The organism is Flavobacterium sp., assembly GCF_027490375.1.
Taxonomy (GTDB): Bacteria; Bacteroidota; Bacteroidia; order Flavobacteriales; family Flavobacteriaceae; genus Flavobacterium.
The window spans coordinates 1-57,671 of sequence record NZ_JAIXYH010000016.1 but is presented as its reverse complement, the minus strand read 5'-3'; the positions used below and the strand labels follow the sequence as shown (position 1 = coordinate 57,671).

Sequence of the window (57,671 nt, the reverse complement as noted above, 5' to 3'; positions counted from 1 at the left end):
GCGGCAACAACAAGATGTTGACTTTCTTTGTCGTTGATGATTTTTAGTTGTGTTGGCGAAAGTTCACCAAACAATTGCTGAAACTTTTGCGGTGTGATATTTCGTTTGATTTCGTTTTGTCGGCTACCCTTAAAGTATTTACTCAAAAACGAATTGTAATTCAATTGGAAATAGTCTTCTACGAATTGCAAAGCGTTTTTATAGTCGGAAATCATCATTTTAGCATATTCGCCCACGATATGAATTTGCTGTACTTTACTTTCATAAAACTGTTGCAATTTCTGATAATCGTCTTTGGTGTATTTTTTCCTATTGTCGGTTTCTGTTCTTTCAATGGTTAATCGGTTATACAATACAAGAAAACCGCCTTCAATTTTAATAGCTTCAATACGCGACAAATAAAAGAGCGCATCTTCAATATCGTCAATGCTAATATTCAAATTAAAAAGATTGCTCCTGTTTTCATAGTCGGCTTTTAGCTCGTGTACAGAGAACTCAACCAAAACTTCCTCTTTTTCTGAATCAGTATTTAATTCACTTTGATTGCTTTTTTCATATAAAAACTGAATAATAGCATTTGCTAAATCATGGCGCTTCTCCAGCTTTTCTTTTAAGACTTCCTGGGTATGCAAAGAACGAATAGCGATGTGGTTTTTAGAATCTAACGATTTTCGTTTAATCCAATTCTTAATAGCCCAGAAATTGAAGATTGTCTTTATTCTGTTCGTGTTTACCTCATCAATTCCTGCTGCAGCGGCATGTTCATTGAGTTCTTTTATATGAATTACTTTTTCTTCTTCTTCAAAATAGGGCAATAAAAAGTTCTCTATTTTTCGAAATGTATCGACAATTTTCAACGAACGATTTCTATTTTCCCCTTTTTTGATAAATGCAGTCAGATCTTTGGCATCCGCTAAAATATTTTCTTCACGCAAAAGATTGATGATGGTAATAACCTCGTCTTTTACGATGCCCAGATGGTCGCTGATGTAGTCAACTCTCGATTCGGCAGCTTCATCGTTTGTTTCCTTTCTGCGTTTACTGGAAAAAAGTTTTTTGATAATTCGAATTCCTTTTTCTTTTTGATGTTCTTGAAATTTATCAGATGCATTAATTTTCGCAATGGCTTCTTCGGCATTCTTTGAAATAATACTGTTCGCAAAAATACGAGGCATATTTTGGCCTCGCGTTAGGTATCCAGCGTCTTCTAGCGCTGCAATGGCAGTAGTTACGCGTGTTTCAATTTCAACTACATTTTCATCCCAACCTGCTTTTCGTGCTATTTCCAAAGCCGAATTTGAAACTGTTGAACGAAAACGGGTTATATCTTTTATAGCTTTCCAAATTTGCTGAATTTCTTTTATTGAAAGCTTAGTTTGATTCAGTAATATGAAGTGTTTGCTGAGATCTTCTTCATTAAATAAAACAAAACAATCTGCGGCCAGATTTTCATCTCGTCCGGCTCGTCCGGCTTCCTGAATGTAGTTTTCAAGCGAATCAGAAATCTCAAAGTGGATAACCATGCCAACGTCTTTTTTATCAACGCCCATTCCAAAAGCCGAAGTAGCAACGATTATCTGAGTAGTACCATTGATAAACGAATCCTGATTTTTAGATTTTTCAATCTTATCCATTTTTCCGTGGTACGGTTTTGCACGAAATCCGTCTTGAGTTAACTGCTCGGCTAGCGCGTAGGCTTTTCGCGTCCGAGAAACGTAAATAATTGTCGGACAATTCTTTTCGTCAAGTAAATCGCGAACGGTTTGATATTTTTCTTCTTCGTCAACTCTATTGAAAACTTTGTATTTCAGATTTGTACGAGCTGCTTTTGAAGTGAATAATTCTAGTTCGAGCGATAGCTTTTCTTTAAAATACGACCGAATATCTTCAATTACTTTTTGTTTTGCAGTTGCCGTAAAGCATGAAACCGGAATTCCTTCATCTAGATTTTTCTTTTCTTGAACTGCTTTTATGAAGTCGCCAATGTACAAATAGTCGACTCGAAAATCTTGCCCCCAAGCCGAAAAACAGTGAGCTTCGTCGATTACGAAACGAGCAATTTTTCTTCCTAGAATTAATCTTTCAATCGTTTTGGATCGCAGCGATTCGGGTGATATGTAGAGAATAGAAGCTGAGCCGTCTTCAACTCTTTCAAAAGATTTTACTCTTTCAATGGGGTCGAGCAAGCCATTTATGGTTACGGCATCCGTAATTCCGTTTCTTTCCAAATTATCGACTTGGTCTTTCATAAGCGACTGCAACGGCGAGATAACTACAGTCAATGCTTTCGAGGTTTCGCCGCTAATCAAAGCAGGAACCTGAAATGTGATTGATTTTCCGCCGCCGGTTGGAAAAACGGCAAGTATCGATTTGTTGTTGATAGCTGCGTTAACTGCCCTTTCTTGTAAAGGTTCTCCGTCGTAGTTTCGAAAAGAGCTGTAACCAAAAAAGCGCTTCAATCCTTTGTGTGCATCTAAAAAGTCGTTGCAATAAGCGCAGCCACTAAGGCAAGGTTTGTTTCGTAAAAGAAACATGATTCGTTCTACTTCGGGATAATTTTTTAAAACCCAACGCGGCGTAATGGAGTACGCCTTTTTTCTGACCACGAACGAATGAATAAGCGATAGGGCATAAGCGAGTTCAATTGGATTTTCAAAGCTTAGTTTCGACACATCGGCTTTTTCGCAAATTTCATTATTAAAATGTGTGCGAACTATATGAGTTAAGTCGTTCTCAGAACTTTTGTAATCGATGAATCGAAAAAAGGCGTGAAATTCTCGGTTGTCGTTTAGTAATAAGTAGAATATTTGTTTTAAGCTCTCGTTAAGCTGTTTGAATGCCGTAATCTCGTCATTCAGTAAATCTTTTGCTTTTATGGAATCGTTTAACGGATTGTTTTCATCTTCATAGTATAATTTATCGTCTTTGACCAATGCATGATATGGCTTGCTTGGAAATAGCAAAGGTGAAAGATGCAACGTGTCGATGATGTTAGCTGAATTTACTCCTGCCGCTGCCAGCGCTTTTCCGATATATTGTAAGTCGTGATTAATAATATTATGACCACAAACAAAATGCGTACCGCTCACAAATGCTATAAATGCAGTAACCGAAGGGTCGTGAAACAAGCTGCCATTATTTTTAACACCGCCAATATCACGAATGCGCTTGCTTTGGGGGTCAATTTCGGTGTCGATAAATGCAATGGAGTGGTTGGTATGTAGTTCTTCTCTAATCAAGTTTGATACGTCAGCTCGTTTTTGTAGTTGGAAGTACGTTTATATACCTCGTAACCGTCTTTTTATTGTTTCTTTTACTTCTAATGCTTTCCAGAATTTCGATCAACTTCGTTTTTAAACACTTGAACTGAAACTTCTACAAAGACAAAAATAAAAATACGAATAAATTCTTACGCCTTTACAATAATTTACCGTGAATTTCTTTCAGAAGTAAAGCTGGGAATAAAAGGCATTGGCTTAGGTTGCATTTGGGAGTTTTTGAGTGAAAGTAATGTGAAAGCAAGGGTTGTGTAGTGCCTGTTGTAGTATATAAAAATTCAATTATAAATATCCTTTCGATACTTATCCCAAATTGTAAAAATTGAGATTATAAACATATTGGTGAGCAAATAAAAAACAAGATTTTGTAGAATTACTGGAGATTTTAATGTACCAAAATTATCATCGAAACCATAAAGTTTCCCCAAGATAATCTCACCTAGCACAGCGCTACAAAACATTGCTAGGATACCGATGAAAACCGAATAAAATATCTTTTCAGCAAAAATGAATTTACGACATGTACTTATATATTATACACTAGTGATAAAAGTAAAGGCGAAATACACTATAAATGGGTGATTTTCATAATGTCTAAAGCTGAATGGTGCGTCGATTAAAACTGCAAAGGTTGTCATAATGATTAACATAATTAGTAACTTGAATTTTAGTATTTTGGGGATAGTTTGATTCATGAGTTTCAATTAACGTTTTATGAATACTTAAAGTCGGGAGACTTTGTGGAGGGCAGTTCATAAACCGGCGTTAAAGGCGATTATGACGTGTTCTTTATTCATCCATTTTCTTTGGAGATTTTTCAATACCTAAAACCGACTTAGCATTTAGCGAACTAACTACTTTTTTTCCTGTTTTTGATTCCAATTCTTTGAGAGCCACTTTAGCTACATTGCCGCCTTGTTGGGCAACTTTTTTGCTTTCATCGAAATCTTTCGGATTTGTGGCTTGCGAAATATCCTTGGTAGAAGCCTCAGCAAGCATGTTTAAAATCAATTCAGTATTAGTCATGTTATCACGTAAGTTTTCTTTTTTCAATCCTTTGAAAACCTTGTATTGTTTGGTGGTTTTACCCGCCCAAGCTTTAGTGATTATATCGGTAAGCGTGGCAAATTGTTGCCCTTCTTTTAGTCCTTTGTTTTTCCATTCATCAGTTAGTTCTTTGCGAATTTCAATGCTTTTTAGGCGCTGGTTTATCCAGTTTTCCGAATAGCCTAACTTTAAATATTGTTCCAAAGCACGATCAATACTCAATTCAGGATCTTGCATTTCATCTAAGCGTTCGCTGCCTACTTGCGCAAGCCACAGCTTAAAAGGCTCGGCTTTGTGAGACGGAATAGACTGAATTAATCTGAAAAGCTGTTCCGTATCTGCTACATCAGTCAGACGCATTTTTCCGTCATCTGCCTGCATTTTCAACTGTCCGATTTTTTCGGACAGTTCACTTCCTTCCTTCTTAAGTTTAGCCTTTAAGTCGCTCCAATATTTTCTCGGTCGGTCGGTGCCAGCCAATATTTCGATCACATCAATTACAGAAAAAAACCATTTTTCATGATCGACATCCCACACGGTTCGTACCTGTTTGTCTTCAAATATTTGAATCGATTTTTTAGTAGTCATAATACCTTTTAATGGTTTGAATTAAAAAAAAGCTAAATTACACGAAAGGCTAATGCATCAGTTAATAGTTGCATTTACCAACGGTTGCGTGTATTTCACTAACACATTTTCGTCATTTAGCTTTCGAAACAATACAAATAGCCGCAGCTTTTCATTGAAATCCAATGCTTCGAAAGCGACTAACTTGAGCCAAAGTTATATCACAAAAGCGAGAAAAGCTTTGCGGTTTTACAAAATGGCTGTTTTTTGACTCCAAAAAAGGCGTTTTAAGGCTTAGTTATTTTTTAAAACCACACGCTATTTTGCGAACGAGCGTACTTTAAAACGTCTTATTTGAGCTCGTTTTGATTTGGAATTTTTATATTTTGGCGAAAGATGATAGTTGTGCAACGGTTACCACTGTTACCTGCTGGGCTTTTTCGGTCTTGCTACTTCGTCCATTCTGTCCAAGGAATAATAAATGGTAAAACCAAAACCCAAATTAAAAAAAATAATGCCATACCTGTCGGATAAGGTTGATTATTTCTGATTGCTGGTAAAGCGACTACTAAAAGCCAAGTTCCTTTGTATATAAGTTGCACTAAAAGTATTGGTGAAAATGAAATTGGTCGCCATAGTCCTAAAATTGATAAAATTGCTATTGCTAACCACAAACAACCAACAAGCCGTATAACTTCTGTCGGTTGGTAGGCGTTTTGGAAAACTGTCAAGGCAGATTTGTTTGGGTTGAAAACAGAAGTTATGCTTATCCAACCTGCTACTATTATGTTTGCTATGTAAACTATTTTTAGTGCTATCATTTTTTTTATTTTAAAAGGTTCGTCCAATGCCTGTTTTTAAAACAGGAAGAATTAAGTTATTGTCCGCATTTGTTGTTCTGCCAATGCCTAAACGGCTGTCAAAAGTCCAAGCATTTGATTTCCCAAATCGGTAGGCATAACCATAACCCGCATATGGCAGAAAGGTTATGCTTTTATCTTTTCGCAAAAAATCACTTTCTAAAAATGCTGTGCCTACAAATACAAAATGTCCGTTCATTCTCTCGTTTATAAAATACTTCAAATTTATACCGTGAGTATTTATAAAATTTGTTTCCAACTGAATGGTTAATTTGTCCAAAGTCCGCATTTCCAAAGTTAGCAGTGGGGTAAACGGTGGAAAAATCAAAAAACTTAATCTGATATTTCCAATTGGCAATTTAGGTTCAGTTGTTTGTGCTTGCAACTTTGAAAAAAAGGAAAACAAGCATACGAAAATTACTGTTTTCATTTATTTTCTGCTATTCGTTTGAAGTTATTCATTACTTCAGGCAAAACCTTTCTGAATTGTCCGCCAAGCATTAACCCAAAAATATATTTCAGAAACCCTGTAAATGCAATATCGTCCGTAAAATGAACTTCGTTGTTTGTTTCTGTCAAACTACGCTTAATTACAAGTTCGCCAACTGGCATAATTGTATTGATGGTGTATGAGTGATTAGGGATAAGTTCTGAAATGTAAAATTTCAATTTTGGTCCCGTTTTGGGTTTCATTGTCCCTTTTGCACCTTTTTCAAAAATGCCTTCAAGGTTTGCTTCAAGGAGTTCTGTGTCCCATTGATGCCAATTTTGAACATCAATAAGTGTCTGCCAAACATTGGCTTTTGTAGTGTTTACAGATATTGTAAAACTAAAATGATGATTGCTCTGCTTCATTTTTTAGATAGAATTTAAAAACTTGTGCAAAGTTCTATCTATAAAATGAGAAACTACTGCACCTATGTTAAGTCGCCAATTTTTTTCTAATTCTGCTCAATGATTGTGGGGCAATTCCTAAATAAGAAGCCAAAATGTTTAATGGTATTCGTTTTAAAAGTTCAGGTTCATTTTTGAGCATCTTCTCGTAGCGAAACTCTGCTGTTTCGGTTTGTAGTTCTTCTAAAATCTCTTCTGTGAAAAATTGTACTTCTTGAATTATTTTTCTTGCAAAGTCTGTCCAACTTTTAAGGTTGTACAATTCATTTACTTGATTGTATGAAATTTGCCAAACAATTGACTTTTCTATGGCTTGGATATTTTCGTTTGCAGGCTTTTGGGAATTGAAACTTGATTGTGAAGTGAAAAAATAAGGTGCTTCGGTAAAAAACTTTGTTATGTTATTTCCGTCTTTGTTGATGTAAAAATGAAGTAGCCCGCTTTCCACAAAATAAAGGTGTCGGCAAACTTTGCCTTCTTGTAAAATAAGTTCGTCTTTTTCAATTACTTGTTTCTCAAAGCAAACAGAAATTTGCTTCCACTCGTCTGTCGGAAGTGAAGTATAATTTTCAATGAATTTTCGTAAAGTGTCCAAATTTAAAATGTGTCAATTTGTTAGTTATTTGCGGTCTGTTAGCCTTGCAGGTAACTCCCAAATATACGAAAGTTTTTATCCCACTTTTCAGCGCGTTATTCGCCTAAACACACGTAAACATTGGGAGGTGCCATTTTATTTCATTTTTTAGAATTTTATAAATGTTCGTTTTTTCAATATGTTAAATTTGTATTTGGCAATTGAAAATTAACAATCTAGAACGTAACCTCAGTCACTGTTGTATTTCGCAACAACAAAGCTGTTTTAATCGTAAAATCTTCAAAAAATCCATTTCAAAATAAGCAGCATTCGCATTTGGGTCATGTTTGCAAAATTAAACAATTGAAACTACCCAAAACTACCTACTTATAGGTATTTTTCCCACCAAACGTTAGTAACGTATTTTCTAGCCCGGATGGTAGCGGTAGCCCGTAAGAAAAATATGGCTGCGTGAAACGGTGGGCGCGTGGTGACCTGAGAAACCACGCGCAAACCGATTGAACGCGCCGTATTTTTTGCGGACTAAAGCGAACAGCCGGATGAAGCTACAAATGGAAAAAAGCGAAAGAATAGAAAAAAGCGAAAGAAGCGAAAAAATGAAAGAATTGAAAGAAGTGAATTCCGATAGCTATCGGAAGGGAAAAAAGCCTTCGACACGTTCGTGGTTTACCACGCGAGAGGACTCGCGCGGCAGCGACATGGGAGGAAGGTTTCGAGATTAAAAGATTTCGAGATTAAAAGATTACAAGATTAAAAGATTAAAAGATTTCGAGATTGAAAGATTGAAAGATTTTGAGATTGAAAAAGTGAAAGCAGGCCTTCGACAAGCTCAGGCACCAACGAATTATTGGTTCGGGTGGAAAAACGATACGTCAAGTGGTGAACTCATCGATCCCGATAGCAATCGGGACTAGCTTCTATCCCGATAGCAATCGGGACTAGTTTCTAGCTTCTAGAAAAAGAGCACAAAGTTTCACAAAGTTTTTCACGAAGTACACAATGCTACTTTCGACAAGCTCAGGAATCGACGATACGCGGGTTCGGCTGGAAAAACGATACGTCAAGTGGTGAACGTCATGAAGTCTTAATACTTAATACTTAATACTTAATACTCAATACTTAATACTTAATACTCCAATCTTACTACTCATTGCCGAAAAACCAACTTGTCGTCGAAACAGTCGAGTAGGAGGGCTTGGTCGGGTTTGATGTTGCCCGAAAGTAGTTCCTTGCTCAAGGCGTTTAAAACCTCTTTTTGTATGACGCGCTTAACCGGACGCGCACCAAACTGCGGATCGTAACCACGCTTTACCAAATACGCTTTTGCCTCCGCCGTAGCGTCTAAACTCATATGCTGATTGGCCAACATCTTTGAAACCTGACGCAACTGTATGCTTACAATTTCGCCTATCTCGTCGCGCGTTAACGGTTTGAAAAGTACTACTTCATCAATCCGATTCAAAAACTCCGGTCGCACGGTACGTTTTAATAACTGCATTACTTCTTCCTCAGCCAAAACGGCGGCCGCTTCCGCTGTAAGTGTCGGATCTTCAAACGTACGCTGTATTACTTCACTTCCTAAATTCGATGTCATAATGATGATGGCATTTTTAAAATCCGCTAACCTTCCTTTGCTGTCGGTTAAACGTCCTTCGTCGAGCATTTGCAGCAAAATATTGAAGGTGTCTGGATGCGCTTTTTCAATTTCATCGAGCAAAATCACCGAATAGGGTTTTCTGCGCACCGCTTCCGTAAGTTGGCCGCCTTCCTCATAACCCACGTAACCTGGAGGTGCACCAACTAAGCGACTCACCGCGTGCTTTTCTTGGTATTCCGACATATCAATGCGCGTCAACGCATTTTCGTCGTCGAACAAATATTCGGCAAGCGATTTAGCCAATTCGGTTTTTCCAACGCCCGTACTTCCTAGAAACAAAAACGTTCCGACAGGTTTGCGTGCGTCTTGTAAACCCGATCTGCTTCGGCGAATCGCATCGGCAACCGCTGCTACAGCTTCTTCCTGACCCACAACTGTTTTGTGTAATTCGGTTTCAATATGCAGCAATTTTTCACGATCGCTTTGCATCATTTTTGCCACCGGAATGCCGGTCCATTTCGCAACCACTTCGGCTATGTCTTCTCGGGTAACTTCTTCTTTTATAAGTGCTTGATTGCCTTGTTTTTGTTGCAATTCGGCGGTGTATTCTTCCAATTTTGTTTGCGCATCTTTAATTTTCCCGTATCGAATTTCAGCAACCAAACCGTAGTTGCCATCGCGTTCGGCACGTTCGGCTTCGAGCTTTAACGACTCGATTTGTGCCTTGATTTGCTGCATGTTATCTACAATGTCGCGCTCCGATTTCCATCGCGAGTAAATTTCCTGACGCTCTTCTTTTAGATTCGATAAATCTAATCCGAGTACCTTTAGCTTTACGTCGTCGTTTTCACGTTTAATAGCTTCGATTTCAATTTCCAGCTGCATGATTTTTCGATCCAAAACGTCGAGTTCTTCCGGTTTGGAATTGATTTCCATACGCAGTTTCGAAGCTGCTTCGTCCATTAAATCGATGGCTTTATCGGGCAAGAAACGCGAGGTAATGTAGCGTTGCGAGAGTTCTACGGCAGCTATAATCGCATCGTCTTTTATTTGCACTTGATGGTGTGTTTCGTACTTGTCTTTGATACCGCGAAGAATCGAAATGGCGCTTTCGGTATCGGGTTCTTCGACCAATACTTTTTGAAAACGGCGCTCGAGTGCTTTGTCTTTTTCGAAATATTTTTGGTATTCGTCGAGCGTTGTGGCTCCGATTGCGCGAAGTTCGCCGCGAGCCAAGGCGGGTTTCAAGATGTTTGCAGCGTCCATAGCACCTTCGCCCGCACCAGCACCAACGAGCGTATGAATTTCGTCGATAAATAAAACAATATCGCCATCGGTTGCAGTAACTTCTTTCACTACGGCTTTTAAGCGTTCTTCGAATTCGCCTTTGTATTTGGCACCGGCGATCAGCGCACCCATGTCGAGTGAAAAAACGATTTTATTTTTGAGGTTTTCCGGAACGTCGCCGGCTACAATTCGGTGTGCTAAACCTTCTGCAATTGCGGTTTTACCCACGCCGGGTTCGCCCACTAACATCGGATTGTTTTTGGTGCGGCGCGTTAGAATTTGCAAGACACGTCTGATTTCCTCATCGCGACCAATAACAGGATCGAGTTTGCCACTTTTGGCTAAGTCGTTTAAGTTTTTAGCGAATTTGGAGAGTGCGTTAAAAGTTTCCTCGGCACTTTGCGACGTCACTTTTTCGCCTTTACGCAGTTCGGAAATAGCTGCAACCAACTCTTTTTCAGTTACACCTTGATCGCGCAGAATTTGTCCGGCTTGCGATTTAGATTTGGCAATAGCTAACAATAAATGATCGGTTGCTACAAATTCATCGCCCATTTCTGTGGCTGCTTTTTCGGCTTCGTTCAAAGTAGTAACAGCTGTTCGTCCTAACGAAATATCGGTTCCGCTTACTTTCGGATAGGTATTTAACTGACTCTCTACTAAACGCGTAAGCAAATCAACATTTACGCTCATTTTCTTTAAGAGAAATCCGATTACGTTTTGATCGACTTCTAACAAGCTCCTCAATAAGTGCTCGTTTTCAATGAGTTGTTGTCCTTTATTGAAAACCAATTGCTGTGCGTTTTGAAGCACTTCGGTTGCTTTTGTGGTTAATTTATTCAGGTTCATGATAATTGCAAATTTTTAATGATCTTTGAGCAACTAGTGCGCCAAGTTAAAATCGCTGCCAAAATGACGCGAAATTAACTTTGCAAAGCGACAAAACGTCTTAAAATCAGTCAAAAATGGGATTTTTTTCTAATTCGGTTTCAGAAGATACAACTTCTTGGATAGCATTAACCGACGCCGCGCAACTTGAAGATTCGGGCATTTTAGTGATTTTAAAGCACAGTACGCGCTGTATTGTGAGCAAAACAGTTTTAAAAGAGCTCAATCGTTCGTTGGAGTTTGCAAACGCTACTTTTTTGTATTTGGATTTGCTGCAGTACCGAAGCATCAGCAACCACATTGCCGAGAAATACGGAATTCAGCACGAGAGTCCGCAATTACTAGTGGTTACAAACGGTAAAGTGGTTTACTCGGCTTCACATTCGTCGATTGATGCTGAAGTAATAAACCGAATACTTCATCAATAAGGAGCAATCGCAAATCGATTATTTATAATGATTGCCCGAAGTTTTTGTTTGATGTCTGCCGAGCAATTCAACACCATCTGTTCGTTTGTTGGGAACGGCAGTACACGTCGGTCGAAAAACGGCCAATAATCGTTTTCCACTGCGCGTCGGTCGCCGTTGTAGGTAGCGTAACCGTTTTCGAAAATCCATTCGCTTCCAAGCGGAAATGAATTCACCAATTGATTGGTACTGAAATTAATAAAATCCACTTTCGCAACAACTTGCACGTTTTTGAATTGTACAAATTCGTAAACAGAGCAGTTCACTTTTCGAATATCGTCGACAGTTACGTTTTTACCGAGCGAGTCTTTCACCACTCTTCCGCGTTCGTCGTAAACATTTTTCTTGCCAAAATTCACATCTTTTTCTTTCACAAATTGGCGTTCACGAACTTGTTCCGGCGAAATATTTATTTCTCTAAACGTGAGTACAATCCCGTAATCGTATTTAATTTTCGGCTGTCTGTTCGAATGGTAAACCGTAAACTTATCGTTTAATCCGCCGGTTCCGAAGTCTAATATGTCCGTTTCTAAACGTTGCGGAATAATTTTCCCTGTTTCATTTTTGGTGTAAATACTTACATAATCGGTTCCGAGCAAAATGGCGTCAGACAGCAATTTTTCGGCGTCTTTGTAAGCTGGCGAAAGTTGCAAAAGGTATTGAAGATCTTCTGCTGCACGTCGGCCACCAACTTTTGATTTACTGGCAAGTAACGCTTTGGCATTCGTGTACAGATATTTAACCAAAGCATTTTTGCTGTTTACAATTTCTTCGCTGTAATCGTCGAACGGAAAAATAGCATCTCGCTTTTCTTTAAGGAGTGGCAGGGGTAGGAGCGGACGAATTTTTTCTTGTCGAGCGTTAAGACGTTGATATGTAGCAAAAATACGTTCTAAATTCGCAGGACTGTTGTCTTTCACTAACAAATCAACATCTCGTAAATCGCGTTCTTTCGCTTTGGCAAAGGCTTCCTCCAGCATATAAATGTAATCTTGCTTTCCTTTCCGAGTCTTATTGTTTGAAAGTCGGTCGATTGCTACATCAATTGCTGCATCGTAATCGCCAGAACTCAGGTAATTTCGGGTTTCGGTTTTTCCGCAAGAAGCTAAAAATAAAACAGTTAGAAGAAGAGTAAATGTAGAACGCATACAAACAAATTAGGATTCAAATATATCATTTTGGAAATTGCTGAAGCCCGCTCGCTTATTTTTTTGGCGGGTGTTGTGATTTTCGCTTTCGCAGAAGGAAAAAATACGTTCTTAAATGAATAAAAATCGGCAGCAAAAAACTATTTTAGCGACATGATCTCTTCGCAAATGTCCGATTCTTCAAATAAACTCAAAATATTCAACGATCCGATTTACGGATTTATTTCCATACCAAATCCACTTATTTTCGACGTTATTGCGCACAAGTATTTTCAGCGTTTACGGCGTATTTCACAAATGGGACTCTCGTATTTGGTGTATCCAGGCGCTCATCATACGCGCTTTCATCACGCCTTGGGTGCCATGCATTTAATGCAAAAAGCGGTTCGAGTATTGCGGTTTAAAGGTGTTGAGATCAGTCCGGAAGAAGAACAAGCCTTGTATTTAGCGATTTTATTGCACGACATTGGTCACGGGCCGTTTTCTCACGCCATGGAACAAAGCATCGTTAAAGGCGTACATCACGAAAGTTTGTCGCTTAAATTCATGCATGCACTAAACGGTGTTTTTGATGGGAAACTTGATTTAGCTATTCGCATTTTTACGGGAAATTACGAACGCAAATTTATGTTGCAACTCATTTCGGGTCAGTTAGATATGGATCGAATGGATTATTTGCGACGCGATAGTTTTTATACCGGTGTAGCCGAAGGAAGTATCAATGCCGATCGTTTGATTCAAATGATGGATGTGGTCGACGATCGTTTGGTTGTGGAAGAAAAGGGAATTTATTCTGTTGAAAAGTTTTTAGTTGCCCGACGTTTGATGTACTGGCAAGCGTATTTGCACAAAACAAGTTATGTGGCCGAGTTGATGTTGCAGCACATATTTAAACGTGCTGTGCTGCTAATCGGCGAAGGTTTTAGCTTACAGGCTTCGGATCCTTTATTGCATTTTCTAAAAAATGGCGCAGCAGCCGCTTTTGACGAAGCCGATTTAGAATTGTTTTCCAAACTCGACGACACTGATGTATTGATGGCATTAAAACAGTGGCAAAGTTGTGGCGATTTTGTCTTAGAACAGCTTTGCGAGCGCATTTTGAACAGGAATTTACTTAAGATTAGTTTGGGCGATGAGAAGTTTACAGCAGCAGATAAGGAGCAAGCCATCGCAGAAGTAGCAGAGAAATACCAAATCAGCAAAGCTGAGGCTTCGTATTTTGTGTACAAAGGGAAAATCAAGAATCAGGCGTATTCGATGGATAAAGAGCCTATATGTATCTTGAAGAAAGACAAGACAATAGCCGATGTTGTTTTTGTATCCGATCAGCTCAATTTAAAGGCCTTGTCGAAGCCAGTAGTAAAATACTACTTGTGTAAACCGAAGCTCTTGTAGAAATTTAACAATAGACACCAAAATTTTCTATTTTTGTCGCAATGAAATTTACAGCAGCTCAAATAGCAGGAATACTCGAAGGAGAGGTCGTTGGCAACCCGTTAGCCGAGGTTTCGCGACTTTCCAAGATCGAGGAAGGTACCGAAGGTTCGCTTACGTTTTTGTCGAATCCTAAATATGTAAATTACATTTACTCCACACAAGCGTCGATTTGCATTGTAAATTCGACCTTTGTTCCCGAAAATCCGATCACAACTACTTTAATAAAAGTTGATGATGCCTACGGTGCGTTTACCAAAATTTTGTCGTTTTACGATCAGGTGAAACACAACAAATCTGGAATTGAAAATCCGAGTTTTATCGCCGCTTCAGCGAAGTATGGTGCTCATTTTTATCTTGGTGCCTTTGCATACGTAGGTGAAAATGTAGTAATTGGCGAAAATGTAAAGATTTATCCAGGAGTTTTTATTGGCGATAACGTTAAAATTGGCGATAATACACTGATTTTTAGTGGTTCCCGAATCTGTTCTGAAACGGTAATCGGCAATTTTTGTACGATTCATGCCAACGTAGTTATCGGTGCCGATGGTTTTGGATTTGCTCCACAAGAAGACGGTAGCTACAAGAAAATTCCGCAAATCGGCAACGTGGTTTTAGAAGATTATGTGGATGTAGGAGCGGCAACAACTATTGATCGAGCCACGATGGGAAGTACAATTATCCGAAAAGGAGTGAAGCTCGATAACCAAATTCAGATTGCTCACAACGTTGAAATTGGTGAAAATACAGTAATCGCTGCGCAATCTGGAATTGCAGGTTCTACAAAAATCGGAAAAAACAGTATGATTGGCGGACAAGTCGGCATTGCAGGTCATTTGATAGTAGGCAATAACGTAAGAGTTCAAGCACAATCGGGCATTGGTAGAAATCTAAAAGACGGCGAAACCGTTCAAGGAAGTCCGGCACTTCCGTACACGGATTACAGTAAATCATATATTCATTTTAAAAATCTTCCAAAAATTCTTCAAGAAATAGAAGACTTGAAAAAGCAAATACTTCATGCAAACAGCTCACAATTGTCCGGCGATGGTCAAGCAGAAAACAATTAAAGAAGAAATATCTCTTACGGGTGTTGGATTACACACCGGTAAGGAAGTCAAAATGACATTTAAGCCTGCGCCAATCAACAACGGCTTCACGTTCGTTCGCGTTGATTTGGAGGGAAGTCCGATTATTGAAGCCGACGCTAACTACGTAGTGAATACGCAGCGCGGAACCAATTTGGAGAAATTAGGTGTAAAAATTCAAACTTCCGAACACGTACTTGCCGCTTGTGTAGGTTGTGATTTGGATAACGTAATTATCGAATTAAATGCTTCAGAACCACCCATTATGGACGGTTCATCGAAATATTTTGTTGAAGCCATTGAAAAAGTAGGAACCGTTGAACAAGACGCTGAACGCAAATACTATGTGGTAAAAGAAGTAATTTCTTTCAGCGACGAAGCAACAGGTAGTGAAATCTTGGTGATGCCAGGCGATGATTATCAAGTTACCGCAATGGTCGATTTCGGAACCAAGGTTTTAGGTACACAGAATGCGACCTTAAAATCGATGAGCGATTTCAAAAAAGAAATTGCTGATGCGCGTACTTTTAGCTTCCTTCACGAATTGGAGTCGCTTTTAGAACACGGATTGATAAAAGGAGGCGACTTAAACAATGCAATCGTTTATGTGGATAAGGAAATCTCGCCTGCCACGATGGAAAGTTTGAAAGTAGCTTTTGGAAAAGATAGCATTTCGGTTAAACCAAACGGAATACTGGATAATCTTACGCTTCATTATCCAAACGAAGCCGCAAGACACAAGCTTTTAGACGTAATTGGAGATTTAGCTTTGGTAGGCGTTCGTTTGAAAGGAAAGGTAATTGCAAATAAACCGGGTCATTACATCAATACACAATTTGCTAAGAAATTGGCAAAAATGATCAAGATCGAGCAACGTAACCAAGTGCCAACGGTCGATGTTAATCAGGAACCGCTCATGGATGTGAATAAAATCATGAGTATGTTGCCGCACCGTCCGCCGTTTTTATTGGTCGATAAAATTTTCGAGTTGTCGGAACAGCACGTTTTAGGATTGAAGAATGTAACGATGAACGAGCCGTTTTTCGTAGGTCATTTTCCGGATGCTCCCGTCATGCCAGGTGTTCTGATTGTAGAAGCGATGGCACAGTGCGGTGGAATTTTGGTTTTAAGTACCGTTCCAGATCCAGAAAATTATCTGACGTTCTTCATGAAAATCGATAATGTAAAGTTCAAACAAAAAGTATTGCCTGGCGATACATTAATCTTTAAATGCGACTTATTAGCGCCGATTCGTCGCGGTATTTGTCACATGCAAGCCAATGCATACGCCAACGGACGTTTAGTTGCCGAAGCTGAATTAATGGCACAAATTGCACGTAAAGACAAGGCGTAACATCCAAAACAAACAGCATGAATCAACCTTTAGCATACGTACATCCCGGAGCCAAAATCGCTAAAAACGTAGTGATTGAGCCTTTTACGACCATTCATAATAATGTAGTTATTGGCGACGGTACTTGGATTGGTTCGAACGTAACCATTATGGAAGGCGCTCGAATCGGTAAGAATTGTAATATTTTCCCCGGAGCCGTTATTGCCGCAGTTCCACAAGATTTGAAATTTGGCGGCGAAGATTCGTTGGCAATAATTGGTGATAACTGTACCATACGCGAATGTGTAACTATAAATCGCGGAACGGTAGCATCCGGACAAACTGTCTTGGGAAATAATTGTTTAGTAATGGCCACAGCGCATATTGCACACGATTGTCATATTGGCGACAATGCAATTATCGTTAATGGCGTTGCATTAGCCGGACACGTAGTGGTTGGTAATTTCGCGATTATTGGTGGTTTAGCAGCCGTACATCAGTTCATACACATTGGCGATCACGCGATGATTTCTGGTGGTTCGTTGGTTAGAAAAGATGTTCCACCGTTCACCAAAGCCGCAAAAGAACCTTTGTCGTATGTGGGAATAAATTCGGTAGGTTTGCGCCGTCGCGGTTTTTCAACAGATAAAATTCGCGAAATTCAAAATATTTACAGAATTCTTTATCAAAAAAATTACAATACCTCTCAGGCAGTCAGTATTATAGAAGCGGAAATGGAGGCAACTCCGGAACGCGACGAGATTCTGGATTTCATTAAAAATTCATCTCGCGGAATCATGAAAGGTTACAGCGGAAATTATTAAAAACTCTTATAAATCAACTAATGGCATCTACATCAGATATCAAAAACGGATTGTGTATTAAATACAACCACGACATTTACAAAATTATCGAGTTCTTACACGTAAAACCTGGGAAAGGTCCGGCTTTCGTGAGAACAAAATTAAAGAGCTTAACCACCGGAAAAGTTATTGATAACACTTTTTCTGCAGGACATAAAATTGAAGATATTCGCGTGGAAACGCATAAATTTCAGTTTTTGTATGCCGAAGGCGATTCGTTTCACTTCATGAATGCTGAAAGCTTCGAACAAATAACGCTCGACAAGAAAATTCTCGATGCACCTGATTTATTGAAAGAAGGTGAGAATGTTATGGTAGCCATCAATACAGAAACCGATTTGCCTTTATCTGTTGATATGCCTGCTTCGGTTGTTTTAGAAGTTACCTATTCTGAACCTGGAGTTAAAGGAAATACGTCTACAAATGCCACAAAACCAGCAACTTTAGAAACTGGAGCCGTGGTAAACGTGCCGTTGTTTATCAATGAAGGAGATAAAATTAAAGTAGATACCGCATCAGGTTCTTACATCGAACGCGTAAAAGAATAACATGAAATTTCCGAAAGTACATACCCTGAAAGAGATTGCTCAGATCATCGGAACTACGTTTGTAGGTCGGCCGGATTTTCCGGTTTTGGGTATGAACGAAATTCATGTTGTTGAACCGGGCGACATCGTTTTTGTGGATCATCCGAAGTATTACGACAAAGCGCTACAATCGGCTGCAACCATTGTTCTCATTAATAAAGAAGTTGAATGTCCGGAAGGTAAAGCACTTTTAATCAGTGATGATCCGTTTCGCGACTTCAATAAACTAACCAATTATTTCCGACCGTTTCAGGCATTGCACGCATCGATTTCGGAAACGGCTCAAATAGGTTCGGGTACGGTTATACAACCGCAGGTAGTAATTGGAAATCATGTGACAATCGGTAAAAATTGTATTATTTACTCGAATGTGGTGATTTACGATCATTGTGTGATTGGCGATAACGTAGTCATTCACGCTGGAACGATTATCGGAGCTGATGCCTTTTATTACAAAAAGCGACCTGAAGGTTTCGATCAGCTTAAAAGCGGCGGACGCGTAGTTATTGAAGACGATGTGCATATTGGCGCGCTTTGCACAATAGATCGTGGCGTTACCGGCGATACAACTATTGGTGCGGGCTCAAAGTTAGATAATCACATACAGATTGGTCACGATACCGTTGTGGGTAAAAAGTGCTTATTTGCTTCGCAAGTTGGAATTGCAGGTTGCGTGGTTATCGAAGATGAAGTAACGATTTGGGGCCAAGTTGGAACTACAAGCGGCATCACCATCGGTAAGAAAGCAGTAATTATGGGTCAGACTGGTGTTACGAAATCCATCGAAGGTGGAAAGAGTTACTTCGGAACTCCGATCGAAGAGAGTAGAGAAAAGCTCAAACAACTTGCTTATTTAAAGAGACTTCCTGAAATTGTCGAAAAATTAAAATAGTTATGTCGGTCAAAAAATTCATAAAGGATTTCTATAAATCGGATGCGTTGATTAACGGTCAGTTATTAGCAACCTATTTACACGACGATATTGAGTTTGTTTGGACAAGTTCTACAGGTAAAAAGACATATACCAAAAGCGACTTAGTTGCTCTAGCGACTGAGATGAGTAGAGCGTATGTGCGATCAAAAGTTCGCATTAAAAGTTTGGTGAAAGAAAAGAACCACGTTGCTGTTTTTTATGCTCATTATGTGAAAACTATTGAGAATCCGCGTGAGGATATTCTTTTGGCTGATTTTGCTGTGGTTTGGGAAGTGAAAGATGAGAAATTGGTAAGTGGTACTCAAATAAGCCAGCTCGTTTAGTATGTCATTTTTTCGGAATCAAGATAAAGTAGTAGAGTTAATCTTTCGGTTAACGCTATTTTTTTGGCTGGTAACCAAGGTAATGAGTTATCCGCTGTGGTTGGGAACGCATGTGTTTCCAATGGCGCCGTACTTTAGTTTTATACCTGCCTTTCCAGCGTTTTTGCACTACGTGTTATTTGGTGGTTCGTTGTTGGGTTTGCTTTTTTTAATGCTAAAGCCTACAAATCGAATTGTGCTTATTTCTTTGATAATCATAGAAATAATTCAATTAATTCCTGATCAAAACCGCTGGCAGCCGTATATTTTACAATTTATATTTACAGGAATATTATTTGATTTGTACAGAAAGAAACCAGCGCTTTTTACCGCGAACATGGCTTTTTACTCGGCTTGTTTGTATCTGCACTCGGGTTTGCATAAATTGAACGGAGGCTTTTTATTTCACGTCTGGGAACGAATGATTTTGCAGCGGTTTTTAGGTTTCGATTTATCGATAGCCGAACAAGCCATAGTGCATTACAGCGGTTTGGCTCTAGGTGTGTTTGAAGTAATTGGCGCTATCGGAGTTTTATTTGCTCGAAACAAATTCTTTTATGCGTGGATTTTAGTAGGTATGCATATTTTCATTTTGGTGTTTATTTCACCTTCCGGAATAGATTACAACAGTATTGTTTGGCCTTGGAATATATTAATGATGGCTATTTTGCCTGTCATATTTTATCATAAAACAGAACGAGCAGCACTGCATTTCAATATAAAACACCCGAAAACACTGTTGTTAGGCCTATTTTTACTAATACTCCCTTTTTTAAGTTTCGTTGATTATTACGATAACTTTTTAGCGTTTAATCTCTACTCTGGAAGGTTAAAGCAATTTGATATTTGTGTGGGGAAACCTGATGAAGCACCCGACCTGAAGGTTTTTGAAACGAAAAAGCGCACGTACTGCGATACGAAAACGGTTCTTCAAACTAACGTGTGGCACATCCGCGAAACCAATACGGTGGTGTATCCAGAGATTCGTGTTTATAGACAAATAGCCGATTCGCTCAAAATGCGTTATCCAAAAGCCGAACTGAGTTTTTGCATTTATCAGTATCCGTACAAAGCAGCGAACATCATTTATTTTGACTAATTTTTAAAAACAAGCTGTAATAATTTAACCAATAGTTACAGCATTTACCTTATTTTTGCGCTATAATTTTATAAACTAAATAATTCAACCATAATGAGCGTCTTAGTAAATAAAGATTCAAAAATTATTGTACAAGGTTTTACAGGAAGCGAGGGAACTTTCCACGCTTCGCAAATGATTGAATACGGAACAAACGTCGTAGGCGGTGTAACTCCAGGAAAAGGCGGAACAACGCATTTAGATCGTCCGGTTTTCAATACCGTAAAAGACGCTGTTGAACAAGCTGGTGCAGATACCAGTATCATTTTTGTACCACCTGCATTTGCCGCAGATGCTATTATGGAAGCTGCCGATGCCGGAATCAAAGTTATTATTGCCATTACGGAAGGTATTCCGGTTGCTGATATGATTAAAGCTTACGATTATATCAAAGGAAAGAATTGCCGTTTAATCGGTCCAAACTGTCCAGGTGTAATCACGCCAGAAGAAGCAAAAGTAGGAATCATGCCTGGTTTCGTTTTCAAAAAAGGAACTGTGGGAATTGTTTCAAAGTCGGGAACATTAACGTACGAAGCTGCCGATCAAGTAGTGAAGCAAGGTTTAGGAATTACAACGGCTATCGGAATTGGTGGCGACCCAATCATTGGAACTACAACTAAAGAAGCTGTTGAGTTGTTGATGAACGATCCGGAAACAAAGTGTATTGTTATGATTGGCGAAATTGGAGGTCAGCTTGAAGCTGATGCTGCAAAATGGATTCAAGCCGATGGTAACCGCAAGCCAGTTGTTGGTTTTATTGCTGGTGAAACAGCACCAAAAGGTAGAACGATGGGGCATGCTGGAGCAATTGTTGGCGGTGCCGACGATACAGCTGCTGCTAAAAAAGCAATCATGCGCGCCTGCGGAATCCACGTAGTAGATTCTCCTGCTGAAATAGGTAAAAAAGTTAAAGAAGTTCTTGGTTAACCGTAAGAACTCCATTTTTAAAGCCGTTTGATTTTTCGAACGGCTTTTTTATTGAAGTTAAGGTTACTACTTCCCGGCTTTTTTTCGACTGGAAATAATAAGATTGCTGTTTTCTTGCGCCCAATCAATTAGCGGAACGAGTTTGTTAAGCAATTCCATACCCAAGCTTGTTAATTGGTATTCAACTCGTGGCGGTACTTCGGGATAAATCGTACGTTTTACAAGTCCGTCTTGTTCTAGCTTACGAACCGTAACGGTAAGCATGCGCTGAGAAACATCGCCGATTTTTGATTTTAGTTCGTTAAAGCGAAGGGTGCCGTCGCCTGCTAATGCATATACCACCAAAAGCGACCATTTATCGCTCACGTGCGCAACAACATCGCGTACCGGACAAGAGAAGTTCCGACTGCTGTTTGCTAAATTGAAATATTCTTGGAATTTTTTTTCGGACTTAAGGTCTTGATTTTCCATATTAGTTACTGCTGTGTGCGTGAGTTATAGCGCTGTACCTTCTTGTTTGACGCAAAGTTACTATTTACTTTTGAGTTATTAAAAGTAACTATTGTATCATTATTCAAACAAGTATTATGTCGAAAATTCTTATTACAGGAGCAAGTGGAACCAACGGAAAAGCCTTAGCAGAAGTGCTCACCAATCGCCGTGTTGCAGTAAAGTTAGCAAGTAGAAATCCGTTACCTACAAACGAGTATTCAGAGTATGTGCCTTTTGATTTTGCCGACGTGTCGACTTTTGAAGCTGCTGTGGCCGATGTTGATCGGGTGTTTTTATTGGGGCCGCCTTTGCAATTTGGTATTGAAGCCTTGCTTACGCCTTTCATTGATTTTTTAAAGGAAAAGGGAATTAATCGTGTAGTTTACTTTTCGGCTTTTGCCTCGGAAAAGATGGGCGACAATTTCGAGTTTCATTTGAATTTAGAAAAGAAGTTAGCTGCCGACGGATTTGCATATACCATTTTACGTCCTTCGTTTTTTGCGCAGAATTTTAAAAATTACGAATTCGAGAACATTACCCAACGCAACATCGTTTTTATGCCGGCAGGTTTTGGAAAAGCAGCTTTTGTGGATGTTTACGACATTGCCGAAGTTGCAGCAAAAGCACTAACTGAAGATGGGCACGAACATAAAACATACGAACTCACCGGTCCTGAGTTGCTAACGTATGAAGATATTGCTGCCTATTTAACTGAAATTTTGGGTAAGAAAATTACATATCCGAATCCGACGCCGGAGGTTTTCAGACAGGTTTTAGTGGATAGTGGTGCGCCTGAATTTGTTGCGAATTACCTGATTTCGGTGTACGGCATTATAGCTAAGAAAGAAGTGGAGATTATTGCCGATGGTGTGGAGCTCGTTTTGGGAAGAAAAGCCACAGATTTGAAAACGGTTTTAAAACGCGATTTTAAAGGGTAACGTATTTCCGCAACAGGGAATGCAGCGAAAAGCTTTGCAAAACTGAGGGCTTATAAAACGAAAAGCACAGTGCGACTAACAGAAGCGTCTGTGCTTTTTTAGTTTTATTGCCCGCAGTGCGCAAACTTGCAGCGAAATGCCCGACGGCGGCGCGACTTTTAGTTGAAGAACGGTTGCCGCCGGGTTGCCCAAATTAAAAGCTATTATCATGGGCTCGACGAAAATCTTGTTTTGAATTTGAAATGTGTTTTGGAGTTAAAAGCTTTGTAAATAAGAATAGTATCTAATGATTAATAATTTTTTATTGAGTTAACAACGAGGGTTCTGTTAACTGAAGATAAGGTCAACAGTTACGGGTTCGCCTTCATAGATTTTTATGGCTTGAATTTTTCCGTCTTGTATTTGGTAATCGATTGCGCGATTAAAATGGTACGAGACGTTATTTTTTGTTGCAGTCTCTACAGCTAGGAGCACCGCCCGCGAGTGTCCTTCGAGCCATTCGATTTCTTCAATCATTTTGTAGGAAAATTGCGTGAGTTGCATCATGCGTTCAAAAGCTTCGAAAAATGCAGGTTTTCCGATGCGGATGCCACTTAGCTTGTTGTTTCCGTTCATGGTTAAAGTAACGTTGTTTGCAAGTAAGTTATTTGCTGTTTCGTAATCTTGTTGGTATATCGCTTTCAAATAGCGTTGTGCGATATCTGAATTGGGCGTTTTCATAAAAACTATTTCAATTTAGAGAGCATTTCGTCGGTAAGTGGTTCAGAATAAATGCCGTATGCATTGATAAGTATTCCTTTTAACTGATATTTTGGTGAGGAGATGGCGTAGATTATCGATTGTTCATCGGGATCGGTATCGGCTTCAAATCGGTAAAATTTATCGATGTTGAATTCGTTGTGGAAAATGGAGTACGCACCGTTGCGGCAGCTGATGCAATTTTGTTTTAGATTAAAATCTTCCGTATAACCTTCTGATTTATACGTGTTAATTGCGTCGATTAATGAATCAAAGTTTTCCATAATTATAGATCGGATATTTCAAATCCGGAATTTTTTAGTAGTGTTAGCAGTTTATTTTTGATTGCCTTTTTTGTGATTATTCGCAAGACTTTATCGCAATCTTCAAGATCTACAGTCCAGCTGTGTACGTCTTGTTCCCGACATAAAACGGCTTCTAATTGTTCGAGTTTCGCGTGACAGTCGATGTTTGATTTAAAGATTAGAATTGGCATAAAAGAGCTTTTAGGTTCCGCTAAACATGCCGTTTCGGATATAGTAGGCATTTTCGTTCAATTCAAAAAGCACGAGGTCGGTTAGCTGTGTACTTTTAAATTGCGTACGAGCAGTTGTGAATACGAGGCTGTCGCCTTCAGCAAGTAGCGTTCCGTCTGTTAATTCTATGCAGCCAGAAAAAACAAAAAGTAGTTGGAGTGTTTCGGCAGTTGGGCTTTCAAAGGTTTGATCTTTTGTAAATCGAGCATCGAATATTCGCACTTTCGAACGAATTTCTAAGGGAGCATTTGTTTGCTTGTGTCCGGCAATTAAGCGCCATTGATTTATGGAGAAGGCCTCTTCGAATTCGTGAAATTGCACTTTGGGCGTCTCGTTTTCGCGTTCGGGACGCACGAATATTTGCAGCATTCGCACGGGCTCGCCGTTTTCTGGAATCTGCTCTTGGTGGTAAAAGCCGCTTCCCGCATTCATCATCATTAATTTCCGATTCGAAAGTGTAGCCTTTTCGCCGCTGCTGTCTTCGTGCTGTAATGTTCCGGAGCGGAGATACGACAAGATCTCATCGTTTTGGTGCATATGCATTCCAACGAAAACGCCAGGTAGGAGTTGTGCAAAATCAAAGCGTCCGAGCTGCGCTAATCCACGAGCATCCTCTGGATTGTGACGAGCTAAGCCCGGAAAAACGATATCGATATTAAAATTTCCGCGACGTACTTTGTGCGCTTTTGCTGCGGGTAAAATAGCTAACATAATTTCTGATTTAGAATTTGAATTGAAGCGTAAATGCGGTAAACCAAATGTCTTTTCCGGTGGAAACATCTTGCAGGTAGTTTCCGGTTTGAAACCAAGTGCCTTCGAGAACGAGCGTAGTAAAGTCGGAAAATTGGTATTCGAGATCAGTTCCGAGTTGTGAACCGATGAATTTCTCGTCGGAATTTGCATCGGGATAGATTAAGCGTCCGTTTGGTCCATAAATGCCGTCACGCGTAGAATACCGCCAGAACACGTCGTAATCGATGCCCCAAATCAAATTATCGGTCAGATTTGTTTGCATATACGGATGAAAATCGATTAGGTTTGAAGGTCCAACAAGCGCTGCCAAACCAAAGTACGCGCCGCGCGGATACATGGGATTGAATGTGTTTAACGTATTGTCGTCTGGTGAACGATCTCCACTGATGACTTCAGTTTTTAAACCAATGAGCGGCTTTTTCCAAAGCTTTTCAAATTGATAGCTGGCGTCGAGCGAAGCAGTGTATGCTGCGATATTGGTACCGCTAAAGCTTCCAAACTGAAAAAGTGCTTCAAAGTCGTACCGAAAAGGCGATTTGTTTTGCCAAAGACGACCGCCCACGGAATAGCGATTTTCGTTGCCGCTCACTTCATTGAAATTCGCATTTTTGTTGCGAACACCTAGAAAGTACAAATCGGCATTTTTAAAAAGCGGCACATTTTTCCAAGTAGTGTAAATGCCGAAAAGTGCATTATCTTGATTGATTCGATCGTCGAATATGTCTGGGAAATCGATAACTGAATACAGATAAAAGGCGTCGATTTGTCCGTTTTTAAACGTACTTAATATCCGTGCACCGTCGAAACTTAAGCGGTTATTCGGACCTTCGCGAACAGAAATCAGGCGTTGACTTCCATAACGAATTTCTTGCCGACCTGCTCTAAATGTGATGTTTGTGTTATTTAGATTGAAGTTATAGTCGAAGAAGAATTGATGGAAATCCAATGCGTTTACTTCAATGCGTTTCGCGGGCATTTCTCTACTTTGCAATGCGTTGCTTTTTATTTGGGTAAAAATCCGAAAACGGTTTCCGAGGTGTGTATCGGCGTAGAAGAGCAGACGTGTTAAGATAAATCCGTTTTCATCGTGTGGTGCGTCGCCCCAATCTTCGTTTTCAAACTTTTGGTATTGATACCGTAGCTCACCGCCAAAGCTCATCCACGAACTTTTTGAATCGTTCAGCGCTGCAAACTTGAGTTTCCGATACGGATTTGATGCGCTGTCGCGAAGAAAGCTGTAGTTTTCGTTATAGCGCAACGACTGAAAATTAAAGGTTTGTGCCGAAACAGTTGCTGTTAAAGCCGATGTAAGCACAAGAATCCAAAGCGATTTCATGACTGGGTTTTAAAAATTTCGAATTAATACCACGCCGCCAATTATTAGTCCAACGCCGGCGATACGTGCCCAATTAATTGGATGCGGAGCTGCAACTAAAATGTTGTTGTGTTCAAGAATCAGCGATGCAATCATTTGTCCGGTAACAATAAGACCGAACGTAACTGGAACGCCGAGTTTTTGATATCCCATGATAGCAATAACCACGTAAAAGGCACCGAATAAACCTGAGGTCCAAGCAAAAGTTGGTACGTTTTGGATGCTTCCAGCATTATATTGAATTCGGAAGAGTAGAATAAATAATAGGATACTTATCGCTCCAACAGTAAAAGATACAAAGGAGGCATGTACAGGCGATTCGAGTACTTTTCCGATTTTATTGTTAAGTCCGGTTTGTACAGGTAAGCAGGCACCTGCAACGATTACGAGTAAAATCCATAGATATTTTTCCATAAATTAATGCTTAAAAGTGATTAACGGTATTTGTTTTTTCTTAGCTGATTTCCTTAATGAGCTTCCGGATGTCGGTTTCAATTTTTTTCATATCGGTGGCTTGTAAACTGTTGTAATATCCTCGGATGTGGTTGCGCGCATCGAGCAATACGATGATGGGTTCATGTATTGGATTTTCGTCGGCATTTTCCGCTTCAAATGCTTTTAGCTTGCAACTTTGTGCAAAGGCGAAGATTTCTTTTTTGTTACCCGTATAAAACTGCCAGTTTTCGCTGGAGAATTCTCGATTTTGCCGATACTCTTTCAATTTTAAATACGTGTCGTATTCTGGATCGATTGAAATGGAGTGAATCGCCAAATCATAATCTTTAAATTCCCGACTTAGCCGCTGAAGTTGTGTATTCATAAGTGGGCAGACAGACGGACAGCGGGAAAAGAAGAAATTCACGATTTTCACCTCCGAATCGGACTCGAGAATGTTATTTACAACAGTTCCGTTCTCATTGAGCAATTTGGCTCCTGGTACACGGTAGTGAATGGTATCTCGCGATAGAAAACCGATGTGATATTCGCCTAAATAAGGCAAATCACTCCGATAACTTTCGTTCTTTTCCGCGCAAGCGAACAGCAGCAATAAAGAACATACCGTGAAACTAAATTTTATCGAAACGTAGCGCATCAGCTAACTTTCTTTAAAGTTATGTTTTGAAGTCGTAAGGGTTCTTCGGGAATCGGACGATTTGGCAAGCGTACGGGTTGAAAAACTACTTCAATTTGGGCTTTTTCGTTAAGCGCTTGCATTATTTTCGGATCGGCTTCGATCTGTAAATACACGCCACGCTGTAGGAGAAAGCTATCCAAGTCGAGAATGGGCAGTATAGTAAATGTACCCGAATACACACTTTGGCGCTGATTGTCTTGTGAAAATTCAAAGAAAACACGTGCACAATACGGATGATAGGGGAGTTGGGCCCGCTCAAAATGAAGCATGATGTGCTGCTGTTTGTTGTCGGTATAGTCTTTAAAAATAGCATCGTGGCTGTCGGAAACGTTAACAGCAGCTTTGCAATCGGCTTTTGTGGGAATTCGAATGGGCTTTTGTGCTTCGGTGTACGGATTGCATACGTTCGGATTTAGGTTAAGATCTTGAAAATCGTAACCAAGGCTTTTGTTATCCAGCAGTTCACGAATCGTAAAAGCAATGGGTTTTCCTGTCCCATCGGTACTATACAGACGCTTTTCTAGCCAATTCTCGTCGGCTGGCACCCTGTTTTTTTCGCTGTAGCGTTGCCAGGCGGTCCAAATCCGGTCGCAATTTCCGTGATGTCCGTAGAACAGAGGGTCAAATCCGCTTTCGATAAATGTAGCCATTTGTCCGCCCACCCAATTGTGAATATTGTTGTGAAATGTTTGTTCTGCCATTCCATCAATTTGGCTTTCTTTTTCGGACTTAACAGCAGGATAGCCTCCAAAAGTCTGGTAATTTGAAGCGCGTAATGTAGCACCAACATTTATAAAATCGGTTGGAATTTCATCTTGTGCACTTACCAGTCGTGTTGGGTTGTACAACGGATTGTCCGCTCCGCCCCAGTAATGCTCTGGAATGGTGTTTTTTTTGGTCCAATCCCAGTAATGTAATGCGAGAGTAGGTTCACCAACTGCTTTTTGTAATTTTTGTTCCATAGACCATAAATACAGACGGTGCCAAGGCCAAACATACCAGTTGTAATGCACTTGATTGGCGTAGATACTCGTTGCACAAAATGTTGCATGTAGCATGCTTTGCGCTTCCCAACCGCTTGGATCCAACGGTGAAATTTGCGAACGCTTTTTCAAGATTTTAAATGCATCTTTTAGCAGTTTTATTTCAGGATCGTCGATGGGTAGGTAGGCAATGTTTTTTCGCAAAGCCAATCGAGTTCCCGAAGCTTTTTGTATGCCTTCATCTTTACAGCCTGTAAAAAGCACGGTGGTACCAACGCCTAAAGAAACTCCGGTTAAAGCTAAGGCTGTACTTTTTATGAATTGGCGGCGACTTTCTTGATTTGCTTCCATAGTTTTAACTTATAACAGGCATATTTTTGATGCATAATCGGTAGTCAATTGAGTATTTTCCGGGTCCAGTCATGAACAATAATAGAAATCCTAAGCTGTACATGAATGGAATATCGCGCACAAGCGGACTATCGTTCCAGTGAATAATAAAGTAGCCCGTGAGTGTAACGGCAAGGATCGGCAGAATAGCAAGTCGCGTTAAATATCCAAACAATACGAAAACGGGAAAAATGAAATTTGCCGAAATGGCAAATAGCTGATTGAATTGATCGGGTAGGTTGAGCGGATTTGGTACAACTTCTGCGACAGCGGTTCCAATGCCAATTTTCTTTAAGCCGTGAACAAAGATTAGTTCAAGACACAGCGCAGTTCGAAAGAGTAAAATACCTGCGTCGACAGAAATCATCTTGAAATTGTTGAATTCCAAGATTAGGTTTTGCGTTTTCATAACTAGTTGTTTTGATAACCTCCGTAATAATTTACTGGCGACCAAGCTGGAATCGCTTTTTCGGTTTTTGGAGCCACTTTTTCGAACTTATTTTTGCCATAAACTACAACGCCGTTAACAACGGTAAGTTCGGCTTCGATTTTTAGAATGTTCGACTCAGGAGTTTGAAAATAATCGTCAGATAAAAGCGATAAATCGGCCAAGTATCCTGGTTTTATCTGTCCGCGATCGCCATCAAGTCCAATTAATTTGGCACTTCCTTGCGTGTAAAGACGCAAAGCTGTGTTTCGATCGAGCACATTGTTATCCGACAGGTGTTTTGTTCCGCCAACTGTTTTACCTGTCACCAACCAGTGCAAGCCAATCCACGGATTGTATGAACTTACACGCGTGCCATCGGAGCCCATTCCCACAGTAATTCCTAGCTCTAGCATTTTTCGAATGGGTGGCGATTGGTTTGCTGCTTTCAGACCATATCTTTTAATGAAACTTTCGCCTTGAAAAGCCATTCGATGTTGAATAGCGATTCCGCCGCCAAGGCTTTTTATTCGCTTTAGATTTTCTTCCGAAACGGTTTCGGCGTGATCAAAAAACCAGGTTAAACCGTTAAGAGGTGTTTCTTTATTTATGCTTTCAATTACATTTAGAAAACGTGTAATGCTTTCATTATAAGTAGCATGAATTCGGAAAGGCCATTTGTTTTTCACCAATAATTCGAGCACACTTTTGAGTTGTTCTTCCATTTTCGGGCTTAACTCGGGGCGTGGTTTGTCAAAGTTCTCAAAATCTGCAGCCGAAGCCACTACATTTTCGCCACCGCCTTGCACATAATATTCTAAAGGTTCGGAATGTTGGCCGGATTTTGAATCGCTGTGATTTCCGTGATCGCCGCAGCCTTGTCCGATTTCAACAGTACGAATCCAATTCGAATAGTCGTCGAATTCTTTTCCTGCTTTTTGTGCAAAGAGGAAATGCGGAATTCTAACGCTCAGTTCTTGATTTTCGCAGAGTAAATCGGTAATGGCGTAATCGTCTGGAAAGTTTTGGAAACCTCCGCCGGCGTCCATCACAGCTGTAATGCCAAAGCGGTTGAGTTCAGTCATGAATTGTTTGGTAGAATTTATCTTTTCGGCATGTGATAATTCAGGAAGTTTAGCTAAAGTGGCGTATAATAGGTATGCATTTGGTTCGGCAACAAGTAAGCCCGTCGGATTTCCGTTAATGTCTTTATCGATGAGTGAGCCTGCATTCACGGGAGTATCGGCAGTAATATTTAAAGTTTCTAATCCTGCTTTATTTAGGTATGCGTGTCCGTACAGATATAAAACGAAAGTTGGCACATTACCTGTAGCTTGATTGATTTCTTCTAGAGTTGGAAGTCTTTTTTCTTCAAATTGATAAGCACTCCAACCGCCAACTACGCGCACCCATTGTCCTTTTGGGGTCCGTGCCGCCTGCTCTTTGAGCATTTGTAAGGCAAGTTTAAGTGATTTTACGCCGTCCCAGCGCAATTCGGTATTGTAAAACCGACCGCCGCGAATTACGTGTAAATGCGAATCAAATAAACCGGGAATCATCGTTTTTCCCGCCGCGTCAATCAGCTTTGTTTTTTTCGATTTAGATTTCAACAATTCTTTGCTGCTGCCCACTTTGACGATTTTGCCAGCTGAAATTGAAACTGCTTCTGCAACACTGTTTTTATCGTCTAAGGTGTATATTTTAGCATTATAGATAATCAGTTCTGGCGCCTGTTGTGAAAAGCAATAGAAGCTAGCCAATAACGTAAGAAAGAGAAGTTTATACCGTATCATTTTTATTGGATTTAAAATCCGCTGCACTGCATTGTACAGGCAGCGGATTCTGTTTTTTTAGTGCTTCAACATTTCACGAGCGTACTGAATTCCGATGCCGTAACCGCCTCCGAAGCGTTGGGCTAAATCGTTTACAGGAACGTAAGTTTCTTTTCTCGCCCAATCTCTTTGAAGTTCTAAAAGGTATTGTAAGGCAGTCATAGGTTTAGCGCCCGCTTGTACCATACGTGTTATTGCCTGATTGTGCGCTTCCGCAGAAATATCTCCACAAGCATCCGTAATTACGTACACTTCGTAACCTTCGTTAATGGCCGATAAAGCCGGACCAACAATACATACGCTTGTCCATAAACCTGCAAGAACAATCTTCTTTTTACCTTTTCCGGTAATCGCTTTGTGGGCGTTAACATCTTCCCAAGTATTCATAGTAGTTCGATCAATGTACTGCGATGTTGTGGGATAGAATTCAAGAATTTCTGGGAAAACGGGTCCGCTAAACGACTTTTCTGCCACAGTAGTAACAACGGTCGCTACATTAAAAATTTTCGAAGCTCCGGCGATAAGCCCCGTATTGTTACGCAATTGAATTGGATCGACACTTTTAGTAGCAAAAGCCATTTGTCCTTCGTGATCAATTAATACGAGTGCGTGGTTCGTAGGATTCAACAATTCTGGACTTGGTTTTTGAGCCAACGCCAGTGAACTAATTGCAGTAAACAGCAGTGTAAAAAATTGCTTTTTCATAATGATTAAAAATTTAAGGTTACTTGTTTTTGATTTATAAGTTTTTGAATAATAGTTATTTATGTGAGAGTGACGCACGAAGCATCCAAGCCATTTTTTCGTGTTTTTCAAGAACTCCGGTAATAAAATCGCTGCTTCCTAAATCGTGGTATTGTTCAGCGAAAGGTTTTATTTGTTCGCGAAGTTTAAGGATGATACTTTCGTGATATTCCAGTAAGTTTTGGATGAATCCATCGCTGTCGTTTGGTTTCCTATTCAGTTCGGAAAGGTGTGTGAGTTCAAGAAATTCGCGTAACGATGCAGGTACGTAATGACCAATTGATCGAATGCGTTCGGCTATTTCGTCGATGATGTCGTCGATGATTTCGTATTGGTCTTCAAACAGCTTATGTTTTAGGTAAAAGTCTGCGCCTTCAACATTCCAATGTGCTTTGCGTGTTTGGGTGTATAAGAGGTATTCATCGGCGAGAATCCGATTCAAATTCTCGGCGACTTTCAGTCGATTTTCTGCGTTAATTCCTATCATTATTAATAGATTTTGTGTTTTACTTTAGATTGTACGTCGGTTAGAATTCGTTCGTTAGAGTAGGGGTAATCGAAACCGGGTTCAGAGATGTAAGCCAGGGGAAATCTCTGTGCTAATTTTTCACGAATGCGGTTTCGCTGGTCTTGATCGTAGCGTCCGCCGATTAGCACGAGATCGAGATCGACTAATTGATCTAGAGTTTCCAATCCCGACGATTCACTTAGAGCGGCATAGATGTTGAGATCGGAAGCCGTTTTCAATAAACTAACTACTTCTGCACGCCGTTGCGGATTTCCACCAAAGACGAGTATTGTAGGCGCCTTTTCTTGTTTCGCGGGATAGTGTGTTACGGATTCCATATTACAGCTTAAATGAAGTTCCTAGTAAAGGCGTCTCATCGAGGTAAATCACTTTATAATTTCTCTTGACAAAGCGCCATACGCCATTTTCTCTCCGTAATTGATCTTCGTATTGTGCTAAATTGTAATTACTTACACCGGTTTTAGAGCGTGCGATTTCATTTACATAGAAATGGGCAGTTGCTGTATCTCCATTAATTTGGATGTTGCCGCCGGCAGGCAATTGCACAAAAAACTCCCAGCTAGCCAACAAGCCGGAAAATGCCGCACTTATTTGATCAATTCCAACAAAGTGCTGGTTTATCGGTGGACCAATTGTCCATTCGGCATTCGCCATCCATAACGATTTAAATAGTTCGACATCAATGCGGTTAGCAGCATCTGCGAATTTGTTGGATAATGCTCTTATCTCATTTTCATCTTCTAGTTTAACTAGCCTTTCTTCCCAAGTTTTCATTTTTAGAAAGTTTACTGTTGAATATTTCCTTTGATTAATCGTTGCGTTATTTCTGGAAAGCGCAAAGCGGCAACAATCCAAATAAAAGCTTGGATGATACACTGAGGCACAATACCCTCATTGTGTTCCAGATGAGTTGCAATTGCACCTCCCATGTAAGCTGCTAAAAAAAGAGTTCCGATAACTCCTGTTCGAGGAATCAAAAAGAGCAGCAAACAAAAAAGTTCAAGGATTCCGATGTAAAAGAAGTTTTGGGCAGTAAGTCCAAATTTAGTTGCTACTTCTATGTCGGCTGTCGAAGGAACAATTTTTCCAAATGCGCTACCGATGAAGATAAAGGCAACAATTCCGGTGAGTAGCCATTTAGCAATTATTAAAGGTTTGTATTTCATTTTTATGAGGTTTTAAGTGTTGATTTTAAATTAGTTATTAAAAATTCTGATCGGTGAATATCTCTCTAAAACTGCATTTCCATTTTTTGTCTTCGAGAGCCAAAGTGTCTTCGATAACAGAAGTACCTATAGTTTGCATACTTTTTCTGTTGAGTATTAACAGGTACGATCTGACGTGTACTTTATCGACTGAAATTGGCGTAACTACAGCATTAGTAATCAAATGTCTAGTGCCGCCTTGTGCAAGTACTACTTCATAAAATGATTTCAGCCAATTCATATAATCCGGAACATTGTCAAAATTTCCAAAAGGGCTTTTAAACGAAAAATTAGTTGACAATTGCGATTTGTGGAGTTCAAAATCACCGTCATCAAAACTCATCTCTGCCAAATAGATTGGATTTAGAATTTCATTACTATTTGTCATGATTATTAAATATTCTTAAAGAATTCTAGCAATTGATTTGATAGGTAGTCTGGTTGTTCTTCGGCAACCATATGACCGCAGTTGGGAATTATGCCACCTTGGATGTTTTCACAATACGGAACCAATTGTGAATGTGTGTAAGCCGATCCGTACTGTCCTCCGAGGGCTAAAACAGGGACAGTAATTTTTCCTTTTTCAATGGCTGCTAAAAACTGATCGGTTGTTATTAAAGCCTCTCGATACCAGCCTACGCTTCCGCGAATTCCACCAGCTGCGGCATAGGTTCGTAAGTATTCATCTTTATCTTTTTCTGAAATAGATTCCGGATTGTAAAGCATTAAACTGTATAGGTAATTCCAGAATTCACGCTCTTTTCCCGCAATGAGTAATTCTGGTAAATCCATACTAGAATTAAAACCAAAGTGCCAATAGCCGCCGTGTGTTTCTTTTTTGAAAGTTGTAAATTCGTGCAGATTCACGCCAGGTAAGGGTTCGTCGAGATAGGTTATCGATGCTACCTCATTGGGATAATGTGCTGCAAATAGAAATGTTGGTAACGCACCCATGTCCCAACCAACTACATGTACTTTTTCGGTAATCTCTAAGGTTTGTATGATGCTTCTCAGGTCGGAGACTAAAGTTAAACCATCGTAGCCGGAAACAGGTTTGTCGCTGTCGCCGTAACCGCGCATGTCGGGGATAATCACTCGATAGCCGTTTTCAACTAACTGAGGTGCAACTTTTCGCCAGGTGTATGATGTGCCCAACCAGCCGTGAATTAATAAAATAGGTGTTCCTTCACCGGCAGTTCTAACGTGAATTCGGTTTCCGTTGATAAAAAGCTTATCACTAGTAAAATTCTTGAATTTCATTTTTAGAAGTATTTGGATTAATGATTTACTATTTTGATTTCAAAACCGGGATAGTGATTACTTACCACGGCCAATTGCACCCAAGCGGTGGCAAAAGTTTCTAAGGCACGAGCACTTTTAAGATCTCCTGCATCAATGGCTTGGTAGTTTAAATCGGAGATGAGTTGTAGGGCAACTTCTTTATTTTTAGTATGATCAGAGCAATAGAAAATTGATGCAACAGTCGTGCTATCAAATCGTTGTAGGTTTCCAATATTCTCGGCAAAAGCCGAATTAAATGCCTCGCCTACAAAGGCATCAGGTAAATTTTCCTGAATTTCTTCTGCCACTGAAAAGCTTCTGCTGGTTTGTAAACCAATCGTATTTCCTTGAAAATCTGGTTTTAAATTGCTGGTGCATGAGATTACAATCTTGTTGCTAAATAGATTTTTGTATCGGAATATTTCGCTTAATCCTTCATATGCCGAAGCGATAATGATTACGTCCGAATATTGGATTGCTTCAGCGAGTTCCAAGAATTGTGATCCTTTGATTTCTTGTAAAATGGCACTGATTTTCTCTTTCTTTCTAGAATGGGAAAAAGTAATCTGATGTCCTTTTAATACCCAATTTTTGGCTAAAGCGACACCCATATTACCAGGTCCGAGTATACTAATTCTCATAGAACATTATTTAAAATTTAAAAGTCGATTTAAGAGCTAAGTAGGTAATATCTAATCCATTGCCGGTATCTGTTACATAATCTCCAGCAACGAAGTAAGCACCATCAACGGCAAAGAAGAAATGATTATTTAACTGATATCCAGCTTCTAAGGCATACTGTGTTCCAATGTGCCGATTTCTTGTACTGAAGAGTTGCGTGGGATTTGGCCGAACTTGAGTCGAACCAGGAGTGTACGTTCCGTCTTGTGCGCTCTGACGTTGCATGAAATAGACTCCGGAGTAGATAGTCAGTTTTTTGACCGGCGCTATCCTCAAATACGGATTCAGATTGATGATATTTGATGAACCGATTGGCGCTGCTAGGCCGAAAGATGGTTTGGCAAAAAATTGATTGAATGTATTTAACTGATTATCATTTTGATCTTCATCGCCCGAGAAATAGTTAAAAACAACTCCTAAAACGCAGTGTGAATTTCCGTGAATCTTATAACTAACGTCGGATGAAACACTATAGGCGGCAATTTTTGAATGGTTAAATGTTCCTAATTGATAGCTACCTTCTAATTCGTAATTGAACTTATTGTTTAGCGAAAACAAGCGCATACCAAAGTTTTGTCGGTTTTCGCTACCTGAAATAAAGTTATACTGCCGTCTATCTGAAGTGAAATTTAAAAGGTAGTAATCGACCAACAGTTTTTTCTCGATAATGAATTCAGTAGCGTATAACCCAAAAACAAATTCTTTAAACGATTGATCATCAAAAATATACTGCTTGGAGATGACTGGCGTTATTGCCAAAAAGTCGATGTGACGTGCTTTGTTTTGGTATTTTAAAATCGCTGCATCAAACGTGAGTCGGGTATTCGGACCTTCCCGAAAGGTAATTACTCGATTGTTACCATAGCCCATTTCTTGTCTTCCTAGCCTAACCGACCAATTTTTATCAAAATAGTAGTCAGCGAAAGCTTGGTGTAAGCTCAGCTGATTTTCATCAATTTCGGGAGTAATTGGGTTTGGATTAAAGAATCGAAGCGTTGAATTTAACTGGAGGAATACTCTGAACTTTTCACTGAGTTCGAGATTTGCGTGTACCAGCATGCGGTGCCACAATTGACCTACCGTTTTTTCTTTGCTCGTTGGTGGAATATCACCGAAATTTATGTTTTTGAAGTACTGATACTGCTCTCTAATTTCACCTCCAAAGGAAATGAACGCCCGTTCAGACAGTGCAATATTTTTTAAAGTATTGAGTCCTTTTCTTGCCGCTGTATCTTGTTTCAGATAGCTAAAATTGTCGTTATAGCGCGGATTGGCAATCGGATTTATTTGCGTGAAGCAATCTATTCCTTGAGATAAAAAGAGCAGAAGTATTATGCGTTTTTTCATATCCGATTGGCAACTAATAAGAAAATGCTTTCTCTTGTTTACGTTCATTGTTATGCAAAAAAGGCAAGAAGTTGTTTGGTTAGTTCTGCGGGTTGCTCATCAACTATCCAGTGTCCCGCTTTTTTGATCGATCCTCCTGCAACATTTTCTGCAAGCTGTTGCCAACCGTTAAGCATAAATTCTCCAGCTCCATTTTCGCCACCAAGCGCAAGAACCGGCATTTTTAACTTGGTTTGCGAGGTTTTAGCAAAGTGTTCTTTATCAGCAAATACCGCTGCAAAGTGCGCAAAGCCAGCTTTTAAGGCTCCCGGCTTTTGCAACTGACGTACATAAATTTCAAATTCTTCCTGACTAATGGCATCGGGATTGTAACTCCAGTGCCAGAAATACCAAGACAGTAATTCGCGCTCTCTTCCAATTATGAATTGCACTGCAACGTCGGGCACAGTGAAAAAAGCCAACTGCCACGCTTGCCAATCGGGAACGGGTTTTAATCCATATTCATAACCAAAGCCGGGCGGTGTATATTCGATAAAGCAAACTTTTTTGAATAATTCGGGAAACTGCGCTGCTAAGGAGTAGGCAACTCCTCCACCGTGATCGTAACCCACTAAACAAATATTCTCCAGCTTTAACTGCGTAATTAATGCTTGAATATCTTTAGCTAAATTTTCTTTCTCATAGCCGTCTGGAGTTATCGACGAACCACCCATGCCGCGCAAATCGGGTGCTATTACTAGATAGTGCTTAGCTAATTCAGGTATGATTTTTCGCCACATGTGTGAGTGCTGCGGAAAACCATGCAGTAAAATCAATGGTTGTCCAGATCCTGCTTGAATGAATGCCTGGTTGATTGCGCCAATTTTTATGGTGTGGTATTCTATAACATTTTCCATTTTCAGTTGTTATGATTTTAAGATTTTTATTTAAACCAAGAAGGATCAATAAGTCCGAAGTACTCTCGAAAGCCAGTAAGCTTGTGCTTTTCAACCGTTAATAGTATTGCGTTAAATCCTTGATATTTGTAACCTCCTGCGACAGTTCCACTCGAGTTAAATGCAAAAACAAAGTGGTTTTCATTGCTGATAACTTTAACGTCTGTGAAGTCCAGCTGGTTTTTTGTTATTTCCCTTTGAGCAATGAGCTCTAAAAATTTAATTCTTGCAGCCTCGCCTGTATAACTTCCCAGAAGAGGATGTGAAAACTCTTTAAAATCGCTTTGCAAGAACACTTTAAAGTTTGTGTAGTTGCCAGTTTTTTCGCCCTCCTGCCAAGCGGCAAAAGCTTTTTCGGCGATCGCAGCATGGTCTTTTGTTTGTCCTTGTGTTGACATAATAATGAGGATAAGAATTAAGCTTGTAATTATTTTTTTCATATATTTTTTTTGGATTGTATCCACTGCGCCAATCCATTAGCAGTCTTCTTGATTTAGGATTTTACAAGTATTGCTGCTGAAGTGATTGTTGCTATAGCAGATTTTTCTGGCTAACTGACAACTCTGGAACGACAGGAATATTGATGTGACGAGTAAATACTGGTTTTTTTCATAGCTTTTATTTTTCGCTCTTATGCCAAGCATTGTGCCATGTTCTGTAATTTCGTAATCTGCTGTTTATGAAGCATATAGATTTTACACGAAATTCCATAAACTCTAAAAACTCCAAATAATTGGCTTTTGTATTGTGTTTTTTTGGAGTAATTAGATGTTTTAGCATTTATCTTATCTTTGTCTTGTTCTTACCAAGCAATTTTCTCCCATGAAGCAATTTTTATCCTTGCTTCTTTTATTCTGCTGTTTTCCTCTGCTGGCGCAATCCGACAAGTTAATTCAGAAAAAAGATAGTCTATATGCTGCCCTTCGGAAATCAGCCCCCGACACCACTCGAGTGTCTATTTACTTGAATTTGAGTTACGCTTATGCGAAAATCAATAAAGACAGTATTTTGCCCTTAGCGATTAAGGCTAGAGATCTAGCAAAATCTCTTCGTTACTTGCGTGGCGAAGCGGAGGCAAATCGGCAAATCGGTAAACAGTATTCGCTTTTAGGCAATTCGGACTTGGCGCTTTCGTATTTGGAAACCGCGGCACAACAGTTTCAGCAAGCAAATTATGCACAGGGAACGGTAGCCACTTATATTGTTTTTGCCGATTATTACGAGAAGAAGGGAAAACTAGAATCTAGCAAACGATATCTTACGCTTGCAGAACAATTATCTAAGAAAATTCGCTATTTCAAAGGAGAAGCAAACGTTGTTCGGCGCATAGGAGGTTTGTATTTACAACAGTCGAAATACGATAGTGCTCAAGTTTATCACTTCAAATCTTTGAAGATCGCTTCTAAAAATAAGTATTTCGAAGGCATTGCTCTGGCTCAAAATCATATTGCTGTGGTTTACGACATGCAAGGAAATTCTACAAAAGCTTTGGAGTATTATCAACAAGCTTTAAAGACTGCCAGAGCAAACGATTTGGTTTCGTTACAGGGAACGATTTTGAATAATATAGGTATCATCTATCAAAATAAAGGCGAATTATTGAAAGCTTTGGAATACCAAAACAAGGCTTTGAAAATAGGTGAGAAACTCAATTTTCCACAATTAGTAGCACATGCTACTTCCAATATCAGCAGTATTCAAACTGAATTGCAGAATACCGATAAAGCCCTCGAATTGCAAAGTAAGGCCGCTAATATTAATAAAGAACTCGATGAAATAGGAACCTTAAAAGATAATTTGCTAGACATAGCGCTCATTCATTTCAAGAAAAAAGAGTTAAAAGAAGCTGAACTAACGGCCAGAAAAGCACTTGAAATTGCAAAACAAACTAACGATTTACGCACTCAATCAGGTGTTTACGAACTGCTCGCCAATATTGAAAAAGATAAAGGAAATTTTGAACGTGCACTTTATTATACCGATACCTTTAGAACCATTCGAGATTCCATTCATTCCATTCAGAAATTTAAAACCACAGCCGAACTAGAAGCAAAGTATCAAAATGAGTTAAAACAAACCAAGATAAACTTACTTCAAAAAGATAACTTGTTACAGCAAGCAAATATTGAACAACAAAGTACACTAAAACAGTATTTTATCATCGTACTTGCGCTGTTATCTGTGATTGTTGCCTTGCTGTTTAATCGATACCGACTTAAAAGCAAATCGTATTTTGCTTTGCAAGAACAAAACGATTTACTCGAAGCGAAAAACAACGAAATTCAAGACAAAAACAAGCGTATCGAGTTGCTGTACGACGAAATGCAACACCGCTTTAAAAACAATCTTCAACTGATTGAGAGCTTGATGAAGTTGCAAGCACAGCAGCCTCAAATGGATTCTAATGCTCAATTGATTTTACAGGAAAGCCAAAATCGGATTGCAACAATTTCGATGCTGCAGCAATATCTCAACCAATCGAACCAGCACGGACAAATTAAGCTGGTCGACTATTTAACTGACATCGCCGAACATCTTAAAATTTCATTCCAATTCGATTCCATTTTTAGTTTTCACGAATCGGAAATCAGTGTTAAATCAGATAAAGCAATTCCTATTGGATTGATTGTTAATGAATTAATTACCAATGCTATAAAGTACGCTTTTAAAAGCAATACGGGTCAAATCTTCATCCGTACAGCTTTATTTACAAACGAAATCAGTTTACAAATAAACGATACCGGTAGCGGCTTTGTCCCTGAAACCGGAATCGGCAGCGGTCTCATGCTCGTAAAAGGCTTGTCGCAACAATTACGTGCCACGATGCAAATCGATACAGAGCAAGGCAGCACCTTTAACTTTCAAATTCCAATTTAATGCCACACACGCAACAAATTCTCAATAAAAAGCGCATTTTGATTGTAGAAGACGAATTTATCATCGCGCAAGATTTAGCTTCGAACATTGAAACTTTAGGCTATCAAGTGGTTGGAATTGCTCCCGATTACGATCAAGCAATAGTTGCCTTAGAGCAAGGAAATATCGATTTGATTTTATTGGATATTCAATTAGGAAATAAAAAAAGCGGAATTGATGTCGCAAAAGTCATTAACGAGCGCTATCACCTGCCTTTTATCTTTATAACTTCAAATCATTCCGACGAGAATTTGGAACGTATAAAACCGTTACATCCTTCGGGTTTTATTGGAAAGCCGTTTCAGGTTAAAGATGTAAAAGCAATGATTGAACTGTGCTTGTATAAGAATGCATTTTTGAACGTTAGTAAGCTTAAAAAGGAGAAGGAAACCTTACTCGAAATAAGTTCGGCGTTTAATGCCATTCAAAATCGTGCGGAATTAGTTCGGTATTTCATCGGAAACTTGAAAAAGTACTTTGCGTTTGAGTATGCAAGCATGCCTATTTTTGAGCTTTCGCAAGATTTCCACTACGATTTACTTGAAGTATGTACCGATGAGGCTGATGCTATTTGGAGAAACGATCGAATCATTGCACATGCATTCAAAAAAGCCAATGCAACACCTTTTTTCGAGCGGTTGTTACGCGACAAATCCACTCGCATTATAGAATGGGAAGCCGAATTCCCAGATCGCGATTTTCTACAAAAAGAACTGCCAGAAATACACAAGCGAGATTTAAAGTTTGCACTGATTTCGTACTTCAAAATCAATCCGAACTTTCAAGGATTTTTTTACATATCCTCAAAAAAATCGACGCTCAACAATAGTCAGGAAGCTTTTTTTAAGTCGGTTACCGATTTGTTTGTCCTTGCTTTGTCTAATTTAATGAACACCGAAGATATTGTCTTTTCAGAAAACAAAAAGAAAGCGGAACTGTTGTTGGCGAAAGCGATATCATCGAAAAATTCTTGGGATCAACGTTTGGAACAAGTAACGGTTCTCCTTCAAGATTTTGTGCCCTTCGATATTTTGGTGGTAAATATCGAAATGAGCGAAAACAAATGTCCGACCTATGCCTTTTATCGCACTGGAAAAGCTACGTACGAAAAGCTTTATAAAGAAGATATCCTTGCGATTACTCAACTCAGTCAGGACGCATTTCTAGACACGCGACGACGAATTATGAGTACTTACGAAAAGGCCTTTTTTTTGAGTGGAACTGCACTTTGGGAGAACAATAGAAACAACCCGATCAAAGATCGTATTTGTAAACATTTCAAGTTTGAGGCAAATCTGATTTTTCCTCTAATTCTTGATACCTACGGAAAGGTTATCTTTTCGTTTTATGCTCGTAAAGACCAAGCCTTTTCGGCCGAACACATTAAACTGTTGAATTCGTTTGAGAACACGCTACAAATCGTTTTTGATCGTTCATTAGCGCTTGAAGAAATTAAAAAACTCAATCAAAAGTTAGCGGAAGAAAACAAGTATTTGTTAGAAGAAGTGCAGGTTTCGGCGCAATTTGAAACCATAATCGGACAAACCACAACGCTTAAAGAAGTTTTCTCGCACATTGAATTAGTGGGACCTACCGACACTACAGTACTGATTACTGGTGAAACCGGAACTGGTAAGGAACTCATTGCCAACGCTATCCACTTTATTTCCACACGAAAAGATAAGCCACTCATTAAGATTAATTGTGCAGCGTTACCGTCTCAACTTATTGAAAGCGAGTTGTTTGGTCACGAAAAAGGCAGTTTCACTGGTGCATTTGAACGAAAAGTGGGCAAGTTTGAATTTGCACACGAAGGCAGTATTTTTCTCGACGAAATTGGTGAACTACCGCTCGAACTGCAAGCTAAATTGTTGCGCGTTTTACAAGAAAAAGAGTTTGAACGAATAGGAGGGAAGGAAACTATTAAAAGCGACGTTCGAATTATAGCAGCCACCAACAGAGATTTATTGGACGAGGTAAAAAAAGGAACTTTTCGGGCCGATTTGTACTACCGTCTACACGTATTTCCGATACATTTGCCTGCGCTGCGCGATCGTAAAGCAGATATTCCTTTGTTAGCATCGTTTTTTGCCAGCAAATACGGAAAGAAACTCAACAAGCAAATTATTGGTATTCATCAAGAATCTATTCGTGATATGCTTGCATATTCGTGGCCCGGAAACGTGCGAGAATTAGAAAATATTATCGAACAAGCCGTCATTGTTTCGAAAGATGAGGTTTTAGTACTTAGAAGTGCTCTACAACACGAAGAACTTCCTACTAAGAAGGTGGTTACGGCAGGTTCTGAAACGAATTTGAAACCCAACGTATCGATTCATGAATTGCGAACGGCTAAAATTGAGCAGGAAATTCAAGCCATTCGGTCGGCACTAAGCAAGTCGAAAGGGAAAGTCCGCGGAGAAACGGGCGCTGCCGCTTTATTGACGCTGAAACCAACCACTTTGGAGGCTAAAATGAGGAAATACGGTATTGTTAAAGAAGAATTTGCATCGACGGTAAACGCAAAATTCTAAGTTTTTGGGTGCTGAAGATTACGGATGCGGCATCGAAAAACCGTATTGATTGGCCAAAAACTGCGCGATAGCAGTTCCTGAATTTAAAAAACGTATGCCGTTTACTGTTTTTAAGTCGGCATAGTTATGCGCAAAGACAATGTTTTCATCAATAATTAAAAGCGGGCAGTTTTGGTGTTCTTCGCCCAAAAGAGCAACTATTTCGGTTCGTGGACGTTCGTATGCTATGTATCGAATATCTAACAGCTTTCGTAAGTCGGGAAAATAGCTGAGCATGCCTTCAAGGAGCGCGCAATCTGGACAAAAGTACATTTGACTTTTAGGTGGAATGTTGTGGTCTAAAAATGCCGACGGTAATAGGAAAAGTATGTTCATGAAACAAAGTTGCAAAAAAGTAATCGATTTTTTGGAAACGTATTTCCGCAACAGGGAATGCAGCGAAAAGCATTGCAAAACTGTGGGCTTATAAAACAAAAAAAACAGTGCGACTAACAGAAGCAGCTGTTTTGTTCGTTGTTAGTTTTATAGCCCGCAGTGCGCAAACTTGCAGCGAAATGCCCGACGGCGGCGCGACTTTTAGTTGAAGAACGGTTGCCGCCGGGTTGCCCAAAAATTATACTTTAATAAGTTTAATAGTTTGCGGATTTAACTGATCCGATTTAATTTTCAGAAAGTACATGCCGCTAGCTTGATTGGAAAGATCTATTTCTTGACCATATCCAGAAAGTATTTTTTGTCCTAAATTATTGTAAATGAGCCATTCAGGATTTGAATCGGCTGTTTCTAAGAAAAAGATGTTTTTAGAAGGATTTGGATAAACAGAAATATCTTGTTGTTTTACAGTATTATTGGTAGTTAGCGGATTAGCAATTTTGCGAACCGATAAGCGTTTGTCTACTGGACCGTCTTCGGAATAACTCAGATATAGAAAATCTGGGGTACTTGCCAAATCATAATCTCCATCTTCGGTAAAATTCACTGTGTCAATTAATCCGCCAGAGGCAAAATAGCTAGACCCGAGTATTTCCCAAGAACTTCCGTTAAATGTTCGTACGCAAACTTTTACATTTCCTGAATTTGGATCAACGCCAGTATAAGCTACTGTAATTTGATTTGCGAAAAAAGTTGAGCGTGGGCCTTCGAAAGTGTTGCGTACATTGATGATAGGTTCGCCTACAGCAATCCAAGAATTACTTTCAAACTTTTTAGTTATGAGAACATGGGATAGCTCGTTGATATTTGGGCTTTTAATGGCGTACGTAATATAAGGTACTTTTGTAACAGGTTCAAAAGTTAGTGAGCTAATTACCAATGGGTTTGTATTATCTGAATTCGATGCTAAATCGGCTACTGAACCTCCTACATATTGCCAAGTATTACCTTCCAATCGCATAACATTGAGCTTATTCTGACCGACGCCTTGAAATTCTCTAAAAGAAATGTATGGTATAGAATCGATTAATTGCAAATCGATGTTCCATAAAGTACCCGTTCCGATTTCTGTGTTTCCAACAGATTCCCACGTTGTTCCGTTAAAGCGCATTACATTAGCTTTTCCAGTACTTGTATTTTGAAAAACTACGTAGGGAATTTCACCTAAAAGCTTGATCGACAGATATTGCGTATTTCCATTGTAAAAAGGACTTCCACCTACATCGACCCAATTTTCGCCATCAAATTTTTTCATGTAGAGATTACGTGGCGTGGCTGCTTTGTTGTAAACAATGTAGGGAACGTCTTCGTAAACCGCCATATCAAAGTCATTAATTACAAAGTCAGTTACGTCCTCAGATCCAAGCAAGTCCCATTGCTCACCATTAAATTTGCTTGCAGCAGGTTTTCCGTTAGATACATATCCTACAATCGTACCAAAATTATTAGATTCAATAGCACTTTGACCAATACCTTCTAAAGTGAACTTTGCAGGACCAACATTTTCCCATTGTGCAAAAACGTTTAGGGAGATAAATAAGAAAAATAGAGAAGTAGTTTTCATCATTAAATATTTTCGAGCAAAAGTACTTTTGCAAGACATAGAATATGATCTTTAGCCTTCTGTTCTCGTTAAGAAATCGGATTTCTGAACTATTTTTCTAGTAGTTTGTTGTCTTTTCGATACTCGAGAGGTGTTATACCTACAGCTTTTTTAAAGTTGATAAAGAAAGAAGTTTTGTTTTTAAACCCGACTTCTTGACCAATTCCTGCAAGATTGTATCGATCGTAATCGCTATTTTTTAAAAGTTCCTTTGCTGCGTTTACGCGGTATTCTATAATAAACTGACTAAAGTTTTTTCCTGCAAAATGATTGATAAGTCTTGAAACTGTTTTTGGTGGCATTTTTAATAAATCGGCAACCAAAAATAAATTGATGTCTTCATTTTTATACAGTTTTGTATCTTCAATGAGTTTCTTTATTTTATAGAAATCGTCATTTTGAAGTTCGGGCCTGATAGAATTTGTCGTGCTTTTTGTTGTGTTAGATGTCATGTAACTAACGTCTTCATCTTTAGCCGAAGTTGCATTAAGTTCATGAATACGCAAAATTCGTTGCTTCATGCCAAATATCGCAACCCAAAGTACAACAAAACTAGAAGCAACGGCGTCGTAGGTATATACATACTGATCTAAACTTGAATTAAACTCGATTATTGATCCAGTAACTTCGATACTATAATCAACTAAGAAAATCACGCACGTAACTTCGATCCATCTTAAGTTGTTTTGATTGGCAGTTACATACGAATTGAGAATGAGATTTTTTAAATTTTTAATTTCAAAAAGAATTCGAATTGCATAAAAAGAGTTGAATAATGGGGGAAGATAGACCATTGTTACTAAGATAAAATTTTTGTTTTCTTTGGTATAAAACTGATCTCCCCACTCGGGAACAAATAAAAAAGCGGAAAAAAATAAAAATTCAAGCAACGCAGGTATCAAATGCAACAGTAACTTCTTTCTAAATTGCCCGAAAATACTTTGAAAATACAAGTAAAATAAGGGCATTACTGCGTAGTAAAAATTTATTGGCAAATAAGGCAAGTCGTTAAACAACCATTCAAAATTGATACTTGAATACGCGATTAAAAATAGTCCTAAGAATGGCAGCGCTTTTTCATAGCTTCTGCTGAAAATAAATATGAATCCAAATATGAGTCCATTTGCTAAACAAGTAAAGAGTAAGTATTTTATCAACTCGTCCATATAAAGCCGTTTTTGCTAATTCTTTTTGGGAAAAGCAGGTTCAACGGGCAAAGTTGCAAAAAAGTAATCGATTTTTTGGAAACGTATTTCCGCAACAGGGAATGCAGCGAAAAGCTTTGCAAAACTGCGGGCTAATAAAACGAAAAAAACAGTGCGACTAACAGAAGCAGCTGTTTTGTTCGCTGTTAGTTTTATAGCCCGCAGTGCGCAAACTTGCAGCGAAATGCCCGACGGCGGCGCGACTTTTAGTTGAAGAACGGTCGCCGCCGGGTTGCCCTGAAAAAATAAAGACTAACAGAAGTTTCAAAGTTCAAATACGTAACTTTGAAATTCAGAAAAGTAGTATTCTCTGAAACGCAGATTTGCTTAAACGAAAATGGTATGAATACTTTAGATAAAAAATACGATCCCATTCAAGAATTTATTGCCGCAAAGCAGTTGAAAATCACTGCTGTAACTTTTGAGAACGATTTAATCAATATCACGCTAAATACCAATCAGTTACTAATTGATTCGTTACTTAAATATCCTCGTTTGTCAACTGCGAAGTCGGTTGATCGCGATAATTTCTTACTCATCGCACAAGGAACCGGTATTCATTGGCCCACTTTAGACGAAGATTTAAGTTTGTATGGATTTATGAAAGACTATTTGAACACTTCGTTTACCGGTAATGCAACGATAAAAATTTTATAAGTTCAAAGTAAAAAAAAACCGGCGACTTTTCTTGAATTACGAATATAGCCGCCGGGTTGCCCAAATTTTAAGCAAAACTTTTTTCTAAAACGCCCACTTCTTCCATACATTTTTTCATTTCGTGGTAGGTGCGCACAATGTCGTTGTCTAAGCCAATCGAAAAGCGAATTAAGCCGTCGGATAATCCCATTTCTTGCTGTTCTTCTAACGGAATTTCACTCGAAGTCGAGGTTCCTGGAGCCGAAAACAAGGTTTTGTAAAAGCCTAAACTCACAGCCAAATACCCCAAATTGCGGAGCTGCATCAGTTCCATCAACTCATTGGCTTTATCGAGCGAACCCGCATCAATAGTCATCATACCGCCAAAGCCGTACTCCGGATTGATCATCGAAGCGTACAATTTATGACTCGGATGACTCGCCAAACCGGGGTACACCACTTTGAGTCCGTCGGCTTCAAACTTTGTGGCTAAATATAAAGCGTTATGACTGTGTTGTTTCATTCGAATATGTAACGTTCTTAAATTTTTCATTACACTAGCCGATCGCAAACTGTCCATAGTTGGGCCAAGTAACATCGAAGCTCCTGTATTTACACTTTTCATGCTGTCGATAAATGCGCGAGATGCACAGGTAACTCCGCCAACGGTATCCGAACTTCCGTTGATGTATTTGGTTAAGCTGTGGCAAACAATATCGGCTCCCAAAACAGCAGGAGCAACCGATAACGGCGAAAAAGTATTGTCGACAACCAGTAAAAGTCCGTGCTTTTTTGCTATTTTTGATAAGCCTGAAATGTCGGCAACTTCCAGTAGCGGATTACTTACGGTTTCGCAGTAAAGTACCTTGGTTTGAGGCGTTATAGCAGCTTCTACTAAATCGAGTTTCGTGATGTCAACAAAACTTGTATTTATACCCATTTTTGGTGCGAAATTTTTCAGAAAAGCGTAAGTGCCTCCGTAAATGGTTCGACTCGAAACAATGTGGTCGTTTTGTCCGCAAATTTGCAAAAGCGTACACGTGATAGCGCCCATGCCCGAAGCCGCAACATTCGCAGCCTCAGTGCCTTCCATGGCTGCTAGCGCTTGGTCGAGATACAAGTTGCTAGGCGAGGAGTGACGCGAATACAAATAACATCCTTCGGCATTGCCTTCAAACGTGTCGAACATCGTTTTTGCCGACAAAAAAGTGTAGGTCGACGAGTCGCTTATCGACGGGTTTACGCCGCCAAATTCGCCGAAATATTGCAAGTCTTGAATGCGATCGGCAGGTTTAAAATTCTCCATAATTTGTTGTTTTTGGGCAGCTATCCGGCTTTTCGCGTCAAGCTTCGCTAAATCAGCTGCGTTTGGCTACACTGTGGCAGTAGCTTCTTGGGTCGCTCTGCCGCAGTAAGCCGCACTGCAACTGCTTTAGCCAAGGCTTTTTGCTGCAATCCGGGCTGCGCGTGAACGTCAAATTAAAATCGTTTCCAAATAAAAAACTACATTTACATCATAAATTAGAATGCAACAGTGTTTTTTATAATTTTTATAGAATAATTTTCTATAAATTCGTTTAGTATCACACTTACATAGAATGGAAACAGTAAAACTCGACATCCTCGATCAAAAATTGCTTACGGCTTTGCAAACCGATTGTCGGCAGACTACCAAAATGCTGAGCTTGAAACTTAATCTAAGCACAACAGCCGTTCACGAACGCATCAAAAAGCTAGAAAAGTCGGGCGTAATTGCGGGCTATGTTGCTATAGTCGACCAAGTGCGTGTCGATAAGAATTTTGTGGTTTTTTGCCACATCAAATTACAGCAGCATAAACAAGCGTTGTTAACAGGTTTCGAGCAGGCCGTTTCGTTGCTCCCCGAGGTTTTGGAATGTTATCACGTAAGTGGCGACTACGATTACATTCTTAAAATTGCCGTTCGGGATATGGAAGCCTATCGGAAATTCTTAGTCGAAAAGCTTACAACCATTGATTATATCGCGAGTACGCACAGTATTTTTAAGATCAACGAAGTGAAGCGCTCGCATGTTTTGGCGTTTTAATGTGAAAGCAAAACAGGCGCCAGAATTTCGCAATTATTGCTCTGCGTGAAATTCACATTTTTTTAGCACCTAAAAACGACTTGTGTTCAAAAACAAATCGTTCAAAACCCTAAATTTGCAACGCTTAATCTAAAAAAACACTTATGAATACTTTCGACGTCGTAGTCATTGGATCGGGTCCGGGCGGATACGTTTCTGCAATCAGATGCGCACAATTGGGTTACTCAACTGCTATCATTGAGAAATACAGCACTTTAGGCGGAACTTGCTTAAACGTAGGATGTATTCCTTCGAAAGCGCTGCTCGATTCGTCGCACCATTATTACGATGCGATTCACCATCTGGAAGACCACGGTATTTCGGTAGGCGGACAAGTTTCTTTCGATCTTGCAAAAATGATTTCGCGCAAAGCATCGGTTGTCGACCAAAACGTAAGTGGAATTAAGTATTTGATGGACAAAAACAAAATCACTGTTTTTGAAGGCGTAGGTTCGTTTGTAGATGCGCATCAAGTTTCGGTTGCCAAAGCCGACGGTTCTTCGGAGGTTTTATCCGCAAAAAACATCATTATTGCTACCGGAAGTAAACCTGCAAGTTTACCATTCATAAGTATTGATAAAGAGCGTATTATAACATCTACCGAAGCCTTGAAACTGAAAGAAGTTCCCAAACATCTGGTTATTATCGGAGGTGGCGTTATCGGTTTAGAATTAGGTCAGGTTTATCGTCGTTTAGGTGCTGAAGTTTCGGTTGTCGAATTCATGGATCGAATTATTCCAACTATGGATGCGGCGCTTTCAAAAGAGCTTACCAAAGTTTTCAAGAAGCAAGGCATGAAATTCTACACGTCGCATAAAGTGCAAGAAGTTTCACGCAACGGTAACGAAGTAAAAGTAGTGGCTCTCGACGCCAAAGGACAAACAGTAGAACTTGTGGGCGATTACGCTCTGGTTTCTGTGGGTCGCCGTGCCTACACCGACGGTTTGAATCTTGAAAAAGCAGGAATTACTGTAAACGCAAGAGGACAAGTAGAAACTAACGATAAATTGCAAACAGCTCAACCACACATTTATGCAATTGGCGATGTTGTGGCTGGAGCCATGTTAGCGCACAAGGCGGAAGAAGAAGGCGTTTTTGTTGCTGAAACGATCGCCGGACAGCATCCGCATATTAATTATAATTTGATTCCAGGAGTTGTTTACACTTGGCCTGAAGTAGCTGCTGTAGGTTACACCGAAGAGCAATTGAAGGAAAAAGGAATTGCATATAAATCGGGTTCGTTTCCGTTCAAAGCTTTAGGTCGCTCGCGTGCTAGCGGCGACACCGACGGATTTGTAAAAATACTTTCCGACGAAAAAACCGACGAAGTTTTAGGTGTGCACATGATTGGTGCTCGTGTAGCCGATTTAATCGCCGAAGCCGTTACAGCAATGGAGTTCCGCGCATCGGCCGAGGATATTGCACGTATGAGTCACGCACATCCAACGTACGCAGAAGCAGTAAAAGAAGCGGCTTTAGCAAGTTCGGCGAATCGACCAATTCACATGTAAAAAACAACAGGTTTTTAGGAAGAGAGCGTCTTAAAACCATAATGAGCAGAGTTACGAACTTCGCGACGTAACAATGTATATAACTGCTTGCTTGTTCTGTATCAATTATTGTAGTTCCGCGACCTCTTTTGTCCTTGAACCATTTTTTAGATCATTGCCTTTTAAGTCTTGTGCAATAAAGGTTTGATTGGTAAAACGCTCGAGTTGTTCGAAAGCCTCTTTAATGTCGTTTTTAAACTTCTAAGGTTTCCATGAAAAATCTTTTTACATTTGCATTTAAAATGAGGCGCGCCTTTTGGGAGTTCTAAACCAACTTTGCCAATTGACTTCGTCTCATTTTTTTTACAGGAAGTAGGATTTCGCTGTCTAGTCCTCGAGTTTTTGCCAAAGTTTTCGTTGTGAACCGAATACACTTTTTTCGCACGTATGAGTCATGCACATCCAACGTACGCAGAAGCGGTAAAAGAAGCGGCTTTAGCAAGTTCGGCAAACCGACCGATTCACATGTAAAAAACAATAGGTTTATAGGAAAGTCTCTCGTTTCGGGAGACTTTTTTTGTTGGTAGTTACTTCATAAAAATGTGCGAGAAACTTGTTTAGTATTTCGAAAATAATTGTAGTTTAGGCACGTATAATCTTATTTGTAGCGACATAGTTCGTCGTTGTAAAATAGTAAACGTCGGTACTATGATGGTTTGTTTTTTCAAAAAGCGCTTTCGAAGTTTTCTTTTGATGTTCCTTTTCTTTTTTGCTGCTAATGCGGTTTCGGCGCAAATCAATAAAGCTGATTCTACAGTACAAGTGATTGCCTACTGGAGTAAAGGAGAAAAGCAAATTTTTGATCTCGAAAAGACAAAGTACAAGGTAAAGGGAACCGACACTACAAAAACGAGTGTGATAAACTGTCGTGTAGCGGTAACAGTACTCGATTCTACTGCAAATAGTTATACGATAGAATGGAAGTATTTGTACTGTAAATCAAGTGAGAACAATGAACTGTATCAAAAACTTAACGATTTATCTAAAGATATCAAGTTCATATACAAAATCTCAGAATTAGGCGAATTCGTTGAATTGATAAACTGGGAAGAAATAAGCGCATTTTACCGTAAAGTTTTTAAAAAGATTTTTAATGACATTCCTTCGGACAAGCCAGAGATCGAGCAGCTACTCAAAAATCTCGAAGCTAAGTTTTGTTCACGCGAGTATATCGAATCAGCTGCAATTAAGGATATACAGCAATTTCACTTTTTTCATGGGATAAAAGTTAAATTGGGAGAAGAGATAACCAACAAAATTCCAATCCCTTTTCCTTTGACAGGCTCAGAAATTCCGACAGATTTGACGCTATTTTTAGATGAAATTATTGAAGAGGAAGACAATTATATTATTCGATGCAGGCAAATTTTTGATAGCGAAGCATTGAAAAAAGTTATGGGTGATTATATTGACTCGCTAACAAAATCGATGGGTGCCAAAAAGGATTTTGAATTTTCTAAGGACACGAAAGTATCAGGGGATATTTATACCTCAGCCTTGATTCACGATTCGGGTTGGTTGGTTTACGGTATTCACACAACAACAATGGATATGGAATCGTCAAAAACGATTGAAGAAAATACTATTGAAATTGTTACTAATGAGTAAGTTATAACTCACTGTTGCTATGAATAAAACGTGCTACTGGTATTATTTAGGCATTGCATTTTTTGGAATAATTTTGATTTCTTGCTCGGATCGAAAACAAGAAGCAAAAACTGAGAATCGCCCGGTTTTCGGCTGGTTAATAGGTAATTGGGAACGCACGAACGAGCAAGCCGGTCGGCGAACTTTTGAAGAGTGGCACAAAATAAACGATTCGCTTTTTCGTGGTATGGGGTATACTTTGCAAGGAACCGACACGGTTTTTAAAGAGTTGCTGCAGCTGGAAAAAGGCAAAAACAACTGGGAGTACGTTGTTCGAATGCCCAGCGAGAAAAAAGAAACGCGTTTTTCCTTTACGCAACAAACCGACACCTCATTTACGTCCCGAAATAATCAGAACGAATTCCCAAAACAAATCCGATATTTCAAAATGGGTAACGACATCAAAGCCGATATTTCCGACGACTCGACAACGATTGCATTTCAATTCAAGCGAATCGGAAACTAGCTAAAAAAAGCAATCTTTAAGTACAGATTTGCCTCATAAATAAAGGCTACAATTTCTTGCAGCCTCGGGGATATTTGAAATTTAAAACGAGCTATTCAGCTTCTTCCATTGTGTGATATACGTTTTGTACATCATCGTCTTCTTCAATTTTTTCCAAAAGTTTTTCTACATCGGCAACTTGTTCCGGCGTTAATGCTTTGGTAACCTGAGGAATGCGTTCGAAACCAGAACTTAAAATTTCTAAATTGCGATTTTCAAGTTCTTTCTGAATGGCACCAAAACTGCCAAAAGGCGCATAAATTAAAATTCCATCTTCGTCTTCGAAAACTTCTTCTGCACCAAAATCGATCAGTTCTAATTCAAGTTCCTCTGGATCAATGTTGTTTTTAGGAATACGGAAGTTACAGGTATGATCGAACATGAATTCTACCGAACCTTGTGTACCTAATGTTCCATTACATTTATTGAAATAGCTGCGAATATTCGCCACCGTACGATTGTTGTTGTCGGTTGCTGTTTCAATTAAAATAGCAATTCCGTGCGGTGCGTAGCCTTCAAAAAGTACTTCTTTGTAATTCGCAGTATCTTTTTCAGTTGCTTTTTTAATCGCGCGCTCTACGTTTTCCTTCGGCATATTCGCCGCTTTCGCGTTCTGAATTACCGCACGTAAACGCGAGTTGGCGTCGGGATTAGGTCCGCCTTCCTTTACAGCCATAACGATATCTTTACCGATACGTGTAAATGCTTTGGCCATCGCCGACCATCTTTTCATTTTTCTTCCCTTGCGAAACTCAAATGCTCTTCCCATAGTTGTATTTTCAAAAAACGGTCAAAAATAAGATTTGCAAGATTATGCTGCAAATGCCATCGCCGTCATTTCATTATTTTCCTAAATAATCTTTCAGAATTCGATAGACCTCAGCCAATCTAAAGTTACCGTTGATTTCATCTAATGCCATCTTGTTGAGTTCTGCAGTAAACGGATCTCCCTGAACTTTTGCTGCATCGACACCTAAATTCTTGAATTTAATGCCTGTCGTTAGTTTGTCTAATGCCAAAACTTCCGAGTACAATTCGTCGATGCTGTGAACTTGCTCGTAAATTGCTTGAAATTTTAGCGGTATTTCCTTGTTTTCGCCGCTGGCTAATTTTTCGATAAGCGGATTAACGCGTCGGATTTCTGCAAAATAAGGCGAAGCCATAACACGAGCTAAACTTTTCTTTTTAAGCGACTTTAGTTTTCTAAACTTACGCAGTCCACTTGGTTTCTGAACTTTCACTTTCGGAATATTCAAAGCTGTTTCAAAGTTCGCTTCTCTAGTTATCACATTATTGTATAAGGTAGGCAACTCAATATCGGGAATAACTCCCTGTTTTTGGATGGTCTCGCCTGTTGGTCTAAAAAAACTTCTAGCTGTAACTTTGCACAAATCGCTATTACTTCGTTTGTCTATCGGTGTTATAAATTGCATTGTTGCTTTTCCGCAAGAAGCGGTTCCACAAACAATAGCTTTACCGTAATCTTGCATAGCAGAGGAAAAGAATTCACTAGCAGATGCCGAAGTTCCATCGGTGATGATCGCAATGGGATAGTCTGGTTTATAGAACGGTATTAAGTCTTGATAATAGTTAATTTGGCCGTTTCTATCGGAACTGTATGCCACCGGACCCTCAATAAATAGCGATGATAGCCGATGCGCTTCGTCGACACTACCGCCACCGTTGCCCGATAAATCGATGATAAGTCCTTTTACTTTTTCGTTTTCACATTTTAAAAGGGCTTCCAGAAAATCAGCTGTGAGTCCGCGATTACTGCCGTCAAAGTCGCTGTAAAAACTCGACACTTTTATATAAGCTACTTTCGGTGAAGTTTCAGAAACAAAAACAGTAAGTGTGTTTTCTACCGATGGAACCAAATTTTTAGTCAACGTAACTTTTTCACGACGCTGATCTTGCTTTTCAATTTCAAACGTTACTTCCTCCTCTTCTTCGCCATAAATAATATTAGCAAGTTGGTCCATATTGCTACACGCAGTATCGTATTCGAAACCATTTCTTGGCAAGCGAATTTTACGAATAATATCTCCTGGCTGAATACCCGGAACTTTTGCTGCCGAACTGCCCGGCAAGATACCAACAACAATCAGTTGTTCTTTCTCATCGAGCTCAAGCATGAGTCCGAAACTCTTGTTTGCAGTGGCCAATCCCGACATAAAACTCTTGGCCTCGCTGGCATTGAAGTAATTGGTGTGCGGATCAAAATACGAACCAATTAAATTGAGGAGCGTTTCGGCAATTTCCTCGTTTAATTCTCCTTGCTTATTGAGGATGTTCTCTATACGACAAACTTCGCGCGCTACAATTTCTGAACGCTTTGCTGCCGCTAATTCTTCTACAAAAGGAGCAAGCGAATCTTTGTTTTTGCTCAAACGCGCAACTTCATCTAGGGCAATGTATTTAATACGTTTGTTCCACAGCTTTGGAAGATCTTCTACCGTGACATCAAATTCAAAAGGTTCGGTTGAGAATCGAAGCGTTTCGCTGCCTTCCGTTCGCAATAATGATGCATCAATGTTTTTAAAATACAGCAACTTTCTGTTCAAAGCAGAGACGTAAATATTCCAAACCAATTCGGTAAAGTAGCAGTCTTTTTTTAAAAGCGAAGTATGTAATTGCGTTCGGTATCCAGAGAGCTCTTCGTAATCGGTTTTCGACAGCAGACTCCGATTGGGATCCAAGTCGGTTAGTAAACCGTCGAACAGGTATTTACTTAGGTTTTCATCAATGGGTTTTGGTTGCAAATGATTGACTTTTAAAAAGTTAACCATAGCTTCGAAGCGCTCGCAATAAACCAATTTCTGCGACCACGCGAAGTTTCCAAGCACACATAGCGCGACAACCCAGAAATTTCTCCTCATCTTATTTGCTGTAGAAAGGCAATTTTACTACCTGTGCTGCTACGTCGTTTTTACGAATGCGAATGCGAATTTCGGTACCCACTTTTGCATAAGCAGTTTCTACATAACCAAGACCAATTCCTTTGTTTAATGAAGGCGACATTGTTCCGGAAGTTACTTTACCAATTACGGCACCGGTTTCATTCACAATTTCGTAGTCTTGTCTTGGAACGCCGCGTTCGGTTAATTCAAAACCTACCAATTTTCTAGAAACGCCAGCCGATTTCTGTGCTTCTAAGCGCTCTTTATCGATGAAATCTTTAGAAAACTTCGTGATCCAACCCAAACCGGCTTCAATGGGAGAAGTGCTGTCGTCTATTTCGTTTCCGTATAAACAATACCCCATTTCCAAACGCAGAGTGTCGCGTGCAGCAAGTCCTATTGGTTTGATTCCGTAAGACGCACCTGCTTCAAATACCCGGTTCCACAGTTGTTCGACTTCTTCGTTCTTGCAGTAAATCTCAAAACCTCCCGATCCGGTGTAACCAGTAGCCGAAATAATAACATGTTCGATACCCGCAAACGGACCTACAACAAAATGGTAATACGGAATTTCAGCCAGGTTTACCGATGTTAATGCTTGCATCGCTTCAACCGCTTTAGGTCCTTGGATGGCCAGTAGCGAATAGTTATCGGATAAGTTTTTAAGCTCGGCACCAAAAGTATTGTGTTGGTTGATCCACGCCCAATCTTTATCGATGTTAGAGGCATTAACAACAAGTAAATATTGTTCTTCTTTGATGCGATAAACAATCAAATCGTCGACAATACCGCCGTTACCGTTAGGGAAGCAAGAATATTGCGCACGACCAATTTCAAGAGTTGCCGCATCGTTGCTACAAACGTATTGTATTAAAGGTAAGGCAGCTGGACCGGATACGAGAAATTCGCCCATATGCGAAACATCAAACACGCCGACGCCGTTTCGAACGGTTTCGTGTTCGGCATTAACGCCTTCGTAAGTTATGGGCATATTATATCCGGCAAAAGGCAAAATCTTAGCGCCTAATTGCTCGTGTAGCGCGTGCAAAGCAACGTTTTTCATGGGTGTTAGTTTCTTGCAAAAGTAGCTGATTTCCGCTTTGTAAACCCACCTCCAATCAAAACTCGCAGATGTTTTTTCAGTCGATTTTTCAACAATTTTCAATGTAACGATGGGCGCAAAACGAGTGCACTAATGCAGTTTGGGTTTTTATTTTTTCGGTGTAATTAACTGTAAACACCTCAAAAAAGCCGATTATCACTTGCTGTTTTAACAACTGTTTACAAAGTGGAAACTCCATACTGCGAAATGTTAGGTTCGAAAAATAAAATCGTTAAATAATTGAAAAAAAGCACATTAAATGTTTTTCCGAACGAATTAATGCGTACCTTAGAAAAAGATTTCGACCTAGTTAAAGACTTGTAACCCATAACGTACTGTCAACGTAGAATTTGGAACGAAATCTTACAAAGCGCTCTTCCGGGCGCTTTTTTATTGTACTTTATTTGGGCGCGCCGGCAAACGAGTCGTCGCTGCGCAAAAGAAGTTCACGCCGTCACGTGTTCCGCTTTATCTTTTTTGCCAAAACAGTAGTGGAAATACCGAAACGCAAAAAAGGATATCGCTGCACCCGTTCGCGCGGGAAAGCAACGCAATTTAAAAAAGCGAAAAAAGTAAAAGAAGCTAAAAAAGCGAAAAAGAAATAACAGTAAGAAATAAAATTTACTTATTGGATATCTTGTCAATCCTATGTGAACTCTGTGCCTATTTGGTCAACCAAACTGATGTAGTAAAAATTGAAAAGATTTAAAAAAGTGAAAAAATTGAAATAGAGGTATAAAGGAAAAAATAACGCTTTTTTGACATCGTGTAAAAACTTTGTGAACTCTGTGCCTTTGTGGTCAACCGAAGTGATGTAGTGAAAATTGAAAGATTAAAAGATTAAAAGATTAAAAGATTAAAAGATTAAAAGATTAAAAGATTAAAAGATTAAAAGATTAAAAGATTAAAAGATTAAAAGAT

Annotated in this window: 55 protein-coding genes (1 of these 55 running past the window's edge); 18 read left to right on the top strand and 37 right to left on the bottom strand. The window is 39.5% G+C overall.

Features of this window, described 5'->3' with window-relative positions; all coding sequences use genetic code 11:
* From Q0064_RS02120 to clpB, 7 genes are all read right to left on the bottom strand, one after another.
* Positions 1 to 3,239 carry the 5' portion of a RecQ family ATP-dependent DNA helicase gene (locus tag Q0064_RS02120; protein WP_298143589.1) on the bottom strand. 1,603 nt of this gene lie to the left of the window's left edge, so the window shows 3,239 of its 4,842 coding nt (coding positions 1-3,239); the start codon lies at positions 3,237 to 3,239; its stop codon lies off the left edge, out of view.
* A gap of 828 nt (positions 3,240 to 4,067) precedes the next feature.
* Entirely contained in the window at positions 4,068 to 4,913 is an 846-nt protein-coding gene (locus Q0064_RS02115) for a Bro-N domain-containing protein (RefSeq protein WP_298143585.1), read from the bottom strand.
* A 428-nt stretch (positions 4,914 to 5,341) separates the two neighbouring features.
* On the bottom strand, positions 5,342 to 5,713 hold the full coding sequence (locus tag Q0064_RS02110) for a hypothetical protein (protein WP_298143581.1): 372 nt from the start codon (positions 5,711 to 5,713) through the stop codon (positions 5,342 to 5,344).
* 10 nt (positions 5,714 to 5,723) lie between these two features.
* Positions 5,724 to 6,182 carry a hypothetical protein gene (locus Q0064_RS02105; protein ID WP_298143577.1) on the bottom strand — a complete coding sequence of 153 codons (459 nt, stop codon included), beginning with the start codon at positions 6,180 to 6,182 and terminating at the stop codon, positions 5,724 to 5,726.
* On the bottom strand, positions 6,179 to 6,607 hold the full coding sequence (locus Q0064_RS02100; protein WP_298143574.1) for an SRPBCC family protein: 429 nt from the start codon (positions 6,605 to 6,607) through the stop codon (positions 6,179 to 6,181). Before Q0064_RS02100 ends, Q0064_RS02105 begins: the two co-directional genes overlap by 4 nt.
* A gap of 67 nt (positions 6,608 to 6,674) precedes the next feature.
* Positions 6,675 to 7,241 carry a Crp/Fnr family transcriptional regulator gene (locus Q0064_RS02095; RefSeq protein WP_298143570.1) on the bottom strand — a complete coding sequence of 189 codons (567 nt, stop codon included), beginning with the start codon at positions 7,239 to 7,241 and terminating at the stop codon, positions 6,675 to 6,677.
* A 1,147-nt stretch (positions 7,242 to 8,388) separates the two neighbouring features.
* Positions 8,389 to 10,974 (bottom strand): ATP-dependent chaperone ClpB, encoded by a 2,586-nt coding sequence (clpB, locus tag Q0064_RS02090; protein ID WP_298143566.1) that lies wholly within the window; start codon positions 10,972 to 10,974, stop codon positions 8,389 to 8,391.
* A 116-nt stretch (positions 10,975 to 11,090) separates the two neighbouring features.
* On the opposite strand from clpB, the gene ytxJ reads away from it, so the two are divergent.
* Positions 11,091 to 11,441 carry a bacillithiol system redox-active protein YtxJ gene (ytxJ, locus tag Q0064_RS02085; RefSeq protein WP_298143563.1) on the top strand — a complete coding sequence of 117 codons (351 nt, stop codon included), beginning with the start codon at positions 11,091 to 11,093 and terminating at the stop codon, positions 11,439 to 11,441.
* On the opposite strand, the gene Q0064_RS02080 is transcribed toward ytxJ, so the two are convergent.
* Positions 11,435 to 12,628 (bottom strand): hypothetical protein, encoded by a 1,194-nt coding sequence (locus Q0064_RS02080; RefSeq protein WP_298143560.1) that lies wholly within the window; start codon positions 12,626 to 12,628, stop codon positions 11,435 to 11,437. The genes ytxJ and Q0064_RS02080 overlap by 7 nt on opposite strands.
* Positions 12,629 to 12,796: 168 nt before the next feature.
* Between Q0064_RS02080 and Q0064_RS02075 the strand changes: the two genes are divergently transcribed.
* The 9 genes from Q0064_RS02075 to sucD all read left to right on the top strand — a co-directional run bounded on the left by Q0064_RS02075 (position 12,797) and on the right by sucD (position 21,294).
* A complete protein-coding gene (locus Q0064_RS02075; protein WP_298143557.1) occupies positions 12,797 to 14,023 on the top strand; it encodes an HD domain-containing protein in 1,227 nt (408 codons plus the stop codon).
* A gap of 41 nt (positions 14,024 to 14,064) precedes the next feature.
* Positions 14,065 to 15,132, top strand: a complete 1,068-nt coding sequence (lpxD, locus tag Q0064_RS02070; RefSeq protein ID WP_298143554.1) for a UDP-3-O-(3-hydroxymyristoyl)glucosamine N-acyltransferase — start codon at positions 14,065 to 14,067, stop codon at positions 15,130 to 15,132.
* Positions 15,110 to 16,504 carry a bifunctional UDP-3-O-[3-hydroxymyristoyl] N-acetylglucosamine deacetylase/3-hydroxyacyl-ACP dehydratase gene (locus Q0064_RS02065; protein WP_094486830.1) on the top strand — a complete coding sequence of 465 codons (1,395 nt, stop codon included), beginning with the start codon at positions 15,110 to 15,112 and terminating at the stop codon, positions 16,502 to 16,504. The genes lpxD and Q0064_RS02065 overlap by 23 nt, the downstream gene beginning before the upstream one ends.
* 17 nt (positions 16,505 to 16,521) lie before the next feature.
* Positions 16,522 to 17,307, top strand: a complete 786-nt coding sequence (gene lpxA, locus Q0064_RS02060; protein ID WP_298143550.1) for an acyl-ACP--UDP-N-acetylglucosamine O-acyltransferase — start codon at positions 16,522 to 16,524, stop codon at positions 17,305 to 17,307.
* A gap of 20 nt (positions 17,308 to 17,327) precedes the next feature.
* Positions 17,328 to 17,894, top strand: a complete 567-nt coding sequence (gene efp / locus Q0064_RS02055; RefSeq protein ID WP_094486832.1) for an elongation factor P — start codon at positions 17,328 to 17,330, stop codon at positions 17,892 to 17,894.
* 1 nt (position 17,895) lies between these two features.
* Entirely contained in the window at positions 17,896 to 18,825 is a 930-nt protein-coding gene (locus Q0064_RS02050) for a UDP-3-O-(3-hydroxymyristoyl)glucosamine N-acyltransferase (RefSeq protein WP_298143546.1), read from the top strand.
* A gap of 2 nt (positions 18,826 to 18,827) precedes the next feature.
* Complete coding sequence (locus Q0064_RS02045) at positions 18,828 to 19,190, top strand: nuclear transport factor 2 family protein (protein ID WP_298143544.1); 363 nt, start codon at positions 18,828 to 18,830, stop codon at positions 19,188 to 19,190.
* Between the two features lies 1 nt (position 19,191).
* Entirely contained in the window at positions 19,192 to 20,328 is a 1,137-nt protein-coding gene (locus Q0064_RS02040) for a hypothetical protein (RefSeq protein ID WP_298143541.1), read from the top strand.
* 93 nt (positions 20,329 to 20,421) lie between these two features.
* Positions 20,422 to 21,294, top strand: coding sequence for a succinate--CoA ligase subunit alpha (sucD, locus tag Q0064_RS02035; protein ID WP_094486836.1), 873 nt, complete (start codon positions 20,422 to 20,424; stop codon positions 21,292 to 21,294).
* Between the two features lie 66 nt (positions 21,295 to 21,360).
* Here sucD and Q0064_RS02030 read toward each other — a convergent pair whose 3' ends face one another.
* Complete coding sequence (locus Q0064_RS02030; protein WP_298143536.1) at positions 21,361 to 21,765, bottom strand: helix-turn-helix domain-containing protein; 405 nt, start codon at positions 21,763 to 21,765, stop codon at positions 21,361 to 21,363.
* A 116-nt stretch (positions 21,766 to 21,881) separates the two neighbouring features.
* Between Q0064_RS02030 and Q0064_RS02025 the strand changes: the two genes are divergently transcribed.
* Positions 21,882 to 22,724 carry an SDR family oxidoreductase gene (locus tag Q0064_RS02025; protein WP_298143533.1) on the top strand — a complete coding sequence of 281 codons (843 nt, stop codon included), beginning with the start codon at positions 21,882 to 21,884 and terminating at the stop codon, positions 22,722 to 22,724.
* 327 nt (positions 22,725 to 23,051) lie between these two features.
* On the opposite strand, the gene Q0064_RS02020 is transcribed toward Q0064_RS02025, so the two are convergent.
* Genes Q0064_RS02020 through Q0064_RS01920 form a run of 21 tightly spaced genes read right to left on the bottom strand, consistent with a single transcriptional unit; the run spans position 23,052 to position 38,055 of the window.
* Positions 23,052 to 23,444, bottom strand: coding sequence for a hypothetical protein (locus tag Q0064_RS02020; RefSeq protein WP_298143530.1), 393 nt, complete (start codon positions 23,442 to 23,444; stop codon positions 23,052 to 23,054).
* A 5-nt stretch (positions 23,445 to 23,449) separates the two neighbouring features.
* Positions 23,450 to 23,746 carry a phosphoribosylpyrophosphate synthetase gene (locus Q0064_RS02015; RefSeq protein WP_298143527.1) on the bottom strand — a complete coding sequence of 99 codons (297 nt, stop codon included), beginning with the start codon at positions 23,744 to 23,746 and terminating at the stop codon, positions 23,450 to 23,452.
* Positions 23,747 to 23,748: 2 nt separating this feature from the next.
* Positions 23,749 to 23,958: a hypothetical protein gene (locus Q0064_RS02010; RefSeq protein WP_298143525.1), complete on the bottom strand. Its 210-nt coding sequence runs from the start codon at positions 23,956 to 23,958 to the stop codon at positions 23,749 to 23,751.
* A gap of 10 nt (positions 23,959 to 23,968) precedes the next feature.
* Positions 23,969 to 24,709, bottom strand: a complete 741-nt coding sequence (locus tag Q0064_RS02005; RefSeq protein ID WP_298143521.1) for a pirin family protein — start codon at positions 24,707 to 24,709, stop codon at positions 23,969 to 23,971.
* A gap of 10 nt (positions 24,710 to 24,719) precedes the next feature.
* Positions 24,720 to 26,087 carry an alginate export family protein gene (locus Q0064_RS02000; RefSeq protein ID WP_298143518.1) on the bottom strand — a complete coding sequence of 456 codons (1,368 nt, stop codon included), beginning with the start codon at positions 26,085 to 26,087 and terminating at the stop codon, positions 24,720 to 24,722.
* A 9-nt stretch (positions 26,088 to 26,096) separates the two neighbouring features.
* Positions 26,097 to 26,540, bottom strand: coding sequence for a DMT family transporter (locus Q0064_RS01995; RefSeq protein WP_298143516.1), 444 nt, complete (start codon positions 26,538 to 26,540; stop codon positions 26,097 to 26,099).
* A 40-nt stretch (positions 26,541 to 26,580) separates the two neighbouring features.
* The gene (locus tag Q0064_RS01990) at positions 26,581 to 27,219 is read right to left on the bottom strand and encodes an SCO family protein (protein ID WP_298143512.1); all 639 of its coding nucleotides are present in this window, start codon (positions 27,217 to 27,219) and stop codon (positions 26,581 to 26,583) included.
* Positions 27,219 to 28,595 carry a tyrosinase family protein gene (locus Q0064_RS01985; protein WP_298143509.1) on the bottom strand — a complete coding sequence of 459 codons (1,377 nt, stop codon included), beginning with the start codon at positions 28,593 to 28,595 and terminating at the stop codon, positions 27,219 to 27,221. Before Q0064_RS01985 ends, Q0064_RS01990 begins: the two co-directional genes overlap by 1 nt.
* A gap of 4 nt (positions 28,596 to 28,599) precedes the next feature.
* Complete coding sequence (locus Q0064_RS01980; protein WP_298143506.1) at positions 28,600 to 29,043, bottom strand: DoxX family protein; 444 nt, start codon at positions 29,041 to 29,043, stop codon at positions 28,600 to 28,602.
* A gap of 2 nt (positions 29,044 to 29,045) precedes the next feature.
* Positions 29,046 to 30,854, bottom strand: a complete 1,809-nt coding sequence (locus tag Q0064_RS01975) for an amidohydrolase (protein WP_298143503.1) — start codon at positions 30,852 to 30,854, stop codon at positions 29,046 to 29,048.
* 57 nt (positions 30,855 to 30,911) lie between these two features.
* Positions 30,912 to 31,598 carry a hydrolase gene (locus Q0064_RS01970; protein ID WP_298143500.1) on the bottom strand — a complete coding sequence of 229 codons (687 nt, stop codon included), beginning with the start codon at positions 31,596 to 31,598 and terminating at the stop codon, positions 30,912 to 30,914.
* Between the two features lie 55 nt (positions 31,599 to 31,653).
* The gene (locus Q0064_RS01965) at positions 31,654 to 32,124 is read right to left on the bottom strand and encodes a DNA starvation/stationary phase protection protein (protein WP_298143497.1); all 471 of its coding nucleotides are present in this window, start codon (positions 32,122 to 32,124) and stop codon (positions 31,654 to 31,656) included.
* 2 nt (positions 32,125 to 32,126) lie between these two features.
* Positions 32,127 to 32,483 (bottom strand): hypothetical protein, encoded by a 357-nt coding sequence (locus Q0064_RS01960; protein WP_298143494.1) that lies wholly within the window; start codon positions 32,481 to 32,483, stop codon positions 32,127 to 32,129.
* Position 32,484: 1 nt separating this feature from the next.
* Entirely contained in the window at positions 32,485 to 32,940 is a 456-nt protein-coding gene (locus tag Q0064_RS01955) for a nuclear transport factor 2 family protein (protein ID WP_298143491.1), read from the bottom strand.
* Positions 32,941 to 32,951: 11 nt separating this feature from the next.
* On the bottom strand, positions 32,952 to 33,332 hold the full coding sequence (locus tag Q0064_RS01950) for a DoxX family protein (RefSeq protein WP_298143488.1): 381 nt from the start codon (positions 33,330 to 33,332) through the stop codon (positions 32,952 to 32,954).
* Positions 33,333 to 33,369: 37 nt separating this feature from the next.
* Positions 33,370 to 33,759, bottom strand: a complete 390-nt coding sequence (locus Q0064_RS01945) for a nuclear transport factor 2 family protein (protein ID WP_298143486.1) — start codon at positions 33,757 to 33,759, stop codon at positions 33,370 to 33,372.
* 5 nt (positions 33,760 to 33,764) lie between these two features.
* On the bottom strand, positions 33,765 to 34,631 hold the full coding sequence (locus tag Q0064_RS01940) for an alpha/beta hydrolase (RefSeq protein WP_298143483.1): 867 nt from the start codon (positions 34,629 to 34,631) through the stop codon (positions 33,765 to 33,767).
* A 17-nt stretch (positions 34,632 to 34,648) separates the two neighbouring features.
* Entirely contained in the window at positions 34,649 to 35,293 is a 645-nt protein-coding gene (locus Q0064_RS01935) for an NAD(P)-binding domain-containing protein (RefSeq protein WP_298143480.1), read from the bottom strand.
* A gap of 10 nt (positions 35,294 to 35,303) precedes the next feature.
* Complete coding sequence (locus Q0064_RS01930; protein ID WP_298143477.1) at positions 35,304 to 36,680, bottom strand: alginate export family protein; 1,377 nt, start codon at positions 36,678 to 36,680, stop codon at positions 35,304 to 35,306.
* A 50-nt stretch (positions 36,681 to 36,730) separates the two neighbouring features.
* Positions 36,731 to 37,576 (bottom strand): alpha/beta hydrolase, encoded by an 846-nt coding sequence (locus Q0064_RS01925; RefSeq protein WP_298143474.1) that lies wholly within the window; start codon positions 37,574 to 37,576, stop codon positions 36,731 to 36,733.
* Positions 37,577 to 37,602: 26 nt separating this feature from the next.
* Positions 37,603 to 38,055, bottom strand: a complete 453-nt coding sequence (locus Q0064_RS01920; RefSeq protein ID WP_298143472.1) for a hypothetical protein — start codon at positions 38,053 to 38,055, stop codon at positions 37,603 to 37,605.
* Positions 38,056 to 38,437: 382 nt separating this feature from the next.
* Here Q0064_RS01920 and Q0064_RS01915 point away from each other — a divergent pair, with 382 nt between their 5' ends.
* On the top strand, positions 38,438 to 40,492 hold the full coding sequence (locus Q0064_RS01915) for a tetratricopeptide repeat protein (protein WP_298143469.1): 2,055 nt from the start codon (positions 38,438 to 38,440) through the stop codon (positions 40,490 to 40,492).
* A complete protein-coding gene (locus Q0064_RS01910) occupies positions 40,492 to 43,065 on the top strand; it encodes a sigma 54-interacting transcriptional regulator (RefSeq protein WP_298143467.1) in 2,574 nt (857 codons plus the stop codon). The genes Q0064_RS01915 and Q0064_RS01910 overlap by 1 nt, the downstream gene beginning before the upstream one ends.
* Before the next feature lie 18 nt (positions 43,066 to 43,083).
* Here the strand turns inward: Q0064_RS01910 and Q0064_RS01905 are convergent, their stop codons facing one another.
* From Q0064_RS01905 to Q0064_RS01895, 3 genes are all read right to left on the bottom strand, one after another.
* A complete protein-coding gene (locus tag Q0064_RS01905) occupies positions 43,084 to 43,440 on the bottom strand; it encodes a DUF3088 family protein (RefSeq protein WP_298143464.1) in 357 nt (118 codons plus the stop codon).
* 238 nt (positions 43,441 to 43,678) lie between these two features.
* Entirely contained in the window at positions 43,679 to 45,061 is a 1,383-nt protein-coding gene (locus Q0064_RS01900; RefSeq protein WP_298143461.1) for a T9SS type A sorting domain-containing protein, read from the bottom strand.
* Between the two features lie 89 nt (positions 45,062 to 45,150).
* A complete protein-coding gene (locus Q0064_RS01895; protein ID WP_298143458.1) occupies positions 45,151 to 46,266 on the bottom strand; it encodes a helix-turn-helix domain-containing protein in 1,116 nt (371 codons plus the stop codon).
* Between the two features lie 324 nt (positions 46,267 to 46,590).
* On the opposite strand from Q0064_RS01895, the gene Q0064_RS01890 reads away from it, so the two are divergent.
* Complete coding sequence (locus Q0064_RS01890; RefSeq protein WP_298143455.1) at positions 46,591 to 46,962, top strand: DUF2442 domain-containing protein; 372 nt, start codon at positions 46,591 to 46,593, stop codon at positions 46,960 to 46,962.
* 67 nt (positions 46,963 to 47,029) lie between these two features.
* Here Q0064_RS01890 and Q0064_RS01885 read toward each other — a convergent pair whose 3' ends face one another.
* Positions 47,030 to 48,247 carry an aminotransferase class I/II-fold pyridoxal phosphate-dependent enzyme gene (locus tag Q0064_RS01885; RefSeq protein WP_298143452.1) on the bottom strand — a complete coding sequence of 406 codons (1,218 nt, stop codon included), beginning with the start codon at positions 48,245 to 48,247 and terminating at the stop codon, positions 47,030 to 47,032.
* A 292-nt stretch (positions 48,248 to 48,539) separates the two neighbouring features.
* On the opposite strand from Q0064_RS01885, the gene Q0064_RS01880 reads away from it, so the two are divergent.
* The 4 genes from Q0064_RS01880 to Q0064_RS01865 all read left to right on the top strand — a co-directional run bounded on the left by Q0064_RS01880 (position 48,540) and on the right by Q0064_RS01865 (position 52,709).
* A complete protein-coding gene (locus Q0064_RS01880; RefSeq protein ID WP_298143450.1) occupies positions 48,540 to 49,007 on the top strand; it encodes an Lrp/AsnC family transcriptional regulator in 468 nt (155 codons plus the stop codon).
* Positions 49,008 to 49,150: 143 nt separating this feature from the next.
* Positions 49,151 to 50,557 (top strand): dihydrolipoyl dehydrogenase, encoded by a 1,407-nt coding sequence (gene lpdA, locus Q0064_RS01875; RefSeq protein ID WP_298143447.1) that lies wholly within the window; start codon positions 49,151 to 49,153, stop codon positions 50,555 to 50,557.
* A gap of 732 nt (positions 50,558 to 51,289) precedes the next feature.
* Entirely contained in the window at positions 51,290 to 52,204 is a 915-nt protein-coding gene (locus Q0064_RS01870; RefSeq protein ID WP_298143445.1) for a hypothetical protein, read from the top strand.
* A 19-nt stretch (positions 52,205 to 52,223) separates the two neighbouring features.
* A complete protein-coding gene (locus Q0064_RS01865; RefSeq protein WP_298143442.1) occupies positions 52,224 to 52,709 on the top strand; it encodes a DUF6265 family protein in 486 nt (161 codons plus the stop codon).
* A gap of 91 nt (positions 52,710 to 52,800) precedes the next feature.
* On the opposite strand, the gene Q0064_RS01860 is transcribed toward Q0064_RS01865, so the two are convergent.
* From Q0064_RS01860 to gcvT, 3 genes are all read right to left on the bottom strand, one after another.
* Entirely contained in the window at positions 52,801 to 53,517 is a 717-nt protein-coding gene (locus tag Q0064_RS01860) for a YebC/PmpR family DNA-binding transcriptional regulator (RefSeq protein ID WP_094486847.1), read from the bottom strand.
* Positions 53,518 to 53,590: 73 nt separating this feature from the next.
* Positions 53,591 to 55,627: a S41 family peptidase gene (locus Q0064_RS01855; RefSeq protein ID WP_298143437.1), complete on the bottom strand. Its 2,037-nt coding sequence runs from the start codon at positions 55,625 to 55,627 to the stop codon at positions 53,591 to 53,593.
* Between the two features lies 1 nt (position 55,628).
* Positions 55,629 to 56,711 carry a glycine cleavage system aminomethyltransferase GcvT gene (gene gcvT / locus Q0064_RS01850; protein WP_298143434.1) on the bottom strand — a complete coding sequence of 361 codons (1,083 nt, stop codon included), beginning with the start codon at positions 56,709 to 56,711 and terminating at the stop codon, positions 55,629 to 55,631.
* Positions 56,712 to 57,671: the final 960 nt, after the last annotated feature.

Coding starts and splice junctions, on each gene's coding strand:
- Q0064_RS02010 (WP_298143525.1), bottom strand. CDS start 23,958: ATGCCAATTCTAATCTTTAAATCAAACATCGACTGTCACGCGAAACTC.
- Q0064_RS02065 (WP_094486830.1), top strand. CDS start 15,110: ATGGTCAAGCAGAAAACAATTAAAGAAGAAATATCTCTTACGGGTGTT.
- Q0064_RS01960 (WP_298143494.1), bottom strand. CDS start 32,483: ATGGAATCCGTAACACACTATCCCGCGAAACAAGAAAAGGCGCCTACA.
- Q0064_RS01880 (WP_298143450.1), top strand. CDS start 48,540: ATGGAAACAGTAAAACTCGACATCCTCGATCAAAAATTGCTTACGGCT.
- Q0064_RS01855 (WP_298143437.1), bottom strand. CDS start 55,627: ATGAGGAGAAATTTCTGGGTTGTCGCGCTATGTGTGCTTGGAAACTTC.
- Q0064_RS02030 (WP_298143536.1), bottom strand. CDS start 21,765: ATGGAAAATCAAGACCTTAAGTCCGAAAAAAAATTCCAAGAATATTTC.
- Q0064_RS01990 (WP_298143512.1), bottom strand. CDS start 27,219: ATGCGCTACGTTTCGATAAAATTTAGTTTCACGGTATGTTCTTTATTG.
- gcvT (WP_298143434.1), bottom strand. CDS start 56,711: ATGAAAAACGTTGCTTTGCACGCGCTACACGAGCAATTAGGCGCTAAG.
- Q0064_RS01995 (WP_298143516.1), bottom strand. CDS start 26,540: ATGGAAAAATATCTATGGATTTTACTCGTAATCGTTGCAGGTGCCTGC.
- lpxA (WP_298143550.1), top strand. CDS start 16,522: ATGAATCAACCTTTAGCATACGTACATCCCGGAGCCAAAATCGCTAAA.
- Q0064_RS01950 (WP_298143488.1), bottom strand. CDS start 33,332: ATGAAATACAAACCTTTAATAATTGCTAAATGGCTACTCACCGGAATT.
- Q0064_RS01900 (WP_298143461.1), bottom strand. CDS start 45,061: ATGAAAACTACTTCTCTATTTTTCTTATTTATCTCCCTAAACGTTTTT.
- Q0064_RS02050 (WP_298143546.1), top strand. CDS start 17,896: ATGAAATTTCCGAAAGTACATACCCTGAAAGAGATTGCTCAGATCATC.
- Q0064_RS02025 (WP_298143533.1), top strand. CDS start 21,882: ATGTCGAAAATTCTTATTACAGGAGCAAGTGGAACCAACGGAAAAGCC.
- lpxD (WP_298143554.1), top strand. CDS start 14,065: ATGAAATTTACAGCAGCTCAAATAGCAGGAATACTCGAAGGAGAGGTC.
- Q0064_RS01895 (WP_298143458.1), bottom strand. CDS start 46,266: ATGGACGAGTTGATAAAATACTTACTCTTTACTTGTTTAGCAAATGGA.
- Q0064_RS01975 (WP_298143503.1), bottom strand. CDS start 30,854: ATGATACGGTATAAACTTCTCTTTCTTACGTTATTGGCTAGCTTCTAT.
- sucD (WP_094486836.1), top strand. CDS start 20,422: ATGAGCGTCTTAGTAAATAAAGATTCAAAAATTATTGTACAAGGTTTT.
- Q0064_RS01935 (WP_298143480.1), bottom strand. CDS start 35,293: ATGAGAATTAGTATACTCGGACCTGGTAATATGGGTGTCGCTTTAGCC.
- efp (WP_094486832.1), top strand. CDS start 17,328: ATGGCATCTACATCAGATATCAAAAACGGATTGTGTATTAAATACAAC.
- Q0064_RS02115 (WP_298143585.1), bottom strand. CDS start 4,913: ATGACTACTAAAAAATCGATTCAAATATTTGAAGACAAACAGGTACGA.
- Q0064_RS01910 (WP_298143467.1), top strand. CDS start 40,492: ATGCCACACACGCAACAAATTCTCAATAAAAAGCGCATTTTGATTGTA.
- Q0064_RS01865 (WP_298143442.1), top strand. CDS start 52,224: ATGAATAAAACGTGCTACTGGTATTATTTAGGCATTGCATTTTTTGGA.
- Q0064_RS02110 (WP_298143581.1), bottom strand. CDS start 5,713: ATGATAGCACTAAAAATAGTTTACATAGCAAACATAATAGTAGCAGGT.
- Q0064_RS01905 (WP_298143464.1), bottom strand. CDS start 43,440: ATGAACATACTTTTCCTATTACCGTCGGCATTTTTAGACCACAACATT.
- Q0064_RS01870 (WP_298143445.1), top strand. CDS start 51,290: ATGTTCCTTTTCTTTTTTGCTGCTAATGCGGTTTCGGCGCAAATCAAT.
- Q0064_RS01945 (WP_298143486.1), bottom strand. CDS start 33,759: ATGACAAATAGTAATGAAATTCTAAATCCAATCTATTTGGCAGAGATG.
- Q0064_RS02040 (WP_298143541.1), top strand. CDS start 19,192: ATGTCATTTTTTCGGAATCAAGATAAAGTAGTAGAGTTAATCTTTCGG.
- Q0064_RS02075 (WP_298143557.1), top strand. CDS start 12,797: ATGTCCGATTCTTCAAATAAACTCAAAATATTCAACGATCCGATTTAC.
- Q0064_RS02020 (WP_298143530.1), bottom strand. CDS start 23,444: ATGAAAACGCCCAATTCAGATATCGCACAACGCTATTTGAAAGCGATA.
- Q0064_RS01925 (WP_298143474.1), bottom strand. CDS start 37,576: ATGGAAAATGTTATAGAATACCACACCATAAAAATTGGCGCAATCAAC.
- Q0064_RS01885 (WP_298143452.1), bottom strand. CDS start 48,247: ATGGAGAATTTTAAACCTGCCGATCGCATTCAAGACTTGCAATATTTC.
- Q0064_RS02080 (WP_298143560.1), bottom strand. CDS start 12,628: ATGCGTTCTACATTTACTCTTCTTCTAACTGTTTTATTTTTAGCTTCT.
- Q0064_RS02045 (WP_298143544.1), top strand. CDS start 18,828: ATGTCGGTCAAAAAATTCATAAAGGATTTCTATAAATCGGATGCGTTG.
- Q0064_RS01920 (WP_298143472.1), bottom strand. CDS start 38,055: ATGAAAAAAATAATTACAAGCTTAATTCTTATCCTCATTATTATGTCA.
- Q0064_RS01940 (WP_298143483.1), bottom strand. CDS start 34,631: ATGAAATTCAAGAATTTTACTAGTGATAAGCTTTTTATCAACGGAAAC.
- clpB (WP_298143566.1), bottom strand. CDS start 10,974: ATGAACCTGAATAAATTAACCACAAAAGCAACCGAAGTGCTTCAAAAC.
- Q0064_RS01955 (WP_298143491.1), bottom strand. CDS start 32,940: ATGAAAACTTGGGAAGAAAGGCTAGTTAAACTAGAAGATGAAAATGAG.
- Q0064_RS01930 (WP_298143477.1), bottom strand. CDS start 36,680: ATGAAAAAACGCATAATACTTCTGCTCTTTTTATCTCAAGGAATAGAT.
- Q0064_RS01970 (WP_298143500.1), bottom strand. CDS start 31,598: ATGAAAAAGCAATTTTTTACACTGCTGTTTACTGCAATTAGTTCACTG.
- Q0064_RS01985 (WP_298143509.1), bottom strand. CDS start 28,595: ATGGAAGCAAATCAAGAAAGTCGCCGCCAATTCATAAAAAGTACAGCC.
- Q0064_RS01915 (WP_298143469.1), top strand. CDS start 38,438: ATGAAGCAATTTTTATCCTTGCTTCTTTTATTCTGCTGTTTTCCTCTG.
- Q0064_RS02105 (WP_298143577.1), bottom strand. CDS start 6,182: ATGAAAACAGTAATTTTCGTATGCTTGTTTTCCTTTTTTTCAAAGTTG.
- ytxJ (WP_298143563.1), top strand. CDS start 11,091: ATGGGATTTTTTTCTAATTCGGTTTCAGAAGATACAACTTCTTGGATA.
- Q0064_RS02100 (WP_298143574.1), bottom strand. CDS start 6,607: ATGAAGCAGAGCAATCATCATTTTAGTTTTACAATATCTGTAAACACT.
- Q0064_RS01965 (WP_298143497.1), bottom strand. CDS start 32,124: ATGATAGGAATTAACGCAGAAAATCGACTGAAAGTCGCCGAGAATTTG.
- lpdA (WP_298143447.1), top strand. CDS start 49,151: ATGAATACTTTCGACGTCGTAGTCATTGGATCGGGTCCGGGCGGATAC.
- Q0064_RS02000 (WP_298143518.1), bottom strand. CDS start 26,087: ATGAAATCGCTTTGGATTCTTGTGCTTACATCGGCTTTAACAGCAACT.
- Q0064_RS01980 (WP_298143506.1), bottom strand. CDS start 29,043: ATGAAAACGCAAAACCTAATCTTGGAATTCAACAATTTCAAGATGATT.
- Q0064_RS02015 (WP_298143527.1), bottom strand. CDS start 23,746: ATGGAAAACTTTGATTCATTAATCGACGCAATTAACACGTATAAATCA.
- Q0064_RS02005 (WP_298143521.1), bottom strand. CDS start 24,709: ATGTTAGCTATTTTACCCGCAGCAAAAGCGCACAAAGTACGTCGCGGA.
- Q0064_RS01860 (WP_094486847.1), bottom strand. CDS start 53,517: ATGGGAAGAGCATTTGAGTTTCGCAAGGGAAGAAAAATGAAAAGATGG.